We start from the raw sequence: 57,671 nt of genomic DNA on the forward strand, positions 1-57,671 counted from the left end.
AAGCGCTTTTCGGCAAAAGCTCTGCCCAGTATGAATCACTTTATGAAAAAGGATATATTGACGAAACGTTCAGCTTTGATTTTACTGCTGAATATGGGTTTGGTTTTGCGGCGATCGGCGGAGATACGCCTGAGCCTGATCAATTGGCTGAAGACATTTCAAGCATGCTTTTGCGCGCCGGTGAACTGATTACTGCTGAAAAGATTGAACTTGCCAGAAAGAAAAAGATCGGTACATTCTTAAAAGCGCTGAATTCCCCTGAATACATCGCCAATCAATTTACCCGTTATGCGTTCTTGGATATGAGCCTGTTTGACGTTGTAACGGTACTCGAGCAGATTACCCTCGAGGATGTCCAGAACGTAATACAAGAGGAAATTGCTGCAGACAGACTGACTGTCTGCAAGGTTGTTCCTAAATCATAAACAAAACATCCCTCCAGTGTGAGGGGTGTTTTTCTGCGGAAAGAAGGAAAGAGGATGAACAAAACAGCACTAATCACCGGAGCGAGCGGCGGCATTGGCAAAAGCATCAGCGAAACCCTTGCGGCTAAGGGATACAATCTGCTGCTGCATTACAATACAAATCAAAACGCGGCAGCGGAGCTTGCTGAAAAACTAAGTGAGATGTTTGGTGTAAATGCGGAGATATTACAAGCTGATTTGTCCGCGCAAGATGGAGCAGATAAGCTGACAAGTTCAATTGTTCAGCCTATTGATGCGATTGTTTTAAACAGCGGAAGAAGCCATTTTGGGCTGATTACGGATGTAGATAACGCAACGGTTCAGGAAATGGTTCAGCTTCATGTGGCGAGTCCGTATATGCTGACAAGAAACCTTCTGCCAGGCATGATTCGGAATAAATCGGGAGCGATTGTGGCTGTCAGCTCGATTTGGGGAGAGACTGGAGCATCCTGTGAAGTGCTGTACAGCATGGCAAAAGGAGCTCAGCATTCGTTTGTAAAAGGATTGGCTAAGGAGCTGGCGCCAAGCGGAATCAGAGTAAACGCCGTAGCGCCGGGCGCAGTTGATACAAATATGATGAATCAATTTACCCCGGCTGAAAAAGAAGAAATCGCTGATGAGATTCCGATCGGCCGGCTGGCCCGGCCGCAAGAAATTGCGGATGCAACAGCTTTTCTCCTGTCTGAAAAAGCGTCATATATTACCGGCCAAATTCTGTCGGTGAATGGCGGCTGGCACTGCTGATCCGAAAATATTCGGTGTATAGTTTCTTTTGCGAAGGATACAATAATCTTGTAACTTCACATGAAATGGAGGAAACAAGCATGTCAGTATTAGAAAACTGGGATAGCTGGAAAAACTTCCTTGGCGACCGTCTGAACTATGCGCAAGATAAAGGTATGAGCCAGGATACGATTACAGATCTTGCGACAGAAATCGGCAGCTACTTGGCTAATGAAGTGGAATCTAAGAACGAGCAGGAAAAAGTGCTGGCAGATCTTTGGAGTGTAGCATCAAAAGATGAACAGCACGCCATTGCCAATATGATGGTTAAGCTTGTTGAAAATAACAGCACTCACTAGGAAGAGAGGGGATTTTTCCTCTCTTTTTTATGTTTTCCTCATCACAGCAACATTCTTCTTTCTAATTAGAGAAAAATGCTTTATGATAAAGGAAGGTAAAATTTTGCCACAATGAAGGGGGTATATCATTTGGCAAAGCTCGAATGGTATTTTGAATATGAAATTCAAGTGAACCGCCCCGGACTGCTCGGGGATATTTCATCTCTTCTTGGGATGCTTTCTATCAACATCGTAACGATAAACGGCGTCGATCTTTCCAGAAGGGGAATGCTCCTCAGGTGCCGCCATATAGATCAAATTAAACGATTAGAATCAATCTTAAAAACGATGGAAACAATTAAAGTAACGAAGCTTAGAGAACCGAGGCTTCGCGACCGTCTTGCCGTACGCCACGGCCGTTATATTCAACGGGATGCCGATGACAAGAAAACGTTCCGCTTTGAACGGGACGAGCTTGGCTTATTAGTCGATTTTATGGCCGAATTGTTCAAAAAAGAAGGCCATAAATTAATCGGAATCAGAGGTATGCCGCGTGTCGGGAAAACGGAATCGATTGTAGCCTCTAGTGTGTGTGCAAGCAAAAGGTGGCTGTTTGTGTCATCAACCTTGCTGAAGCAGACGATAAGAAGCCAGCTGATTGCCGATGAATACAGCACTGAAAATGTTTTTATCGTTGACGGAATTGTGTCAACACGAAGAGGATCGGAACGCCATCTCCAGCTGGTCCGTGAAATCATGCGGCTTCCGGCAACAAAAGTGGTGGAGCATCCGGACATATTCGTTCAAAATACAGAGTATACACTAGATGACTTTGATTATATTATTGAACTGAGAAATGACCCTGATGAGGTTATTACATATGAACATGCCGAGGAACCCCAAATGTTTGATCAATCCGGGTTTTCAAGCTTTGATTTTTAAAATTGGAAGGTGTTTGTTGTGACTGAACTAGGAATCCGGCTCAAAGAAGCCAGAGAGGAAAAAGCAATGTCATTGGATGATCTCCAAGCGGCAACAAAGATTCAAAAAAGGTATTTAACCGCCTTGGAGGAAGGGAACTATGACATTATTCCGGGGAAGTTTTATGTTCGGGCATTCATCAAGCAATATGCAGAAGCCGTTGGGCTTGATGCGGATCAGCTGTTTGAGGAGCATAAAAAAGATATCCCTAATACGTATCATGACGATGTGTCTGAAAAGATCTCCGGCATGAATCTTCAAAAGGAAATGCCAAAGCCAGCATCTAAGGCGCTGGAGCTGCTGCCAACGATACTTGTTATTCTCGGCGTGATTGTCGTGATTGCCATTGTGTACGCGATCATTCAATTTGCCAATCACAAAAACAGTGATGATCATAATGCGGCATCAGAAAAAGCAATTACGCAAAGTGAGAGCAAGTACGAAATCCCTAAAGATTCAACGCTGAAAGAGAATCAAAATAACAGCTCTGAAAAAGAGACAGACACTAAAAAAGAAACGAAAGAAAACGAAGATAAGAAAAAAGAAAATGACAGTGAGAAGCTGGAGATTAAAGCTGCTGGCACTGAAGGATCGTTAACGACTTATGAAGTGTCCGGCGCTGATAAAATCGAGCTGGAACTGAAGGCATCAGACAGCTCCTGGATTCGAGTGCGTGATGAAAACAGCAGCTCTTTAAAAGAAGGAACGCTGAAAAAAGACGAAACCTATAAAAAAGACATAACTGATCAGAAACAAGTTGATATCCGCACCGGATATGCACCTAATCTGAAAATAAAAATCAACGGTAAGGTTCTTTCATATGAACTTGATCCGAAAAAAGTGATGGCACAAACCATAAAGATTGTAAATAAAAAGGAAGAAAAGTCATCTTAAATTATCAGATGACTTTTCTTCACGTCCGAGTATGAAATTGGAGGGGCTTTATGTTTAACTTACCAAATAAAATCACACTAGCTAGAATCGCATTAATCCCAATCTTCATGATTATCATGCTGGCGCCGTTTGACTGGGGCAGGCTCGAAGTTGGAGACGAATCAATCCCGGTCGCACATTTGGCGGGGGCTATTCTATTTATTATTGCATCTACAACAGACTGGGTGGACGGGTATTATGCCCGAAAACTGAATCTCGTAACAAACTTCGGGAAATTTCTTGATCCGCTTGCGGACAAACTGCTCGTATCCGCAGCGTTAATTATCCTTGTTCAATTTGATCTCGCTCCAGCTTGGATGGTCATTCTGATTATCAGCAGGGAGTTTGCCGTGACAGGTTTAAGGCTTGTCTTAGCCGGAACAGGAGAAGTCGTAGCTGCTAACATGCTTGGTAAAATCAAAACCTGGGCACAGATTATTGCGGTATCCGCATTGCTTCTTCATAATCTTCCATTTGAACTTGTGTCATTCCCGTTTGCTGACTTGGCGCTGTGGGTAGCCGTCTTCTTTACTGTCGTCTCAGGCTGGGAATACTTCTCTAAAAACTGGGAAGCGTTAAAAACATCTAACTAAGAAAGAAGGACTTCGTCATGGAATTTCCAAAAAAAGCAGAAATAATTGCAGTCGGTTCAGAGCTGCTGCTTGGCCAAATCGCCAATACAAATGCTCAATTTATCAGCAAACAGCTCGCTGAAATCGGGGTCAACGTATTTTATCATACAGCGGTCGGAGATAACCCGGAGCGGCTGAAGCAGGTCATCCGCATTGCTGAAGAACGCTCTGACTTCATTATTTTTTCAGGAGGTCTTGGACCCACAAAAGATGATCTGACGAAAGAAACGATTGCAAATACGCTGGGACGTCCGCTTGTGTTAAATGATGAGGCATTCCAATCCATTGAGGACTATTTCAAACGAACAAAACGCACGATGTCACCTAATAACCGAAAACAGGCGCTTGTGATCGAAGGCTCTGACGTGCTGGCGAATCACTTTGGAATGGCCCCGGGAATGCTCACAAAGCATGAATCGCGCTATTATATGCTTCTTCCTGGACCGCCGAGCGAATTGCGTCCAATGTTTGAAAACGAGGCAAAGCCTCTTCTGCTGAAAAAGATGGGTTCAAATGAAAAAATTGTGTCAACCGTTCTTCGCTTTTTCGGTATCGGTGAATCTCAGCTTGAAGCCGATTTGGAAGATATTATTGATGCGCAAACCAATCCGACAATTGCGCCTTTGGCGGCTGATGGAGAGGTGACGCTGCGTTTGACAGCCAAACACGCCGATGAAAAGGAAACAGAGCGTCTGTTAAAAGAAACAGAGGCCGTTATCTTAGAGCGTGTCGGTGAATTTTTCTATGGTTACGATGATACTTCTCTTGTAAAAGAGCTATCTATAGCGTGTAAGGAAAAAGGCATTACAATTTCTGCGGCAGAAAGCTTTACCGGAGGGCTGTTTTCTGAATGGCTGACGGATCATAGCGGTGCCTCAAAATTATTTGCCGGGGGCGTTGTTTGCTATACAAACGACGTGAAGCAGAATGTGCTTGGTGTCAAGAAGGAAACATTAGATCGTTTTGGGGCGGTCAGCAAGGAGTGCGCATCCGAACTGGCTAAGGGTGTTCAAAAACTCACTGGCAGCGATATCGGCATTAGCTTTACTGGTGTAGCAGGACCTGATGCTCAAGAAGGGCATGAGCCTGGGCATGTGTTTATCGGCATTTCCGCAAATGGTAAAGAAGAGGTTCACGAGTTTCACTTTGCGGGCTCCAGAACGGGGATCAGAAAACGCGGCGCTAAATACGGCTGCCATTTAATCTTAAAGCTTTTAGAGCAAAAATAATATTTTCAGCACATTATCCTCCTAAGAAAACATGATTTCTCTGATACATTATGATATTTTGATAGGAATCACGCCAAGAAAAAATCCGAATATGCGTTCGCTTTTTTCTTGGCAAATCCCTTCAAACAGGGTATAGTATATGTAGTGGTAACATAAAGGAGGAAAAAATAGAATGAGTGATCGTCAGGCAGCCTTAGATATGGCTCTTAAACAAATAGAAAAACAGTTCGGCAAAGGTTCCATTATGAAACTGGGAGAAAAGACAGATACAAGAATTTCTACTGTCCCAAGCGGCTCCCTCGCCCTTGATACAGCACTGGGAATTGGCGGATATCCTCGCGGACGGATTATTGAAGTATACGGTCCTGAAAGCTCAGGTAAAACAACTGTGGCGCTTCATGCGATTGCTGAAGTTCAGCAGCAGGGCGGACAAGCCGCGTTTATCGATGCGGAGCATGCGTTAGATCCGGTATACGCGCAAAAGCTCGGTGTTAACATCGAAGAGCTTTTACTGTCTCAGCCTGACACAGGCGAGCAGGCGCTTGAAATTGCGGAAGCATTGGTTCGAAGCGGGGCAGTTGACATTGTCGTTGTCGACTCTGTAGCCGCTCTCGTTCCGAAAGCGGAAATTGAAGGCGACATGGGAGATTCTCATGTCGGTTTACAAGCACGCTTAATGTCTCAAGCGCTTCGTAAGCTTTCAGGGGCCATTAACAAATCGAAGACAATCGCGATTTTCATTAACCAAATTCGTGAAAAAGTCGGTGTTATGTTCGGGAATCCGGAAACAACTCCTGGCGGCCGTGCGTTGAAATTCTACTCTTCCGTGCGTCTTGAAGTGCGCCGTGCTGAACAGCTGAAACAAGGCAACGACGTAATGGGGAACAAAACGAAAATCAAAGTCGTGAAAAACAAGGTGGCTCCGCCGTTCCGTACAGCCGAGGTTGACATTATGTACGGAGAAGGCATTTCAAAAGAAGGCGAAATCATTGACCTAGGAACTGAACTTGATATCGTGCAAAAAAGCGGTTCATGGTACTCTTATGAAGAAGAGCGCCTTGGCCAAGGCCGTGAAAATGCAAAACAATTCCTGAAAGAAAATAAAGATATCATGCTGATGATCCAGGAGCAAATTCGCGAACATTACGGCTTGGATAATAACGGAGTAGTGCAGCAGCAAGCTGAAGAGACACAAGAAGAACTCGAATTTGAAGAATAAAAATAAAATAAGTTTCAAATGATACAAAAGGCTGAGTGAAAAACTCAGCTTTTTTGTATATTGCAAAAAAATGATAAAAATATTGCTTTTTTTGACAACTTTTTTAGGGCTTTATTCGTCTAACAAAACGTGTGCAAAATGGAATTTATTTTGGGAGGAAAAAATGAATGACAAGCCCAACCCGCAGAAGAACTGCGAAACGCAGACGGAGAAAACTAAATAAAAGAGGAAAACTGTTGCTTGGTCTTTTAGCAGTGATGGTTTGCATTACGATTTGGAATGCTCTTCATCGAAATAGTGAAGAAAACGAGCCATCTCAAGAAACTGCAGCGGTTTCAAATACCGATCAGAAAAAAGAGGTCAAAAAGAAAACTGCCAAAAAATCAGAGGAACAAATCAAAACAGTGGATCGAAATCAAAAAATCAGCAATTATTTAGAAGAGATCGGTTTCAGCGGAACAGCCATGATTGTTAGAAATGGAGAAATCGTAACAAATAAAGGTTTTGGCTATGCTGACCGTAAACACTACATTCAAAATAATCCATTGACATCTTTTTATGTCGGTTCATCACAAAAAGCGCTGATTGCAACTGCTATTTTGCAGCTTGAGGAAAAGGGGAAACTTCAGACAAGTGATCCGGTAAGTACGTATTTACCTCATTTTCCCAACGGACAAACGATTACTTTGAAGAATCTGCTTACACATACATCGGGGATAAACGGACATATTGAAGGAAACGGCGCCATTACTCCGGACGATTTAATAAAAGACATAGAACTGCAGGGAATCAAACGTCAGCCGGGCGTATGGGACTACAAGGATTCCAACTATTCTGTTCTTGCTTATATTATTGCTGAAGTAAGCGGTGAGCCCTATGAACAGTACATAAAGAATCATATTTTTAAACCTGCGGGAATGACGCATGCAGGCTTTTACAAAACATATAAAAAAGAACCTTATCCTGCCGTCGGGTATAAGATGGAGGGCAGCAAAACAGTTACACCGTATATACCTGATCTATCCCAGCTGTATGGAGCGGGGGATATTTATATGAGCGCTATAGATATGTACAAATTTGACCAAGCGCTGATAGACGGAAAACTGTATTCGCAAAAAAGCTATGAAAAGATGTTTACGCCAGGGAGCAGCTCCACATACGGCATGGGATTTTATGTTGCTCCCGGCAGCTATTCAAACCATGGTGTTATGCCGGGCTTCAATATCTTGAACAGCTTTAGCAAATCTGGGCAAACCATTGTTATTTTGTTCTCAAACATTCAAAATAATGCTAAATTGGGCCAAGTGAACAATAAAATATACCAGCTTCTAAATCAAGAATGATTGGCGATCTTCTTTTGGATGAATTGCATTCGGCACGTGAAAAGAAGACTGGCCTGCAAACGTTAAGATGGCAAGCTTGACAAGTATTTCCGACACATTTACAATGAAGTTGTAACATTTGTTTTTTTAACATGATTGTTAAACCATTTAAACTTGACAAGGGCGATGAACACACTCATTCCCTGTGAAGGTTCTGTATGTTGAGAAAACTAGACAATGTACATGCCGACACTTTTTAAGCAACAACCAAGTTCATAGCAAGAGGAGGTGAAAGTATGACCCCAATTATGATGGTTCTCATCTCCATTTTGCTGATTCTACTCGGTTTAGTTGTTGGCTACTTTGTTCGTAAAACCATTGCCGAAGCGAAAATTGCGGGCGCACGCGGTGCAGCCGAGCAAATTCTTGAAGATGCGAAGCGTGATGCTGAAGCACTGAAAAAAGAAGCTCTGCTTGAAGCAAAGGATGAAATCCACAAACTTCGAATAGATGCTGAACAGGAAGTTCGTGAAAGACGAAATGAGCTTCAAAAACAAGAAAACCGTTTACTCCAAAAGGAGGAAAACCTTGATCGCAAACATGAGGGAATTGATAAACGGGAAGCGATGTTGGAGAAGAAAGATCATTCTCTGAATGAACGACAACAACATATTGAAGAGATGGAAAGCAAAGTGGATGAGATGATTCGTATGCAGCAGTCTGAGTTGGAACGAATTTCGAGTCTGACTCGTGATGAAGCGAAACAAATCATTCTTGAGCGGGTTGAAAACGAGCTTTCACATGACATCGCCATCATGACAAAAGAAACTGAAAACCGTGCGAAAGAAGAGGCGGATAAGAAAGCGAAAAACATTCTTTCACTCGCCTTACAGCGCTGCGCAGCGGACCACGTTGCCGAAACAACGGTATCAGTTGTCAATCTTCCAAATGATGAGATGAAAGGACGTATCATCGGACGGGAAGGGCGTAACATTCGTACGCTTGAAACGCTGACAGGAATTGACCTGATTATTGATGATACGCCTGAAGCTGTCATTCTTTCCGGATTTGATCCGATCAGACGTGAGACAGCCAGAATTGCTCTTGATAAACTCGTTCAGGATGGCCGTATTCATCCGGCACGGATTGAAGAAATGGTTGAAAAATCTCGCCGCGAGGTCGATGACTATATTCGTGAGATGGGTGAGCAAACGACATTTGAGGTTGGTGTTCACGGCCTCCACCCAGATCTCATCAAGATCCTCGGCCGCTTAAAGTTCCGTACAAGCTACGGTCAAAATGTGCTTAAGCATTCCATGGAAGTCGCATTCTTGGCCGGTCTAATGGCATCGGAGCTTGGTGAAGACGCAAAGCTTGCTAAACGTGCGGGTCTTCTTCACGACATCGGGAAAGCAATTGACCATGAAGTAGAAGGAAGCCACGTTGAAATCGGGGTAGAGCTTGCGACCAAATATAAAGAGCACCCAGTCGTGATTAACAGTATTGCATCACACCACGGGGATGAGGAGCCGACTTCCATTATCGCTGTGCTGGTAGCTGCAGCAGATGCGCTTTCCGCTGCAAGACCTGGCGCAAGAAGTGAGACGCTCGAGAATTATATTCGAAGACTTGAAAAACTCGAAGAAATTTCTGAGTCCTACGAAGGTGTTGAAAAATCATTTGCCATTCAGGCTGGACGCGAAGTGCGTATTATGGTGAAGCCGGATTCAATTAATGATCTTGAGGCTCATCGACTGGCGCGAGATATCCGCAAGCGAATTGAGGACGAGCTCGATTATCCAGGTCATATTAAGGTGACAGTAATCAGAGAAACTCGAGCCGTAGAGTATGCAAAATAAAGTGATGCGCTAAGCATCACTTTATTTTTTTGACGGCAAGGAATTTTCAAGAAGAAAGGATTTACAAAATGAGAATTTTATTTATCGGAGATGTTGTCGGTTCACCGGGCCGTGACATGGTCAAAGAATATGTACCAAAGCTAAAAACAAAATATAAGCCTCACTTTACCATTATTAATGGTGAAAACGCCGCACATGGAAAAGGCCTGACGGAAAAAATTTATCACAGCTTAATCCAGTCCGGCGCAGATGCAATCACAATGGGGAACCACACATGGGACAAAAAAGAAATATTTGATTTTATAGATGACGTTCCGAACTTGGTTCGCCCGGCAAACTTTCCTGAAGGAACACCGGGGAAAGGGATCACATATGTGAAAGCAAACGGCAAAGAACTAGCAGTCATTAATTTGCAGGGACGTACGTTTTTGCCGCCGCTTGATGACCCGTTTTTAAAAGCGGATGAATTGATCGCAGAGGCTGCGAAAAGAACACCGTACATTTTTATCGACTTTCATGCCGAAGCGACAAGTGAAAAGCTCGCACTTGGCTGGTACACGGATGGGAGGGCGTCGGCTGTAGTAGGAACTCATACACACGTGCAAACAGCGGATAACCGCATTTTGCCGAAGGGAACGGCATATATTACTGATGTGGGAATGACTGGCCCGTATGACGGTATACTGGGGATGGACAGAGAGACGATTATTAAGCGATTCAAAACGAACCTTCCAGTCCGGTTTACTGTCGCTGAAGGAAAAACAACGCTCAGCGGAGTTGTGATTGACATTGACGATCAAACGAAAAAAGCCGTGAAAATTGAGCGTATTTTAATCAACGATGATCACATGTTCTTTGAATAGTTGAACATATGGTTATTTTATAAAAATATTAAAAAGAAAAGCAGGAATATAGCAACTCCTTAGTGAATATAGTAAAAATGGAAGGTAGCCCGCTATTTTTGAAAAGCATTGTGGGGATGGCTTTTTGGATAGCAACATCTAATAATGATTGTTCTAATGAACACTCACTTATCCATTGTAAAACTAAGGGGGAGCAGAAATGGAAATCTTAAAAGTTTCAGCAAAATCGAGTCCAAATTCAGTGGCAGGTGCGCTTGCAGGCGTGTTGAGAGAGCGAGGAGCCGCCGAGATTCAAGCGATCGGAGCGGGTGCATTAAACCAGGCTGTAAAAGCTGTGGCGATTGCCAGGGGATTTGTGGCGCCAAGCGGCGTTGATTTGATTTGTATTCCGGCTTTTACAGATATTCAAATCGATGGGGAAGAAAGAACAGCGATTAAATTAATCGTGGAGCCTCGCTAAAAACAAATAAAGCATTCTCAACCTGTTTGCGTAATGCAAACAGGTTGTTTTTCATTTATTGTGATATTTTCTCCCGATAGTATTTTTAGCACATAAATGAGCGAATATACAAAATCAGAAATGAGATAAAACGTTTCAAAAAAAAATTCCGCCCTTTTTTCAAGACAGATACTTTTGTCCTTCTGGAAAAGACAGTACTGTTTACGCTTATTCTATATCATGGTACAATCCGAATATAACAAGAATTTTTCAAGGAGGATTGTACATGCAGAGTGGAAAGATGAAAGCTCTAATGAAAAAGGACGGGGCGTTCGGTGCTGTGCTGACTGAAGTTCCCATTCCTGAGATTGATAAACATGAAGTCCTCATAAAAGTGAAAGCCGCTTCCATATGCGGCACGGATGTCCACATTTATAATTGGGATCAATGGGCACGTCAGAGAATTAAAACACCCTATGTTTTCGGCCATGAGTTCAGCGGCATCGTAGAGGGTGTGGGAGAGAATGTCAGCAGTGTAAAAGTGGGAGAGTATGTGTCTGCGGAAACACACATTGTCTGTGGTGAATGTGTCCCTTGCGTAACAGGAAAATCTCATGTGTGTACCAATACTGCTATAATCGGAGTGGACACGGCAGGCTGTTTTGCGGAGTATGTAAAAGTTCCAGCTGATAACATTTGGAGAAATCCCGCTGATATGGACCCGTCGATTGCTTCCATTCAAGAGCCTTTAGGAAATGCAGTTCATACCGTACTCGAGAGCCAGCCTGCAGGAGGAACGACTGCAGTCATTGGATGCGGACCGATTGGTCTTATGGCTGTTGCGGTTGCAAAAGCAGCAGGAGCTTCTCAGGTGATAGCGATTGATAAGAATGAATACAGGCTGAGGCTTGCAAAACAAATGGGAGCGACTTGTACTGTTTCTATTGAAAAAGAAGACCCGCTCAAAATTGTAAGCGCTTTAACAGATGGGGAAGGAGCAGATCTTGTTTGTGAGATGTCGGGTCATCCCTCAGCGATTGCCCAAGGTCTTGCGATGGCTGCGAATGGCGGAAGATTTCATATTCTCAGCTTGCCGGAACATCCGGTGACAATTGATTTGACGAATAAAGTGGTATTTAAAGGGCTTACCATCCAAGGAATAACAGGAAGAAAAATGTTTTCAACATGGCGCCAGGTGTCTCAGTTGATCAGTTCAAACGTGATCGATCTTGCACCTGTTATTACCCATCAGTTTCCGTTAGAGGAGTTTGAAAAAGGTTTCGAACTGATGAGAAGCGGCCAGTGCGGAAAAGTAATTTTAATTCCATAAAGGGGGATAAACATGACGAAGGAATTTGAGTTTTTAAAAGCAGAGCTTGATAGAATGAAAGAAAACCATACTTGGCAAGACATAAAACAGCTTGAATCTATGCAGGGCCCATCTGTCACAGTGAATCACCAAAAAGTCATTCAGCTATCTTCTAATAATTACCTCGGTTTCACTTCACATCCTAGACTCATCAACGCCGCACAGGAGGCTGTTCAGCAGTATGGAGCCGGCACCGGATCAGTGAGAACGATTGCCGGTACATTTACAATACATCAAGAGCTTGAGAAAAAGCTGGCAGCCTTTAAAAAAACGGAGGCGGCACTTGTATTCCAATCAGGCTTCACAACAAACCAAGGCGTACTTTCAAGTATTCTATCAAAAGAGGATATTGTCATCTCCGATGAATTGAACCATGCCTCTATTATTGACGGAATTCGACTGACAAAGGCGGATAAAAAGGTGTATCAGCACGTCAATATGAGTGATTTAGAGCGGGTGCTGAGAAAGTCAATGAATTATCGAATGCGTCTGATTGTGACAGACGGCGTATTTTCCATGGATGGCAACATAGCCCCTCTGCCTGATATTGTAGAGCTCGCTGAGAAATATGACGCATTTGTGATGGTGGATGACGCCCATGCATCCGGAGTACTTGGCGAAAACGGCAGGGGAACGGTGAATCACTTCGGTCTTGACGGCAGAGTTCATATTCAGGTCGGGACATTAAGCAAGGCAATCGGAGTGCTCGGCGGCTACGCTGCAGGTTCAAAGGTGCTGATCGATTATTTGCGCCATAAAGGCCGTCCATTTTTATTCAGCACATCTCATCCGCCGGCTGTCACTGCAGCTTGTATGGAAGCGATTGATGTCTTGCTTGAAGAGCCGGAGCATATGGAGCGCTTGTGGGAGAATACTGCCTATTTTAAAGCAATGCTTATGAAAATGGGTTTGACTCTCACAGAGAGTCAAACGCCGATTCTTCCTATTTTAATAGGTGATGAAGGTGTGGCAAAGCAATTTTCAGATCAGCTCCTTTCTCACGGTGTTTTTGCCCAAAGTATCGTTTTCCCGACTGTAGCAAAGGGAAAAGCCAGAATTCGCACGATTATAACAGCAGAGCACACCAAAGATGAATTGGATCAGGCGCTTGATGTCATCGAAAAGACGGCAAAGGAGCTCCAGCTATTGTAACAAGAGGAAGAGTTTACTCTTCCTCTTTTGATTCCTTATTGATTATTATTCTCAATGAGTGTACAATGATAGGTTGCCGGTTGTGCAGAGCTTCAATAACCTTTATACTGAAGGGTGGAAGTTTGGTTTGAAAGGAGAAAATATGACATGAATGAAAAACAAAAATTAGAGAGCGGACAAGTTAATCCATCGGACAAAAAATCCGAGAAGGATTACAGCAAGTACTTTGAAGCTGTTTACATTCCGCCTTCTTTAAAAGACGCGAAAAAACGAGGCAAGGAAGCCGTTACTTATCATAATGACTTTAAAATTTCTGAACAATTTAAAGGATTGGGAGACGGAAGAAAGTTCTATATCCGTACGTACGGCTGCCAAATGAATGAACACGATACAGAGGTTATGGCAGGGATCTTTATGGCGCTCGGTTACGAAGCGACAAACTCTGTTGACGACGCCAATGTCATTTTGTTAAACACATGTGCAATCCGTGAAAATGCTGAAAACAAGGTGTTTGGTGAGCTCGGACACTTAAAAGCACTGAAAAAAAACAATCCCGATCTGATTTTAGGCGTGTGCGGCTGTATGTCCCAAGAGGAATCAGTCGTGAACCGTATTTTGAAAAAACATCCGTTTGTCGATATGATTTTCGGAACGCATAACATTCATCGCCTGCCGGAGCTTTTGTCAGAAGCATACCTTTCAAAAGAAATGGTTGTAGAAGTTTGGTCTAAGGAAGGGGACGTTATTGAAAACCTTCCGAAAGTCCGAAATGGAAAAATTAAGGGCTGGGTCAATATCATGTACGGCTGTGACAAATTCTGTACGTATTGCATTGTGCCTTACACACGCGGAAAAGAAAGAAGCCGCCGCCCTGAGGATATCATTCAGGAAGTGAGAAGGCTCGCAAGTGAAGGCTATAAGGAAATTACACTGTTAGGCCAAAACGTAAACGCGTATGGAAAAGACTTTGAAGATATGACGTACGGACTTGGTGATTTGATGGATGAACTGAGAAAAATCGATATCCCGAGAATCCGTTTTACAACGAGTCATCCGCGCGACTTTGACGACCGCCTCATTGAAGTGCTGGCAAAAGGCGGAAATCTGCTTGATCACATTCATCTTCCGGTTCAATCAGGAAGCTCAGAAGTTCTGAAGCTGATGGCCCGCAAATATGACAGAGAGCGTTACATGGAGCTGGTGCGAAAAATTAAGGCAGCGATGCCAAACGCTTCTTTGACAACGGACATTATCGTCGGATTTCCGAACGAAACGGACGAGCAGTTTGAAGAAACGCTTTCTCTATATCGTGAGGTGGAGTTTGACAGCGCCTATACGTTCATTTACTCTCCGCGTGAAGGCACTCCGGCAGCTAAGATGAAAGATAATGTACCGATGCGTGTGAAAAAAGAACGCCTGCAGCGTCTGAACGCACTGGTGAATGAAATTTCTGCTAAAAAAATGAAGGAATACGAAGGCAAGGTTGTCGAAGTATTAGTTGAGGGTGAAAGCAAAAATAACCCTGATATTCTTGCCGGCTATACTGAAAAAAGCAAGCTTGTCAATTTTAAAGGGCCGAAGGAAGCCATCGGCAAAATCGTCCGCGTGAAAATCCAGCAAGCGAAAACATGGTCGCTTGACGGAGAAATGGTAGGAGAAGCAATCGAGGTGAAATAAGATGACGCTCTACTCAAAAAAAGACATTGTGCAGCAGGCACGAAACCTTGCAAAAATGATTTCTGAAACAGAAGAGGTTGATTTTTTCAAACGGGCTGAAGCGCAAATCAATGAGAATGACAAAGTGTCCACAATCGTTAATCAGATTAAAGCCCTGCAAAAGCAGGCTGTCAATCTGAAGCATTATGAAAAGCATGAAGCGCTCAAACAAGTAGAAGCAAAAATTGACGCGCTGCAAGAAGAGCTTGAAGAGATTCCTGTTATCCAGGAATTCAGAGACTCGCAGATGGAAGTAAATGACCTACTGCAGCTCGTTGCACACACCATTTCCAACCAAGTCACAAATGAAATCATCACATCAACCGGAGGCGACCTGCTGAAAGGGGAAACCGGTTCAAAGGTGAAGCATTCAAATAACAGCTGTTCTCTCTAAACACGGTGCCTTTACAGGCCCGTGTTTTTTTATCATTTGTGCGGTTATAAATGAACTAAATAATCTGTGTACCAAATGTTCAATTGGTTTTTCTGTGCGCAGCCGCGTGTAAACTTTATCGCACTTATAAGTAAAGTTTCTAGGCACACCTGCATACAATGGAACAGAAACTTTGTATTTTTATATTTTATTTATAAAAATGCACACTAGACAAATGCCCAGCATAAGATAACACGAAGAAGAACAAGGAGGCATGCCGGAATGTCTGAATACAGGGAAATTATTACGAAGGCAGTAGTAGCGAAAGGCCGAAAATTCACCCAATGCACCAACACCATCTCGCCTGAGAAAAAACCGAGCAGCATTTTGGGTGGTTGGATTATTAACCACAAGTATGACGCTGAAAAAATTGGAAAAACGGTAGAAATTGAAGGGTATTATGATATAAACGTATGGTACTCTTACGCGGACAACACAAAGACAGAGGTTGTCACAGAACGGGTAAAATACGTAGATGTCATTAAACTCAGATACAGAGACAATAATTACTTAGATGATGAGCATGAAGTAATTGCCAAAGTGCTTCAGCAGCCAAACTGCCTTGAAGTGACCATTTCGCCGAATGGAAATAAAATCGTTGTGCAGGCAGAAAGAGAATTTTTGGCGGAAGTGGTAGGGGAAACAAAGGTAGTTGTTGAGGTCAATCCTGACTGGGAAGAGGACGACGAGGAAGATTGGGAAGATGAGCTTGATGAAGAGCTTGAAGACATCAACCCGGAGTTTTTAGTGGGAGATCCTGAAGAATAAAAAAGGGACTAGGGGAGACAGTACCCCCAAGTCTCTTTTTTATATTGATATATCATTCTTTTATCACTTTTTGTTTATGTTATAATGAAGGTTGGAAAATAGAAACGTTGATACATAGTGAGGGATTAAACAATGGCCGGTTATACGCCTATGATACAGCAATATTTAAAAATAAAGGCAGAGCACCAGGATGCCTTTTTATTTTTTCGCCTGGGTGATTTTTATGAAATGTTTTTTGAGGACGCCAAAAAAGCGTCACAAGAGCTGGAAATTACGTTAACGAGCAGAGATGGCGGTGCGGCTGAAAAAATACCGATGTGCGGTGTGCCATATCATTCTGCTTCCGCGTATATCGAACAGCTTATTAAAAAAGGGTACAAAGTGGCAATCTGTGAACAAACGGAAGATCCGAAAGCCGCAAAGGGCGTTGTGAAAAGAGAAGTGGTTCAGCTGATTACGCCTGGAACTGTTATGGACGGCAAAGGCATCCATGAATCGGAAAATAACTTTATCGCATCTGTTTCAGCTTGCTCGAACGGATACGGACTTGCGCTGTCTGATTTAACAACGGGAGAAAATTTGGCTGTTTTGATTGAACGGCTTGAAGACGTCATATCAGAAATTTATTCAGTCGGCGCACGGGAAATCGTGGTTTCAGGAAGCTTGGATGCCGATACAGTGGCACAGCTGAGAGAGCGGTGCGGTGCAACGATTTCAATTGAAGACGGAGAAACAGACGAACACGTAACGATCATTGAGCACTTAAATAATGAAGATATAACAAAAACATTTATGCGCTTATATACGTATTTGAAAAGAACCCAAAAGCGCAGCCTTGATCATCTTCAGCCCGTGCAGGTGTATGAGCTTGAGGAAGCGATGAAAATTGACTTATACTCAAAGCGTAATCTGGAGCTGACCGAAACGATCCGTTCAAAAAATAAAAAAGGCTCCCTTTTGTGGCTGCTGGATGAAACAAAAACGGCAATGGGAGGCCGGCTGCTTAAACAGTGGATTGACCGGCCGCTTATCAGAGTCAATCAAATCGAAGAGCGCCAAGAAATGGTGGAAACATTGATGTCCCATTTCTTTGAACGGGAAGATCTGCGTGAACGTTTAAAAGAAGTATATGACTTAGAACGCCTTGCCGGCCGCGTTGCATTCGGAAATGTCAATGCCCGGGATTTGATTCAGCTGAAGGAATCGTTAAAGCAAGTTCCTGGCATCAAACAGCTGGTTGCTTCACTGGCTCATGACAAGGCCAAAGAACGTGCAGAGCGCATTGACCCTTGCGGGGACGTACTTGAACTGCTGGAAGAAGCGCTGTACGAAAACCCTCCTTTATCGGTAAAAGAAGGGAACCTGATTAAAGATGGTTATAATCAAAAGCTTGATGAATATCGTGATGCAAGCAGAAACGGAAAAGACTGGATTGCCCGCCTGGAACAGCAGGAGCGGGAATACACAGGCATTCGTTCTTTAAAGGTCGGCTTTAATAAAGTTTTCGGTTATTACATTGAAGTGACAAAAGCAAATTTGCACTTGCTTGAGGAAGGGCGTTATGAGCGGAAGCAGACGTTAACCAATGCAGAGCGCTACATTACACCTGAATTAAAAGAAAAAGAAGCGCTCATTTTAGAGGCGGAAAATAACATCTGTGAGCTGGAGTACGAGCTGTTTACCGAGCTGCGCGAGAAAGTGAAGCAGTATATTCCGCGGCTTCAGCAGCTTGCAAAACAGATGAGCGAGCTGGACGCACTGCAATGCTTTGCGACAATCAGTGAAAATCGTCACTACACGAAACCGGAGTTCTCTAAAGATGAAGTCGAAGTGATTGAAGGCAGACACCCGGTTGTTGAAAAAGTCATGGACAGCCAGGAATATGTCCCGAACAACTGTATGATGGGCGATAACAGACAAATGCTTCTCATTACAGGTCCAAACATGTCAGGGAAAAGCACGTATATGAGACAAATCGCGCTCATTTCCATTATGGCGCAAATCGGCTGCTTTGTACCCGCGAAAAAAGCGGTGCTTCCGATTTTTGATCAAATTTTTACACGAATCGGTGCTGCAGATGATTTGATTTCCGGACAAAGTACATTTATGGTAGAAATGCTTGAAGCGAAAAATGCGATTGTCAACGCGACGAAAAACAGCCTCATTCTGTTTGATGAAATCGGGCGGGGAACGTCCACTTATGACGGCATGGCGCTGGCACAGGCGATTATTGAATATGTTCACGATCATATCGGCGCCAAGACGCTGTTCAGCACACACTATCACGAGCTGACCGTTCTTGAGGACAAGCTGCCCCAGCTGAAAAACGTTCATGTTCGCGCTGAAGAATATAACGGAACGGTTGTCTTTCTTCATCAAATTAAAGAAGGTGCCGCTGATAAAAGCTATGGTATCCATGTAGCTCAGCTTGCCGAACTGCCGGGAGATCTGATTGCACGCGCTCAAGATATTTTAAAAGAGCTTGAGCATTCAGGAAACAAACCGGAAGTGCCGATGCAGAAGCCTCAGGTGAAAGAAGAGCCGGCACAGCTGTCCTTTTTTGACGAAGCGGAAAAGCCGGCTGAAACACCAAAGCTTTCAAAAAAAGAAAAGCAAGTGATCGATGCTTTCAAATCACTTAATATACTGGATATGACACCGCTTGAAGCGATGAATGAAATGTACAAGCTGCAAAAGAAATTACATTAAAACGGGGTGATGAATGTGGCAAAAGTCATCCAGCTGTCAGATGAGCTTTCAAATAAAATAGCGGCGGGCGAGGTTGTGGAACGGCCCGCCTCAGTCGTCAAAGAATTGGTGGAAAATGCGATCGACGCTGACAGCACAGTCATTGAAATCGATATTGAGGAAGCAGGACTTGCATCCATTCGGGTTTTGGATAACGGCGAAGGAATGGAGAATGAAGATTGCAAGCGTGCTTTCCGCCGCCACGCAACGAGTAAAATAAAAGATGAAAATGATTTATTCAGGGTGAGAACGCTCGGTTTCAGGGGAGAAGCCCTGCCGAGTATCGCGTCAGTCTCTCATCTGGAGATTACAACAAGCACTGGTGAAGGAGCTGGGACGAAGCTCGTCCTCCAAGGAGGAAACATCATTTCCGAATCGCGTTCCTCAAGCAGGAAGGGAACTGAAATTGTCGTTTCCAACCTGTTTTTTAACACACCGGCCCGTTTGAAATATATGAAAACCGTTCATACAGAGCTTGGAAACATTACAGATGTGGTGAACCGTATTGCTCTGGCGCATCCAGAGGTATCGATCCGCCTGCGCCATCATGGGAAAAACCTGCTTCAAACGAACGGAAACGGAGATGTGCGCCATGTACTGGCAGCGATTTACGGCACGGCTGTCGCCAAAAAAATGCTCCCGCTGCATGTGAGCTCCTTGGATTTTGAAGTAAAGGGATATATCGCCCTCCCAGAGATTACACGGGCGTCGAGAAACTATATGTCGTCTGTGGTCAATGGCCGTTACATTAAAAATTTCCCGCTCGTCAAAGCGGTTCATGAAGGCTATCATACGCTTCTGCCGATCGGACGCCATCCGATTACTTTTATAGAAATTACGATGGACCCGATTTTAGTCGATGTCAACGTGCATCCATCGAAGCTTGAGGTCCGGCTCAGCAAGGAAACAGAGCTTCATGACTTAATACGTGACGGAATTAAAGATGTGTTTAAACAGCAGCAGCTGATTCCGAGTGCCCAGCTCCCGAAAAAATCGGCACCTGTAATCAAAAATGAGCAGCAGTTCATAACCTTTGATGAAAAGCCTGCGGAAAAAAAAAGTTCCGGAAAAATCGACTGCGTCATCTTATTCACCAATGAAGCTCAGTTCAGTCGTAAAAGAGCCGCTTGATGCGGAGGAAGAATTGCCTCCTCTCCAATTTGATGCTCCTCCTATCGTTGATCAGGAACAAACCCTTGAGGTGTCCGATGTTTCAGCAGAAGAGCCTGAAACATTTGAGCAGGAATGCCATGAGGAACAGCAGCAGCCAGCGTCTGAGCGGGTTCCGATTATGTACCCGATCGGCCAGATGCACGGGACTTATATATTGGCACAAAACGAAAACGGCCTGTATATTATCGACCAGCACGCCGCCCAAGAACGTATTAAATATGAGTACTTCCGTGAAAAGGTGGGGGAGGTTGAGCCTGAGGTGCAGGATATGATTGTACCGCTGACGTTCCACTACTCCACAAATGAGGCTTTGATTATTGAACAGCACAAACAAGAGCTCGAAAGCGTGGGTGTCTTTTTAGAGTCATTCGGCTCTAACAGTTACATCGTCCGCTGCCACCCGGCCTGGTTTCCAAAGGGAGAAGAAGCAGAGCTCATAGAAGAAATCATTCAGCAGGTGCTCGACTCCAAAAATATAGATATTAAAAAACTCCGCGAGGAAGCGGCGATTATGATGAGCTGCAAAGGCTCCATCAAAGCAAATCGCCACCTCAGAAACGACGAAATCAAAGCGCTTCTGGACGACCTCCGAAGCACATCAGACCCATTTACATGCCCGCACGGCCGCCCGATCATCATACACCATTCCACTTATGAGATGGAAAAGATGTTCAAACGCGTGATGTAGCGGGGGTGGTAAGCATTGATCCATTCTCTGAATGGATCAATGCTTTTTTTGTACTCCTTCGAGTGTCAGATTATAAGAAACGGTTGTAAACGTGTGAGCAGTGTTAACGCATTATACTTCATGGTTCCTCCGTATAACAAAATTTCCATTTACAGTCAATTGGGATTAATGTATATTTTGAGTGAGGAGGTGGAAACATATGGCATGTGGTCCGAAGATCATTATCTTTTTGGATGAACTTGATGATCCGAATGTAAGAATCATTTTAGAATGCAGAATTTAAATTACAACATTGTGTTTTGCTTCCTGTTCGTGTGAACAGGGAGTTTTTTTCGTTTATATAACTGGTGATGTCCAAATATAAGGTGTTATGAATTCTCCATATCTGCCATCGGCATTTTAAGCTGCTTCTCCATTAGGCTGGTCATCAAAAGCAAGTTCAGTGAAAGCCATCACTGCTGATATCACAACAAGCAAGATATCTGGAATATAAATAGACTGCATAAAGTAATCTGCAAAACAGATCGTTATAAGATTGCTGATAAAATACAGTATAAAAGCAAAAAGTGCAGTCTTTTTCAATGAAAGTGATTTTGCCAAAATGATAGAGATAATCTTTGTGAGTGGGTCTATAATTAAACCTGCAGCAAAGCAGGCTAAAATAAATAAAGCTAATGTTTGATTGGAAGCGTATGTGATGCCCAGTATAGAGAATAAGCCTTTCATTCCGAAGAAAAAGCCGCCGAAGATGACTGCAAGCGCAATGGCCGCGATAAAAGTGATAGATACAATTCCGATTAATTTTGATCTCAGGTTAAAATCTTTAGAGTGCTCGTTCTGTTCTTTTTGGTTCAAGTATGACACTCCCTTCACTGCTTACTCATACAAACAGTACCCTTGAATCAGCCCAAAATATCTATAAGTCTGTTTTCTAACGAAAATAGTATAGCATATTTTAACAAAACCAAAAAAGGTCCTTTCCACTGGGGAAGGGCCTTTTTCTTCATGTTAACTCCTGAGATTCGCCGAAGCTTTCTCTTTTTTTGGCCAAATAAAATAGCTGGCTGTAATGAGAAAGTCAATGCCTATAATGACAGTCCACAGTTTAAGAATGCCGCTCAATGCCTCGGTTCGGGCATAGTCATTGATAAAATAGATCATCCCTGCCAATAGTCCCGCACCAATTAAGTAGGCCAGCACATGTCTTAGCCAGCCTTTCGCACCGTGTTTGGCATGATCCATTCCAAAACGTTTCAGCGGTTTTGCGCCTTTTTTTGTCACATAATATTGAAATTTTTCATCTGCCCATTGAATCATTTGTTTCCCATAAGCGATCGATATACCGATGTAAACAGCTGCAATTCCATGGGCTGCGGTCGCTGAGGCTCCGCGGTAAAGGTCCACACCAGTTGCCGCTAACAAGATCAAATCAATAACTGGAGTTAAGGCAAGGAATAGCAGTCCTAATGTATGTCGTTTGAATACGTAGCGTACAGCAAGCCCCAAAACAATGACAACCCAAAACGCAATTTCACAGAAAACAATCATCCATGCGATACCGTTCAATCCATTCCCCTCTTTTCAATACAGTTGTATTATTTAAATAATATGTTACCATCTTTGTTTTTGTAACACAACTGTATTATAAAAATTGCTCTCTCATTTTTTTCTTGTTACAATAAAGCTATGCCAAAACAAATTGACCATGAGAAAAGAAGAAAACAAATTGCAGAAGCAACGTGGCGCGTCATTTTAGAACGAGGAATGGAGGGAGCATCAGCCAGAAACATTGCAAAGGAAGCAGGATTGTCATTAGGTGCGCTGCGCCATTATTTCTCTACACAGGATGAATTGCTTGCTTTTGCAATGAAACTTGTCCAAGAAAAGGTGACGGACCGAATTAAGGACATTGCAGTGAGGGATTTGCTCCCTAAGGAAAAAGTGTTGCAAATTTTGCTTGAAATGGTCCCAACGAATGAAGAAACGATTAGAGAGATGGAGGTTTGGTTTGCTTTTACTGCTTACGCCAGACATAAAAAGGATATGTTTGATGCGAATCATGACGGGATTTTCAGCGGCATGCGGAATCTGATTGCCTATTTAGATGAATCCGATTTACTGAAGCAGAATGCTGATAAAGATATTGAAGCTGAGAGACTTTACGCGCTTGTTGACGGCTTGGCTTTACATGCCATGCTTGACCCTGTGCGAGTGAATGAAGACCGAATTAAGCGGGTCATTATGCAGCATGTAGAGTCAATTTGCGTGGAAGATACACGTGAGACATAAAAACGACATCCTTAAGGCACTAGTGCGAAAAGCGATTCTTGTTGGGCATGCGTCCAAAAGAGTCGCTTTTTTATATTCAAAGAACAAGGATCTCTGAAAAAAATGGAAAACAATCATGCTGTTTGGTAAAGTGGAATGAAAGACGGACTGAGGGATGAACACTGGTCCATCGTTTAAGAACTTTACATGATAGGGATGGTATAAATGAATCTTACTTACAAGGTGCATCCAATTAAAACAAGGTATCAGGGCTGGACGAATTATTGCTATATCATTGAAGATATTGTAAGCAGATCTGCAATTGTTGTTGATCCCTCATGGGAATTGAGTAAGATAACCACTACACTTTCTGAACTCGAAGCGGAATTAAAGGCAGTCGCATTGACACACTCTCATTATGATCATGTAAATCTGGTAGACCCGCTGACGAAGATGTTTAACGCTCAAGTTTATATGTCAAAAAAAGAAATTGATTATTATCAATTCCGATGCAGAAATTTAATTAGCCTAGATGATCATCAGACGATCAGCATAGGAAACACAAGAGCACAATGCCTTCTCACACCGGGGCATACAGCCGGCGGAATGTGTTATTTATTTTCTGAGAGTATTTTTACCGGAGATACGGTGTTTACAGAAGGGTGCGGCATATGTGAGGATGATGGCAGCTCTGCGGAAGAGATGTTTGATAGTATTCAAAGAATAAAGTCGGAGGTTTCACCCCATGTACGGGTGTATCCTGGTCACTCATTTGGCAAATCGCCCGGCCATTCGATAAAGGATCTTTATCAGCATAATATTTACTTTCAAATTGATAAGAAAGAATATTTTGTGAGATTTCGCACTCGTAAAAACCAAAAAGGTATTTTTGATTTTAAATAATCCTTCTGAATCTATTATCCTATTTTTCTTCGAATATCTAAATGATTTTTATTTTCGAAAATGATTACATAGAAGGTGTTATTTATTTTGAAAACTCATTTGAAAGAAAATGAAGCGCATTATCATGATATGGCGCCCTATACGTAATCCGGGTCTTTTTTCTTATGTTCTGTTATATCTCCTGATCCTTTATTCCTCAATGGAAAAAAGCAGAAAAACAATCGAGCAAACTGTAGGAAAAATTAACTTGACGGATAATATTTACAGAGGTTACCATCAACATGAACATGCTACTATTTATCCGGTCATCACTATTATTAAATCATACAGAAGTGAAACACATCTACTAATCGGAAGGGTGGCTTTGAGAGAATGATCACATATGTTTTTCCAGGTCAGGGTTCACAAAAACAGGGAATGGGCAGCGGCCTATTCGATGAATTTAAAGAACTGACGGATCAGGCAGATGAGATCTTAGGATATTCAATCAAACGTCTTTGCCTGGAAAATCCTTATTCCAATTTAAACAAAACGCAATTTACTCAGCCGGCGTTATACGTGGTAAACGCACTAAGCTATCTGAAAAAAATCAAGGATGAAGGAGTTAAACCTGACTTTGTCGCCGGGCACAGCTTGGGTGAATACAATGCATTATTTGCAGCTGAAGCCTTTGATTTTGAGACAGGTTTACAGCTTGTCAGAAAAAGAGGCGAACTGATGAGTCTGATAAGCAACGGCGGTATGGCAGCTGTTATGGGACTAAATGAAGAGCAGGTTGCAAAGGCTCTGAAAGAATATCATTTACATGATGTTGATATCGCTAATGTGAATGCCCCATATCAAATTGTAATTTCAGGAAAAAAAGATGAGATTGAAAAAGCCGCATCTCTTTTTGAAGCGATGACTGAAGTTACAATGGTACTCCCCTTAAACGTAAGCGGCGCGTTTCATTCCAGATACATGAATAAGGCAAAAGAAGAATTTGAGGAGTTCCTTCATGCCTTTTATTTTTCGCCTCCGTCTATCCCGGTTATTTCTAATGTGTATGCCAAACCGTATACATACGAATTCATGAAACAGACGCTGGCTGATCAAATTAATCATTCAGTGAAATGGACTGACAGCATAAGATACTTAATGAAAAAAGGCCATATGGAGTTTGAGGAGGTAGGGCCTGGAAATGTTTTAACTGGGTTAATTCATCGCATAAAGAAAGATGCGGAAGCAATGCCACGCTAAAGCATTTGCTCCTATGGCCATGTATCTCATCAATCAGGTCTAAACATAGATTTCCTTTCATTTAAGGTATAAAGTTTTAAAGATTCAATCGTTCGATTGACACTGTTTCTAATTGAATAACTTTATATACTGTTACATAAAGAGGCTGATAAATTAAGTTAGACATTTGAACTATGTCAGCCGGTCTGTCAAACCATCGCTCCCACATCTAGATGGTCCATTTTTTAACCGCACCCACCAATCATAGAGTCGATGTTCTTTGCTGATCCTGTTATCATGTTACATCAATTTTGAGATATCAACATACATCTACGATCACGTCATAAATGAACCACATCCAGAGCACCAATAGCAATCCTTCCAAGTTGAATCTCCTTTACTTTTTCACATATGTCTTTTCCATTTATTAATTTCATTTCAATCGCTGCTATGTGCTTTTACAACATACATGAAAATAAGAAATCCAATAGCCGTCAAAAATATAAAAAAAGAAGGTTATACACATGAATGAACCGCTTGTTTTTATGTTTTCCGGGCAAGGTTCCCAATACTATCACATGGGGAAAGAACTATTTAAGGAAAATACCGTGTTTCGCCAATCAATGCTTGAAATGGATGCCATTGCAGCACGGCGAATCGGCACATCCATTGTTGAAGAAATCTACCATCAAGATAAACGTGTGTCAGATCCGTTTGACAGTATTCTTTTTTCCCACCCCGCCATTTTTATGATTGAGTATTCCTTATATAAGGTTTTGGAAGACAGGGGAATTTATCCTGATTACGTATTGGGATCAAGTCTGGGAGAATTCGCAGCAGCGGCAGTTTCTGGTGTGTCAGACGCAGAGGATATACTGGATTGCATACTAGAACAGGCTATTATCATCCAAAATTCCTGTGATAAAGGAAAAATGGTGGCCATTCTGGACAAACCGCAATTGCTGAATGATTATCCGCAACTGTTTGGAAATAGTGAACTCATTTCTATCAATTATGATTCGCACTTCGTCATTTCTGGTGAAGAAGATCATATAAGGAAGATTATGGAGGATTTAAAAGAGAAGCAGATTCTTTGCCAGCTGCTTCCTGTGTCCTATGCCTTTCATTCTTCGCTTATTGATCCGGCAGAGAGTGCCTATGCAGAATTTTTAAGATCAAAATCTTTTAAAAAACCGTCAATACCGATTGTATCGAGCTTAACGGGAAGCTGCCTTCACGTAATGGACGAGAATTTCTTTTGGAATGCGGTCAGAAAGCCAATGTTGTTTCGTGAAGCGATTCGATATTTGGAAAGCCAGCATACATGCAAGTTTATCGATTTAGGGCCATCCGGCACCTTAGCTGCTTTTGTGAAACAGCTGATTCCGAGTGATTCAGCTGACCGTTGCTGCTCAATCATAACACCATTTCATCAGGAGCTGAAAAATCTGAATACGGTTGAGTATTTCCGTACACCAGAAAGGAAGTTTACAAGATGATTACATATGTCTTTCCGGGGCAAGGCTCCCAGCAAAAGGGGATGGGACAAGGGCTATTTGAACAATATCAGCATTTGACTGATCAAGCAGATCAAATATTGGGCTATTCAATAGAGAAGCTATGTACCGAAAAATCATATCTGGATGTAAATCATACTGAATACACGCAGCCGGCTTTGTACGTTGTTAATGCACTCAGTTACTTGAAGAAAGTGGAGGAGACCGGCAGAAAACCTGATTTTGCGGCAGGACATAGCTTAGGAGAATACAATGCGCTGATGGCAGCCGGTGCATTTGATTTTGAAACCGGATTAAGGCTCGTCAAAAAAAGAGGAGAATTGATGGGACGAATTACAGGGGGCGGAATGGCTGCTGTGATCGGCCTGAGTAAGGAACAAGTTACAGCCGTTTTAGAAGAGCACTGTCTTCATGACATTGATGTGGCAAATGAAAATACGCCCCGGCAAATTGTGATTTCTGGCCCGAAAAAAGAGATTGAAAAAGCTCGGGCTATTTTTGAAAACACCAAGGATGTAAAGCTGTTTCATCCATTAAATGTGAGCGGAGCTTTTCATTCCAGATATATGAATGAAGCCAAACAGGTATTTAAGCAATATATTGACTCATTCCAGTTTGCACCTTTGGCGATCCCGGTTATCTCCAATGTCTACGCAGAGCCATACCATCAAGACAGATTAAAAGATACATTATCTGAACAAATGGACAACACAGTGAAATGGACGGACAGCATTCGTTTCCTGATGGGAAGAGGAGAAATGGAGTTTGCAGAGATTGGGCCTGGAACTGTTTTAACCGGTCTCATTCATCGGATTAAAAATGAAGCTGAACCATTGACATATATACCGAAAAAGAACCCCGCGATCAGTGCGCATCTAAAGGAGCAACGCAATGTTCAAGCTGGGATTACGGCAGAATCTTTAGGAAGTGCTGAATTTAAACAAGATTATCATCTTACATATGCTTATCTTGCAGGCGGAATGTACCGCGGCATTGCTTCGAAAGAAATGGTAGTAAAGCTGTCAAGAGCGGGAATGATGGGGTTCTTTGGCACAGGAGGTCTGAGCCTGAAAGAGGTTGAAGATGCGATCCATGCTATACAAGGTGAATTAGGGAAAGGACAAGCCTACGGCATCAATCTGGTCCACAATATGAAACATACTGAATCAGAAGAAAAAACGATCGATCTTTTATTGAGGAATCAAGTGAGCATTGTGGAAGCTTCAGCATTTTTAAGTGTCACTCCCGCATTAGTAAGGTACCGCGCAAAAGGAGTGAAACGAAATCAAAATGGTGACGTTATATGCTCAAATCGTCTCATAGCAAAAATATCACGGCCGGAAGTTGCAGAATCATTTCTGAGTCCTGCGCCTGAGAATATGCTGCAAAAGCTTTTAGGAGAAAATAAAATCACTATGAACGAAGCTGAGTTGTTGCGGTGTATTCCGATGGCTGACGATATTTGTGTAGAAGCTGATTCAGGTGGTCATACAGATGGCGGTGTAGCATACAGCCTGATGCCGGCGATGACATCTTTAAGAGATGAAATGATGAAAAAATATCAATACCGGAAAAAAATAAGAGTTGGTGCAGCTGGAGGAATTGGAACACCTGAGGCAGCGATGGCGGCTTTTATGCTAGGAGCTGATTTTATTCTAACAGGCTCAATCAATCAATGTACGGTTGAGGCGGCAACAAGTGATAAAGTAAAGGATTTGCTTCAGCAGATGAATGTACAAGATACAGCCTATGCGCCTGCAGGTGATATGTTTGAATCGGGCAGTAAAGTGCAGGTGCTAAAGAAAGGCGTGTTCTTTCCCGCACGGGCAAACAAGTTATATGAACTGTACCAGCGGTATGGGTCTATACGTGAGCTGGATGCAAAGATGCTGGCCCAGCTTGAGGAGAAATACTTTAAACGCAGTATAGAAGACATATATAAAGATATTGCATTGCATTATCCCGCTGCAGACATTGAGAAGGCTGAACAAAATCCGAAGCATAAAATGGCTTTGATTTTTCGATGGTATTTCAGATACAGCTCAAAATTGGCAATCAGCGGAAGCGAACATTCGAAGGTCGATTATCAAATTCACTGCGGTCCTGCGCTGGGAGCCTTTAATCAATGGGTCAAAGGATCGCAATTAGAAAATTGGCGAAACCGCCATGTGGATGAAATCGGGAAAAAATTAATGACAGAAACGGCAGTATTGCTTCATGAACGGATGCAATCGATGTATCAGCCGTCGCATGAAACAGACAACATAAAAATAAAAGTTTGAATATTATGAAAATATACCTATAAAAATCATTAAATAATCCCTTGAAGGAGAGAGCGCATTATGGATAAACAGAGAATCTTTGAAGTATTAATCACCAATATTTGCGAGGTGCTTCCTGAATTAGACGGACACAGATTTGAGCCTGAAGATCAGTTAGTTGAGCTAGGAGCTGACTCTGTAGACAGAGCTGAAATTATCACGATGGTGCTAGAGGATTTATCGCTAAAAATCCCTCGCATTGAGCTATCCGGGGTGAAAAACATCGGTGAATTAGCTGAGGTGCTTTATGACAAAGTGCAATCTGCCTGAGGTGGTGGTGACCGGTGTAGGCGTCACGGCCTCCATAGGTCAAGGAAAAGAGGACTTTGCTTCCTCGCTCTTGTCCGGCAGACATGCCTTTGATGTCATGAAGCGTTCAGGCAGACAAAAAGACAGCCGGTTTATCGGAGCCGAAATTGCGTCATTGTCTTATCCTGACCGACTCTCTAAAAAAATGTTGCGAAAAGCATCATTTTCCAGCCGCGCTGCATTGGTAACTCTCACAGAGGCTTGGGAGGAGGCTAAATTGGACGATTCAGATTCCTCACGTATCGGACTGGTTGTTGGCGGATCAAATTTTCAACAGAGAGAAAACTTTGAAGTTTATGAAAGGTATCAAGACCGCTCCGGTTTTATTTCTCCGGCGTATGGTCTGTCTTTCATGGACAGCGATCTTTGCGGGATATGTACAGATCAGTTTGGCATCACGGGATTAGCATATACGGTGGGAGGAGCTTCGGCCAGCGGCCAGTTAGCAGTCATTCATGCGATTCAGCAAGTCCTGTCAGGCGAAGTTGATACTTGCATAGCACTTGGTGCTTTAATGGATCTTTCTTATATGGAATGCGAGGCGCTAAGGGCTTTAGGCGCTATGGGGACGGACAAATATGCTGATGAACCTGAAAATGCGTGCCGTCCCTTCGATCAAAACAGAGACGGGTTTATCTATGGAGAATCGTGCGGTGCATTGGTAATAGAACGAAAGGAGACGGCTTTACGAAGAGGTCTAATACCTTATGCAGCATTATCTGGCTGGTCAATCAAACTGGACGGAAACCGGAATCCTGATCCTTCATTAGAAGGAGAGATTCATGTCATCCAGAAGGCACTGGAGCGTGCCAGGCTTTTACCAGAAGATATTGATTATATTAATCCTCATGGAACAGGCTCTTTTATTGGAGATGAAATAGAATTAAAGGCGCTCCGTGCATGCCGGCTTTCCCATGCTTATATCAATGCAACAAAATCGATAACCGGACACGGGCTTAGTGCGGCGGGCATCGTAGAGATTATTTCTGTTTTGCTGCAAATGAAAAAATCTGCCCTGCATCCGAGCAGGAATTTGGATCATCCAATCGATGATTCCTTTCATTGGGTAAATGAGAAATCGATTTCATACCGCATCAAAAATGCGCTGAGCTTAAGCATGGGGTTTGGCGGAATGAACACCGCGGTTTGTATACAAAACATTGAGAAATGTGGAGGCGAATCATAAATGGTTTCAGCCGGAATAGAAGCGATGAATGTCTTTGGCGGAACGGCATACCTTGATGTCATGGAGCTGGCCAAATACAGACACTTAGATACTGCGAGATTTGAAAACTTATTAATGAAAGAAAAAGCGGTAGCACTGCCTTATGAAGATCCCGTGACCTTCGGAGTCAATGCAGCTAAGCCGATTATTGATGCTTTATCTGAAGCAGAGAAGGACCGGATTGAATTGCTGATCACTTGCTCTGAATCCGGGATCGACTTTGGGAAATCGTTAAGTACATATATCCATGAATATTTAGGTCTCAACCGCAACTGCCGTTTGTTTGAGGTTAAACAGGCGTGTTATTCAGGGACAGCGGGATTTCAGATGGCGGTGAATTTTATATTATCCCAGACTTCTCCGGGTGCCAAAGCACTGGTTATCGCCAGTGATATTTCACGTTTTTTAATCGCTGAGGGCGGAGACGCTTTAAGCGAAGATTGGTCTTATGCGGAACCGAGCGCCGGAGCGGGAGCGGTGGCCGTTTTAGTTGGCGAAAATCCCGAGGTGTTTCAGATAGATCCCGGAGCAAATGGTTATTACGGCTATGAAGTGATGGACACGTGCCGCCCCATTCCCGACAGTGAAGCGGGAGATTCTGATCTGTCTTTAATGTCATATTTGGATTGCTGCGAACAGACTTTTCTGGAATATCAAAAGCGTGTACCGGGTGCCAATTATCAGGACACGTTTCAATATCTTGCTTACCATACGCCCTTTGGCGGGATGGTGAAAGGTGCGCACCGGACAATGATGCGTAAGGTGGCGAAGGTGAAAACATCTGGGATTGAGCCGGATTTTTTAACTCGTGTAAAACCAGGTTTAAACTACTGTCAACGGGTTGGAAATATTATGGGGGCAGCCTTGTTTCTGGCATTGGCCAGCACGATAGACCAAGGGAGATTTGATACGCCTAAACGAATTGGCTGTTTTTCCTACGGATCCGGCTGCTGTTCTGAATTTTACAGCGGAATTACAACTCCGCAAGGCCAGGAGCGTCAGCGAACATTTGGTATTGAGAAGCATTTGGACCGCCGCTATCAGCTCTCCATGGAAGAGTATGAGCTGCTGTTTAAGGGGAGCGGGATGGTGCGGTTTGGGACGCGCAATGTAAAGCTGGACTTTGAGATGATACCGGGCATCATGCAGTCCACTCAAGAGAAGCCGCGCTTGTTTTTAGAAGAAATTTCTGAGTTTCATCGGAAGTACAGGTGGATCTCGTGACCTATCAAACGATAAAGGTCCGCTTTCAAGCGTCGGTTTGCTATATTACCTTTCACCGTCCTGAAGCGAATAATACGATTAATGACACGCTGATAGAAGAATGCTTGCAAGTGTTAAACCAATGTGAAACATCAACGGTGACGGTTGTCGTTTTAGAGGGGCTTCCCGAGGTGTTTTGTTTCGGAGCTGATTTTCAAGAAATCTATCAGGAAATGAAAAGGGGCAGAAAACAGGCAAGCTCCCAAGAGCCTCTCTATGATTTGTGGCTGAAATTGCAGACCGGTCCTTACGTCACGATATCTCATGTCAGGGGAAAAGTGAATGCAGGCGGTCTTGGATTCGTATCTGCCACAGATATTGCCATTGCTGATCAGACGGCGTCATTCAGTCTCTCTGAGCTGCTATTCGGCCTGTACCCTGCTTGTGTTTTACCGTTTCTGATCCGCCGTATCGGCTGGCAGAAAGCGCATTATATGACGCTTATGACAAAGCCGATTTCCGTTCAGGAAGCCAGTGAATGGGGGTTAATAGATGCTTTTGATGCTGAAAGTGACGTGCTGCTGAGAAAGCATTTATTGCGTTTGCGGAGGCTGAATAAAAAAGGAATCGCACATTATAAACAGTTTATGAGCTCACTTGATCATCAAGTCAGTCGTGCGAAAGCCACCGCTTTAACTGCAAATCAAAACATGTTTTCTGATCCTCAAAACCAAATGGGAATCATCAGGTATGTTGAAACAGGACAATTCCCATGGGAGGATCAGTAACCGTTTAAAAATGACAATCAGAACCGTTAGGAGGACATCATGACGCATTCTGTTGTAGAGCTTATCGAAATTGAATCCGCCATTATTCAGGTAAAGATGCAAGATCGCACTCATAAAAACGCGTTTTCACAAGAACTTACAGACGGTTTAATTCAAGCGTTTGAATTCATACGGCAGAACCCCAAATACAAAGCGGTTATTTTGACAGGATATGATAATTATTTTGCTTCAGGAGGAACGCAAGAAGGACTGCTTCGAATTCAGCAGGGATTGACCAAGTTCACTGATGACAATCTTTATTCTCTGGCGCTGGATTGTGAGATTCCAGTTATTGCGGCAATGCAGGGCCATGGAATTGGAGGCGGCTTTGTCATGGGGCTCTTTGCTGACATAGTCATTCTGAGCAGAGAAAGCGTGTATACGGCTAATTTTATGAAATACGGATTTACGCCTGGAATGGGCGCTACCTTTATCGTTCCTAAAAAACTGGGTTTCAGCCTGTCCCAGGAAATATTATTGAATGCGGGCAGCTACCGCGGAGCTGATCTTGAAAAAAGAGGGGTTCCTTTTAAGGTGCTGCCCCGTGCAGAAGTGTTAGATTATGCAGTGGAGCTGGCGCAAGAACTGGCGGAAAAGCCGAGAAACTCACTGGTTACACTGAAAGATCATTTGGTTGCCCCGCTTCGCGATCAGCTGCCGCGCGTCATTGAACAGGAATTGATGATGCATGAGAAAACATTTCATCATGAAGAAGTCAAAAGTAGAATCAAAGGTTTATATGGTAATTAACTGAAAATATATATAAATTTTGCAGGTGAAATGGAGGCAGCGTGATGAGAAATAATGATAATATCCGCATATTAGCTAATCCTTCTGTCAGTCATGGGGAGCCTTTACATATATCTGAAAAGCAGCCGGCAACAATACCTGAAGTTTTATACAGAACGGCGGCGGAGCTTGGGGATACAAAGGGAATCATTTATTTGCAGCCGGATGGGACTGAAGTTTACCAATCATACAGACGATTATGGGATGATGGACTGCGCATTGCGAAGGGGCTTCGCCAATCAGGCCTGAAAGCAAAACAAAACGTGATTTTGCAGCTTGGTGACAATTCACAGCTTCTCCCTGCGTTCTGGGGGTGTGTGTTAACAGGGGTTGTTCCGGCTCCATTAGCCGTTCCGCCAACGTATGCTGAATCGAGCAGCGGCACCCAAAAGCTGAAAGACGCATGGACGCTTCTTGACAAGCCAGCGGTGATTACGGACCGGGGGATGCACCAGGAAATGCTCGATTGGGCAAAAGAACAAGGGCTTGAAGGGTTCAGGGCAATTGCTGTAGAGGATCTGCTCAGCGCTGAAGCGGACACAGATTGGCATCAATCCAGTCCCGAAGACTTAGCGCTTTTATTGCTGACTTCAGGCAGTACGGGAACGCCCAAAGCAGTTATGCTTAATCATCGTAACATTATGAGCATGGTGAAAGGGATTATTCAAATGCAAGGCTTCACCAGAGAGGATATTACGTTTAACTGGATGCCGTTTGACCATGTCGGAGGGATCGGAATGCTGCATTTGCGGGATGTTTATCTTGGCTGTCAGGAAATTAACGTCTCAAGCGAAACAATCTTAATGGAGCCGTTGAAATGGCTGGATTGGATTGATCATTACCGAGCTTCTGTTACGTGGGCGCCGAATTTTGCGTTTGGTCTGGTCACTGATTTTGCAGAAGAAATAAAAGATAGGAAATGGGATCTGTCTTCAATGCGATACATGCTCAATGGCGGTGAAGCAATGGTAGCCAAGGTAGGGCGCAGAATACTTGAGCTTTTAGAACCACATGGACTGCCTGCTGACGCCATCCGACCTGCATGGGGAATGTCCGAAACTTCATCGGGCGTTATTTTTTCTCATGAATTTACCCGGGCTGGAACAAGTGATGATGATCATTTTGTTGAAATAGGCTCTCCAATCCCCGGCTTCTCTATGAGAATTGTGAATGACCATAATGAATTGGTTGAAGAGGGCGAGATCGGCCGTTTTCAAGTCTCGGGTCTTTCTGTTACTAGCGGTTATTACCAGCGGCCTGATTTGAATGAGAGTGTGTTTACAGAAGACGGCTGGTTTGAAACCGGAGATCTTGGCTTTTTGCGAAACGGGCGCTTAACCATAACAGGCCGTACGAAAGATGCAATTATCATTAACGGCATTAATTATTACAGTCATGCAATTGAGTCTGCAGTTGAAGAATTATCTGAAATTGAAACTTCTTATACTGCTGCTTGCGCTGTCCGTCTGGGCCAGAATTCAACAGATCAGCTGGCTATCTTCTTTGTTACTTCTGCAAAATTAAATGATGAGCAGATGTCTCAGCTTCTTAGAAACATACAATCCCATGTCTCACAGGTGATCGGAGTCACCCCGGAATATTTGCTGCCTGTACAAAAAGAAGAGATTCCAAAAACGGCTATCGGAAAGATCCAGCGCACCCAGCTAAAAACTTCATTTGAAAATGGAGAGTTCGACCACTTGCTACATAAACCCAATCGGATGAACGATGCGGTCCAGGATGAGGACATACAGCAAGCAGACCAGGTGAAAAGAGTAAGGGAAGAAATACAGAAGCATCTGCTCACCTGTTTGACTGAGGAGCTGCACGTTTCCCGCGATTGGGTGGAGCCAAATGCAAATATCCAAAGTCTTGGTGTGAATTCTATCAAGATGATGAAGCTCATTCGATCGATCGAGAAAAACTACCATATCAAACTAACAGCCAGAGAGATACAGCAATATCCTACAATTGAACGCTTAGCCAGCTATCTATCAGAACATGAAGACCTCAGCAGCTCGTCTGCTGACAAAAAGGGCACGGACACATATAAAACCGGACCGGAAAGGAGTCAGGCAACTTTTCAGCCTCTTTCTGAGGTTCAAAAAGGATTATGGACATTGCAAAAAATGTCACCTGAAAAAAGTGCATATCACGTACCTCTCTGTTTTAAATTTTCTTCAGGGCTCCACCTTGAAACATTACAGCAGGCTTTCGGCCTTGTATTGAATCAGCACCCAATCTTAAAGCACGTCATCCAAGAGAAAGACGGAGTGCCATTTCTTAAAAATGAGTCAGCGCTTTCAATTGAAATCAAGACAGAAAACATCTCAAGTATGAAAGAGTCTGATATTCCTGCTTTTCTTAGAAAGAAAGTAAAGGAACCGTATGTAAAGGAAAACAGCCCGTTAGTGCGTGTCATGAGCTTTTCCAGATCTGAACAAGAGCATTTTTTATTAGTTGTCATTCACCATTTGATTTTTGACGGAGTTTCGTCAGTCACATTTATACGCAGTCTGTTTGATACCTATCAGCTTCTTTTAAAAGGACAGCAGCCGGAAATAGCTGTTTCTCCTGCCATTTATCATGATTTTGCGGGATGGGAGAAAAACATGCTTGCGGGTAAAGATGGCATGAAGCATCGCACATATTGGCAGAAACAGCTATCGGGAACTTTGCCGAATCTTCAGCTGCCTAAGGTCAGCGCAAGTTCAGTCGATTCTGAGTTTAGAGAGGATACATACACCAGGCGGCTGTCCAGCGGCTTCATGAATCAGGTCAGAACGTTTGCGAAAGAGCATTCTGTAAATGTCACGACGGTATTCTTAAGCTGCTATATGATGCTGCTTGGCCGTTACACCGGCCAAAAGGAACAGATCGTCGGCATGCCGGCCATGGTGAGGCCGGAAGAAAGATTTGATGATGCCATTGGACATTTTCTCAATATGCTCCCGATTCGGAGTGAGCTGAACCCGGCAGACACTTTTTCTAGCTTTATTTCAAAATTGCAATTAACGATATTGGATGGGCTTGATCATGCATCATATCCTTTTCCAAAAATGGTGAGGGATCTGAATATTCCTCGCAGTCAAGCAGGTTCACCGGTATTTCAAACCGCTTTTTTCTATCAGAATTTTCTTCAATCCGGAAGCTATCAAAGCTTGCTGAACCGCTATGCTGACTTCTTTTCTGTCGATTTCGTTGAGTGTATTCACCAAGAGGGCGAATACGAATTAGTATTTGAACTGTGGGAAACAGAAGAAAAAATGGAGCTGAACATCAAGTACAATACTGGGCTGTTTGATGCGGCTTCTATATCCGCCATGTTCGACCATTTTGTTTATGTAACAGAGCAGGCGATGTTGAATCCTTCTCAGCCTTTAAAAGAGTATTCTTTATTACCTGAGGCAGAGAAGCAGATGATTCTCAAAACATGGAACGCCACAGGAAAAACGTATCCATATATAACTTTTCATGAGTTGTTTGAGCAGCAGGCGAAAAAGACGCCTGATAGAGCGGCTGTCAGCTATGAAGGTCAAACATTGACGTATCGGGAGCTGGATGAAAAAAGCACACAACTGGCCATTTATTTGCAGGCGCATGGAGTGGGTCCTGACCGTCTGGCGGGGATCTATGTGGATCGATCGCTGGACATGCTAGTGGGTTTATTAGCGATCCTCAAGGCTGGGGGAGCGTATGTGCCGCTAGACCCGTCCTATCCGGCTGAACGATTGGAATACATGCTTGAGGACAGTGAAGTTTTCATTACACTGACGACATCGGAATTAGTAAATACGTTGAGTTGGAACGGTGTCACAACAGCTCTTTTAGATCAAGATTGGGATGATATTGCTCAAACAGCCTCTGATCGAAAAGTGCTTACACGCACTGTCACGCCGGAAAACTTGGCGTATGTCATTTATACATCCGGCAGCACAGGAAAGCCAAAAGGTGTCATGATACCGCATAAAGCTTTGACAAACTTTCTCGTTTCGATGGGGGAAACACCAGGTCTTACGGCAGAGGATAAAATGCTTGCTGTCACAACCTACTGTTTTGATATCGCAGCTCTGGAATTATTTTTGCCTTTAATAAAGGGCGCACACTGCTATATTTGTCAAACGGAGCATACAAAAGACGTTGAAAAACTGAAACGGGACATCCGCACGATCAAACCGACAGTGATGCAGGCAACCCCTGCTACGTGGAAGATGCTCTTTTATTCAGGCTGGGAAAATGAAGAGAGCGTGAAAATTTTATGCGGAGGCGAAGCATTGCCTGAGACATTAAAACAATATTTTCTGCATACGGGCAGCGAAGCCTGGAATATGTTCGGGCCAACCGAAACAACTATCTGGTCAGCGGTTCAGCGCATTAACGATGAATGCTCTCATGCCACGATAGGAAGGCCAATCGCCAATACACAAATCTTTATTACGGATTCTCAGCTCGCGCCAGTGCCGGCAGGAGTCCCGGGTGAGCTGTGCATTGCAGGAGACGGTGTGGCGAAGGGCTACTACAAAAAGGAAGAATTAACGGATTCGAGATTCATTGACAACCCTTTTGAGCCTGGGTCTAAGCTTTATAGAACGGGAGACATGGCCCGCTGGCTTCCGGGAGGGCGAATTGAATATATAGGCCGCATCGATAATCAAGTAAAAATCCGCGGATTCCGTATTGAACTTGGTGATATTGAAAGCAGGCTTAGTGAGCATCCCGGCATTCTGGAATGCGTTGTGGTCGCAGATATGGATAACCTAGCTGCCTATTATACAGCTAAACATGCAAATGCTTCTCTCACAGCGAGAGAGCTGCGTCATTTTGTGAAAAACGCTTTGCCTGCCTATATGGTGCCTTCTTATTTTATTCAGCTTGATCATATGCCGTTAACTCCGAACGGAAAGATAGATAGAAACAGCCTTAAGAATATCGATTTATCAGGGGAGCAGCTAAAGCAAAGGCAGACCTCTCCTAAGAACATTCAGGATACTGTTTTTACCATTTGGCAGGAAGTGCTGAAAACGAGTGACATTGAATGGGATGACGGATTTTTCGATGTGGGCGGGGATTCGCTTCTCGCGGTCACTGTGGCTGATCGCATCAAACATGAACTATCCTGTGAGTTTTCTGTCACAGACCTGTTTGAGTATTCAACGATTAAAAATATCAGCCAGTACATCACTGAACAGCGAATGGGCGATGCAAGTGACCATGTGCCGATAGAACCGCCAGCTCATATAGAAGATCAGTCTACCGAGATGAGTGATCTCCCGGACTATTATGATGATAGTGTGGCGATTATTGGCATATCGTGTGAATTTCCAGGGGCAAAAAATCATGATGAATTTTGGGAGAACCTCAGAGACGGCAAGGAAAGCATTGCGTTTTTCAATAAAGAAGAGCTTCAGCGCTTTGGCATTTCAAAGGAGATAGCGGAGAATGCCGATTATGTCCCGGCTAAAGCTTCAATTGAGGGGAAAGACAGATTTGATCCAAGCTTCTTTCAAATCTCTCCTAAAGATGCTGAATTTATGGACCCTCAGCTTCGGATGCTGCTGACTCATTCATGGAAAGCAATAGAAGATGCCGGTTATGCTGCGAGACAGATTCCGAAAACCAGTGTTTTTATGTCGGCAAGCAATAATTCTTATCGCGCGCTGCTGCCGTCAGATACAACAGAGAGCCTGGAGACGCCGGACGGTTATGTTTCGTGGGTGCTTGCACAGAGCGGGACGATTCCGACAATGATTTCTCATAAGCTCGGGCTGAGAGGACCAAGCTATTTCGTCCATGCCAACTGCTCATCATCTCTGATTGGATTGCATTCTGCCTATAAAAGCCTCCTGTCGGGTGAATCTGATTATGCTTTAGTTGGCGGTGCAACGCTGCATACCGAGTCAAATATCGGATATGTGCATCAGCCGGGGCTGAACTTTTCGAGTGATGGACATATTAAAGCTTTTGACGCTTCAGCTGACGGAATGATAGGCGGTGAGGGCGTTGCTGTTGTATTGCTGAAAAAAGCAGCTGATGCAGTAAAGGACGGGGATCATATCTATGCCTTGCTGAGAGGCATTGGTGTAAATAACGACGGCGCTGACAAAGTCGGCTTTTATGCTCCAAGCGTTAAAGGCCAGGCTGACGTGGTCCAACAGGTCATGAATCAAACGAAGATACAGCCTGAATCCATCTGCTATGTAGAAGCACACGGAACCGGAACGAAGCTGGGGGACCCGATCGAGCTGGCGGCTTTAACAAACGTTTACAGGCAATATACAAATAAAACGCAATTTTGCGGCATTGGGTCGGTGAAAACCAATATCGGACATTTAGATACAGCCGCCGGTCTTGCGGGCTGCATTAAGGTCGTGATGAGTCTTTATCATCAAGAGCTTGCACCGAGTATCAATTATAAGGAGCCGAATCCAAATACAGACTTAGCCAGCTCTCCTTTTTACGTCGTCGATCAAAAGAAAACGTTAAGCCGTGAGATCAAAACGCACAGGGCTGCACTTAGCTCGTTCGGGCTTGGCGGGACAAATACCCATGCCATTTTTGAACAATTCAAAAGGGATTCAGATAAGGGAAAGATAGACGGAACCTGCATCGTCCCGATCTCGGCGAAAAATAAAGAGAGGCTGCAAGAGTATGCAGAAGACATTCTGGCCTATTTGGAAAGAAGAGGGCTTGAGAACAGCCAGCTGCCTGATTTTGCGTATACCCTTCAGGTGGGGCGCGAAGCGATGGAGCATCGCGTTGTCTTTATTGCCGATCATGTAAATGAGTTAAAACAGAGGCTCACAGATTTTATCAATGGAAATACAGCGATTGAAGGCTGTTTTCAAGGAAGTAAGCACAATGCCAGAGAGGTTTCATGGCTGACGGAGGATGAGGACAGCGCTGAACTCATACGTAAGTGGATGGCCAAAGGAAAAGTAAACAAGCTTGCAGAAATGTGGAGCAAGGGAGCGCATATAGATTGGATGCAGCTTTACAAGGGTGAGCGCCCAAACAGAATGAGTCTGCCGACTTATCCATTTGCAAAGGAACGATACTGGCCGTCGCAGGATGACCGCAAACCGGTGGCGCAGATATCCGGAAATCAGACAGGGATCGGCTCTATTCATCCATTGCTTCATCAGAATACATCTGATTTTTCTGAACAGAAATTCAGTTCGGTTTTCACTGGTGACGAATTTTTCCTGAGAGACCATGTGGTAAGAGGAAAGCCTGTGCTTCCTGGTGTTGCGTACCTTGAAATGGCGTACGCGGCTATAAACCAGGCGGCAGGAAGTGAAATTGGCCAAGATGTCAGAATCAGATTGAATCATACAGTCTGGGTTCAGCCTGTTGTGGTTGACAGACATTCAGCTCAAGTGGATATCAGTCTCTTTCCTGAAGAAGATGGAAAAATCACCTTTGACATTTACAGTACACAGGAAGACGGGGACGACCCTGTTATTCATAGTCAAGGCAGTGCGGAGCTGGCATCTGCCGCCGAAACGTCAATCGCAGATCTCACTGAAATGTCACGCCGCTGCGGCAAAGGAAAGATGTCGCCTGATCAATTTTACGAAGAAGGCAGAAGCAGAGGAATGTTCCATGGTCCGGCCTTTCAAGGAATTAAGAATGTGAATATAGGAAACAGAGAGGTTTTGGCGCAGCTGCAGCTTCCAGAAATCGTTTCTGGAACGAATGAACAGTTTGTGCTGCACCCAAGTATCATGGACTCCGCCTTGCAGACAGCAACAATATGCATCATGCAGGAATTGACGGATCAAAAGCTGATTTTGCCATTTGCGCTTGAGGAGCTTGAAGTGATCAAAGGGTGTTCTTCTTCTATGTGGGCTTATGCTCGCTTAAGTGACAGCGATCACTCCGGAGGGGTTGTTCAGAAAGCGGATATTGATGTCATTGACGAGAGTGGAAGCGTATGTGTCAGGATCAAAGGATTCTCAACGAGAGTATTAGAAGGGGAGGTTCATACTTCAAAGCCTTCATCACGGCACGAACGCTTAATGCTTGAACCGGTGTGGGAAAAACAGAATGAAGAACGAGAGGACGAAGATTCTTCGTACACGGAGCATATCATTGTTCTCTTCGAAACTGAACGAAGTGTTACAGACAGCATTGCCTCCCACATGAAAGATGCCCGTGTGATTACTCTGAACGAAGCTGTAGGACATATTGCTGAACGTTATCAATGTTACACGCAGAACATTTTTGAACTCCTGCAAAGCAAGGTCCGTGAGCTTTCTGCAGGCCGTATCATCATTCAAGCGATTGTTCCGCTGGAAAAAGAGAAGCAATTGTTTGCCGGCGTTTCCGGTCTGCTTAAAACAGCAGAAATAGAGTTCAGCAAACTGACTGCTCAGGTCATCGAAATTGAGAAACCTGAAAAGATGATAGACCTTCACCTCAAGCTGAAAGACGACAGCCGGAGACCATTTGACAAACAGATTCGATATGAGGCTGGACACCGTTTTGTGAAAGGCTGGAGGGAAATGGTGCTTCCTTCAGCTGATACGCTTCACATGCCGTGGAGAGACGAGGGTGTTTATCTAATCACAGGCGGAGCAGGAAGCTTAGGCCTTCTGTTTGCAAAGGAAATTGCCAATCGAACTGGCCGGTCTACTATTGTGCTGACGGGACGATCTGTTTTAAGTGAGGATAAGGAAAACGAGCTGGAGGCTCTTCGAAGCATCGGAGCGGAGGTTGTCTATCGAGAGGCTGATGTAAGTGATCAGCATGCGGTTCGTCATCTTTTTGAGGAAATCAAAGAAAGATATGGCACTCTCAATGGAATTATTCACGGTGCAGGCAGCATTAAAGATCACTTCATCATTCATAAAACGAATGAAGAGTTTCAAGAAGTGTTGCAGCCAAAAGTGAGCGGGTTGTTACATGTAGACGAATGCAGCAAGGATTTCCCATTGGACTTTTTCATTTTCTTCTCATCTGTTTCGGGATGTTTAGGAAACGCTGGACAAGCCGATTATGCGGCAGCCAATTCGTTTATGGATGCATTTGCTGAATACCGCCGTTCTCTTGCGGCATCAAAAAAGAGATTCGGCTCCACCATTTCCTTCAATTGGCCGTTATGGGAAGAAGGCGGTATGCAAGTCGGCGCTGAAGATGAAAAGAGAATGCTGAAAACGACGGGAATGGTCCCGATGCCGACAGATAGTGGCTTGAAAGCATTTTATCAAGGGATAGCATCTGATAAGCCGCAAGTTTTTGTGATGGAAGGACAGCTTCAGAAAATGAAACAAAAACTGCTTTCCGCAGGATCGAAAGCCAAGCGGAACGATCAGAGAAAGGCGGATCAGGATCAAGGACAAACTAGAAAATTGGAAGCAGCCTTAATCCAAATGGTTGGCGCAATTTTGAAAGTAAACACTGACGATATCGATGTCAACACAGAGCTGAGTGAGTACGGATTCGACTCAGTTACATTCACTGTCTTTACAAACAAGATCAACGAAGAATTTCAGTTGGAGCTAACGCCGACCATTTTCTTTGAATATGGCAGCGTCCAAAGCCTAGCTGAATATGTAGTTGCTGCGTATCAGGGCGAATGGAATCAAGATGCTACTGCTAAAGGCATAGATGAAAGAACAAACTTAGTGCACAGTTTAAGCAGCCTGGAGGCATCATTAAGCAACATGGTCAGTGCAATTTTAAAAGTAAATAGTGAAGATATTGATGTCAATACAGAGCTGAGTGAATACGGATTTGATTCCGTTACATTTACGGTCTTTACAAACAAGATCAACGAAGAATTTCAGTTGGAGCTAACGCCGACCATTTTCTTTGAATATGGAAGCATCCAAAGCCTGGCTGAATATTTGACCGCTGAACATGAGGACACCCTGGTTCAGGAGCGTGAAAAACCAGAGCGGCAGGAAGAGTTACAGACAATATCCCATGAAGCGCCGAAAATCACATCACGTAGAAAGCGCCGCTTTACACAGCCTGTTATTGCAAAAGCAGAAAGAAACAAAAAGCAGGCTGCCGATTTTGAGCCGGTTGCAATTGTCGGCATCAGCGGCCGATTCCCTGGCGCTATGGATATAGATGAATTTTGGAAAAACTTAGAAGGAGGAAAAGACAGCATCACAGAAGTTCCAAAAGATCGATGGGATTGGCGGGAGCATTATGGAAACCCAGACACTGACGTCAATAAAACCGACATCAAATGGGGCGGGTTTATTGATGGTGTCGCAGAGTTTGATCCGTTGTTTTTTGGTATTTCGCCGCGAGAAGCTGATTATGTAGACCCTCAGCAGCGCTTGTTAATGACATACGTGTGGAAGGCACTGGAAGATGCGGGTTGCTCGCCGCAACGCCTTTCGGGTACAGGGACCGGTATCTTTATCGGTACGGGAAACACCGGTTATAAAGATCTATTCCATAGAGCGAATCTTCCAATTGAAGGCCATGCTGCTACAGGTCATATGATTCCTTCGGTAGGCCCGAATAGAATGAGTTATTTTTTAAATATTCATGGTCCGAGCGAACCAGTAGAGACGGCTTGTTCCAGTTCTCTTGTAGCCATTCACCGTGCTGTGACTGCGATGCAAAACGGTGATTGTGAGATGGCGATCGCTGGAGGCGTGAATACGATCTTAACCGAGGAGGCGCATATTAGCTACAGCAAGGCTGGTATGCTCAGCAAAGACGGCAGATGTAAAACCTTCTCCGCCGATGCGAATGGCTATGTCAGAGGCGAAGGGGTCGGAATGGTTATGTTGAAAAAGCTGGAAGATGCCGAGCGCGACGGAAATCATATTTACGGCGTTATTCGGGGGACAGCGGAAAATCACGGCGGAAGAGCCAATACCCTGACATCGCCTAATCCGAAAGCACAAGCTGATTTGTTGGTGCGTGCATATCGCCAAGCAGGCATAGATCCAAGCACTGTCACATATATCGAAGCACATGGAACAGGGACGGAATTGGGCGATCCGATTGAAATAAATGGGCTGAAAGCCGCGTTTAAGGAACTGTCCAATATGAGAGGCGAGAGCCAGCCGGATGTTCCGGATCACCGTTGCGGCATCGGCTCAGTTAAAAGCAATATCGGTCATTTAGAGCTAGCAGCAGGTATTTCCGGTTTGATCAAAGTGCTTTTGCAAATGAAGCATAAAACATTAGTGAAAAGCCTGCATTGCGAGACGCTTAATCCTTATCTTCAGCTGACTGACAGTCCGTTTTACATCGTTCAGGAAAAACAGGAATGGAAGTCTGTCACAGATCGTGACGGAAACGAGCTTCCGCGCCGTGCCGGAATCAGTTCGTTTGGGATTGGCGGAGTAAACGCGCATATTGTGGTTGAAGAATATATGCCAAAAGCCAATTCAGAACACACGGCTACAGAACAGCCAAACGTGATTGTGCTGTCGGCTAAAAATAAAAGCAGGCTGATAGATCGTGCTTCGCAATTGCTTGAGGCGATTCGCAATAAAAAATATACAGATCAGGAGTTGCACCGCATCGCTTACACCCTGCAGGTCGGGCGCGAAGAAATGGATGAGCGTCTGGCGTGTGTTGCGGGGACGATGCAGGAACTTGAAGAGAAACTGCAGGCGTTTGTTGACGGTAAGGAAGAAACAGACGAATTTTTCCGGGGACAGTCTCATCGAAATAAAGAGACCCAGACTATTTTTACAGCAGATGAAGATATGGCGTTGGCACTTGATGCTTGGATCAGAAAAAGAAAATACGCCAAACTTGCTGATTTATGGGTCAAAGGGGTCTCAATCCAGTGGAACACATTATACGGAGAGACCAAACCGCGCCTGATCAGCCTCCCTTCATATCCGTTTGCGAAGGATCACTATTGGGTGCCGGCAAAGGAACATTCAGAAAGAGACAAAAAAGAACTGGTTAATGCGATTGAAGATCGCGCCGCATGCTTTTTGACGAAACAATGGAGTTTGAGTCCAATTGGCTCAGCAGTGCCGGGGACAAGAACTGTTGCCATCCTGAGCAATCAAGAGACAGCAGATTTAGCAGCAGAAGTGTCTTCGTATTTTCCGAATCATCTCTTATTAGATGTGAGCCGGATAGAAAATGATCAGTCAGACATTGATTGGAAAGAGTTTGACGGCCTAGTGGATGTCATCGGATGCGGTAAGGATGATGAGGGCCGGCTGGATTGGATTGAATGGGTGCAAAGACTGGTTGAATTCGGGCATAAAGAGGGGCTAAGGCTGCTTTGTGTGACGAAGGGGCTCGAATCGTTTCAAAACACATCTGTCCGGATGGTTGGCGCCTCACGGGCTGGGTTGTATCGAATGCTCCAATGCGAGTACAGCCATCTTATATCAAGGCATATAGATGCTGAGGAGGTTACTGATCATCGCCGTCTCGCGAAGTTGATCGCTGATGAGTTTTATTCCGAATCTTATGATGCGGAGGTTTGCTACAGAGATGGTTTACGGTATCAAGCTTTTCTAAAAGCTCATCCGGAAACAGGTAAGGCCACGGAACAGAGCGCGGTCTTCCCGAAAGATCATGTGCTTCTCATTACAGGCGGCACACGCGGCATCGGACTATTATGCGCCCGTCATTTTGCAGATTGCTATGGAGTGAAAAAACTGGTGCTGACCGGACGAGAACAGCTTCCTCCGCGAGAGGAGTGGGCTCGTTTTGACACCTCGAACACATCAGTTGCCCAGAAAATCCAGGCAGTGCGGGAGCTGGAAGCGAAGGGTGTACAGGTGGAGATGCTGTCGCTGACGTTATCTGATGATGCTCAGGTTGAGCAAACGCTGCAACATATCAAGCGAACATTAGGACCGATTGGCGGTGTCATTCATTGTGCAGGTCTGACGGATATGGATACGCTGGCATTTATCCGAAAAACTTCAGATGATATTCAGCGGGTGCTGGAACCTAAGGTGTCAGGTCTTACAACGTTATATCGCCATGTGTGTAACGAGCCTTTACAGTTTTTTGTCTTATTTTCTTCTGTTTCAGCCATTATTCCGGAGCTTTCGGCGGGACAAGCTGACTATGCGATGGCCAATAGCTATATGGATTATTTTGCAGAAGCACATCAGAAACATGCGCCGATCATCAGTGTTCAGTGGCCGAACTGGAAAGAAACCGGTATGGGTGAAGTGACAAATCAAGCGTATCGGGAAAGCGGCTTGTTGAGCATTACGAATTCAGAAGGCTTACGTTTTCTAGATCAAATTGTATCGGAAATGTTCGGACCGGTTGTTCTCCCTGCAATGGCGAATCAAACAAACTGGGAGCCGGAACTGCTGATGAAGAGGAGGAAACCGCATGAGGGCGGTTTGCAGGAAGCTGCTTTACAGAGCCCGCCAGCCAGAGACATTGAAGAGGACGATGAAGTTTCCAAATGTGATGGATTATTATCTGAAACACAGTCCTGGCTTGTTGATCTCTTTACCGAAGAGCTGAGAATAGATCGTGAAGACTTCGAGATTGACGGGTTGTTTCAGGATTATGGCGTGGATTCGATCATTCTGGCACAGGTGCTCCAGCGTATAAACCGCAAATTAGAGGCAGCGCTCGATCCATCGATTCTATATGAATACCCGACAATTCAAAGGTTCGCAGGTTGGCTGATCGGTTCTTATTCCGAAAGGCTGTCCGCTTTATTCGGAGGCAGGATATCGGATGCATCAGCACCTTTGGAGAACAAAATAGAGGCGGAGGCATCTGTTCCTGCGAAGGATCGAGCTCTTACACCTCAGATTCAGGCGCCAGCGATTTTGTCACCGGACTCTCATGCAGAAGGTATTGCCGTTGTCGGACTCTCTTGCCGATTCCCTGGGGCAGAGACATTGGAGTCATATTGGTCGTTACTATCCGAGGGGCGTTCGTCAATCGGCCCGATTCCGGCAGAGCGTTGGGGCTGTAAGACGCCATATTATGCCGGCGTGATTGATGGCGTCAGCTATTTTGATCCTGATTTCTTTTTGCTTCACGAAGAAGACGTTAGGGCGATGGATCCGCAAGCACTGCTCGTATTGGAAGAGTGTCTGAAACTCTTGTATCACGCCGGTTATACGCCTGAGGAAATAAAGGGCAAGCCTGTCGGTGTTTATATTGGAGGCAGAAGCCAGCACAAACCTGATGAAGAGAGCCTTGATCATGCCAAGAATCCGATCGTGACAGTCGGCCAAAATTATTTAGCGGCTAATCTTTCACAATTTTTTGATGTCCGCGGCCCGAGTGTTGTAGTTGACACTGCATGCTCGTCAGCTTTGGTCGGCATGAATATGGCCATTCAGGCGCTGCGTGGCGGAGATATTCAATCCGCCATAGTCGGCGGTGTCAGCTTGCTGAGCTCAGATGCCTCTCACAGGCTGTTTGACCGGCGCGGCATTTTAAGCAAGCATTCATCCTTCCATGTGTTTGATGAGCGTGCTGATGGAGTTGTGTTAGGTGAAGGCGTCGGAATGGTCATGCTAAAAACCGTAAAACAGGCGCTGGAAGACGGAGATACCATATATGCTGTCGTGAAAGCGGCCTCGGTCAATAACGACGGAAGAACGGCGGGGCCTGCAACACCTAATCTTGAGGCGCAAAAGGAAGTCATGAAAGATGCGCTTTTCAAAAGCGGAAAAAAACCAGAGGACATCAGCTACCTTGAGGCAAACGGGTCAGGTTCAATCGTAACCGATCTCCTTGAGCTAAAAGCGATCCAATCAGTGTACCGTTCTGGGCACTCATCGCCTCTTTCTCTTGGCTCAATCAAGCCGAACATCGGGCATCCGCTATGTGCTGAAGGGATCGCCAGCTTCATTAAGGTTGTGCTGATGCTGAAAGAGCGCCGCTTTGTCCCATTTTTATCAGGTGAAAAAGAGATGGCGCATTTCGATCAACAGAAAGCGAACATCACGTTCAGCCGAGCCCTGGAAAAATGGACAGATTCGCAGCCTACTGCGGCTATTAACTGCTTTGCCGATGGGGGGACGAATGCCCATGTCATCGTAGAGGCGTGGGAAAAAGATGAAAAACACGCCATCAAGCGCAGTCCAATATCGCCTCCTCAATTAAAGAAACGAATGCTTTCGCCAAGCGAGCCTAAGCTGGAAGCGGAGACTTCGAAAATGACTGCGGCAAACATATGGGATACTTATGAGGTGGAGGTCTAACGTGAAAAAGATAACGAAACAACTCACATTATCGTTAAAAAATCCGTTTATTTATCACCATGTGGTTTACGGACAAAATGTCCTGCCGGGATTGGCTTATATCGATATAATCTACCAGATATTCAGAGAACACGGCTTCTCCTGCTCAGAGCTTCAGCTGCGGAATTTATCCATCTATCAGCCATTGACGGCGGAACAGGATGCAGTAATTGTTCTGAATATCCAATGTGCGGAGAAAAAAGAAGGACAGTGGCAAATCACAGCCAAGGGAATTGAAAAACGTGATGAGAAAGAAGCTTCAGAAGAAAAGCTCTATATGAAGGCTGATATGTACGCAGACTCCCCAGCCATATTTGAAGAAACACTGGATCTCAGTCAAATCAAAGCATCTGCACAGAACGTTGTTCAGCTTGATGATGTATATGAACAATGCAGACGTCAGGAATTGGTGCACAGCGAATATATGAAAGCAAAAGGCTGCATCTATGAAGAGGAAGACGGCGTCCTTCTTGAGCTTTCTCTCGGTTCGGAAGCCATGCTTCACGCAGAAGGCTTTATGTTTCACCCGACTCTCATAGACGGGAGCGGGGTGGGTGCCAATCATTTGCTCACATCTTTGCTTAAAGGAGAACAGAGGCTGTATTTGCCTCTGTTCTATGAATCCTTTTCCGCTTCTGCACTTTTGCAGTCGGATTGCATGACGAGAATTAAGCGCTCCTCCGTCCGGCGGGAAAAAGAGCTGATTTATGTAACACTTGAATTTTTTAATGCGTTGGGAGAAAAAGTGGCTGAGTTGAAAAACTTTACAAGCAAATTGGTGCGAGAAGCGGAGCTGATTAGCGGAAAACATCAAGGTGCACAGGAGACACAGATGACAAGAGCGGACACTGCTGAGCGTGAGAAACCTGCTGACATGGTATCTTCTCCCGTTAATTCCTACAGCGGGGCTGAACAGTTCGTAAGCCAATTAATCGCAGAGAAAATCAATAAGCCGGTAGAACAAGTTGAAAAACAGGTCGGTTATTACCAAATGGGACTGAATTCATCGGGCTTGCTTGAGGTGGTAGAAACGATCAGTGATAAGATCGGTGAGAGCCTTTCGCCGACTCTTCTGTTTGAGCATACCACCATAGCGGAGCTGTCAGCGTTTCTTGCCGAGGAATATGCTGAGCATTTTAGTGCCGCTGGTTCCCTTGGCCTTGGCCAGAATGAAAGAGAACGCGTTTCCGACACAATAAACGATCGTAAGACTGTTGAAGCTTCTCGTCCTGCACCTATTGAGGCAGCAGGCGATATTGCGATTATCGGCTTGGCGGGCAGGTATCCGAAGGCAGCCAATATTCATGAATTTTGGAACAATCTGAAAGAGGGGAGGGACTGCGTTAGCGAGATTCCTGAGTCGCGCTGGGATTGGCAGCGACTTGAAGGAATCACATCTCCTTCGGGTAAGGACATTTCCAAATGGGGAGGATTTATTGATGATCCCGACTGCTTCGATCCCCAATTTTTCAGAATCACGCCAAGAGAAGCGGAGACAATGGACCCTCAAGAGCGGCTGTTTTTAGAAACATGCTGGGAAACGATTGAGGATGCGGGCTATACGCCAAAGACGTTGGCCAAGCCTAAAGGACGAAATAAAAGGCAGCATGTAGGAGTTTTTGCCGGCGTCATGCACAAGGATTATACATTAGTCGGAGCTGAAGAAGCATCAGCAGAAAATGTGTTTCCTCTCTCGCTCAACTATGCGCAAATCGCCAACCGTGTTTCTTACTTTTGTAATTTCCACGGTCCGAGTATGGCTGTCGATACGGTATGTTCATCCTCTTTGACTGCAGTGCACTTGGCGTTGGAAAGCATACGTCACGGTGAGTGCGATGTTGCGTTAGCAGGCGGCGTGAACCTGTCTTTGCACCCGAATAAATATATGACATACGGGGTCTGGGATATGTTTTCCACTGACGGACACTGCCGTACGTTTGGAAAGGATGGAGACGGTTATGTGCCTGCCGAGGGTATAGGCGCGGTTTTATTAAAGCCTTTGCGCCAGGCGGAGGAAGACGGAGATCGCATTTATGCAGTTATTAAAGGAAGTGCTGTGAATCATGTGGGCACTGTAAGCGGCATTTCAGTGCCGAGCCCTGTTTCTCAAGCTGATCTGATTGAGACATGCTTGGAGAAAACGGGAATCGACCCGCGAACGATCAGTTATGTGGAAGCCCATGGTACCGGCACGTCCTTAGGAGATCCGATCGAAATACAGGGATTAGTGAAAGCGTTCCGCCAATATACGCAGGATCGGCAGTTCTGTTCAATCGGTTCTGTAAAGTCGAACATTGGGCACGCCGAATCCGCCGCGGGGATCAGCGGTTTAAGCAAGGTTGCCCTTCAGCTTCACCATCAAAAACTTGTGCCTTCTTTGCATTCGGAAGAACTGAATCCGTACGTTGATTTTGAAAAGTCTCCATTTTATGTACAGCATGAAACAGAAACGTGGAAGCAGCCTGTTATCAAGGAGAATGGGGAAGAGGTCCCTTATCCGCGGCGGGCGGGTATCAGTTCCTTCGGAGCAACTGGTTCAAACGCACATATTATCCTTGAGGAATATATTCCTCAAGCAGCGGAGCAGGACGTTTCTTTGTCCTCAGATTCTGACATATCCGCAGTTATTCCGCTTTCTGCCCGTAATCAAGAACGTCTCCGTGTATATGCAAAACGTCTCTTGGATTTTCTTCATAATGGGATTCAGATTAGAGATTTGGCGTATACATTGCAGGTAGGCCGTGAACCGATGGAAGAACGGGTTTCTTTCTTAGCATCCGGAATTCAAGAATTGAGTGACCAATTGAAGGCTTTTATAGAAGGACGAAAAGCCATTCAGCATTGCTGGAAGGGCCGCGTGTCAAGAGGAAGCGAACCATCGCGTCCCGCCGAATCGGTACATAAATTGCTGGAGCAAAGAAAACTCGATCAAATTGCGGAGCAGTGGGCGAACGGATCTGGTGTTGACTGGAAGCTGCTTTACGAGGGAAACAAACCAAAGCGGATCAGCCTGCCGACTTACCCATTTGAGAGGGTGCGTTATTGGGTGCCGAAAGCGGAGAAAAAGACTGATCGTTTAAAACAGGAGCGGCACATCCTGCATCCTCTTCTGCATCAAAATGTGTCCGACATATCAGGTGTCCGCTTCCGTTCAGTGTTTACAGGACGTGAATTTTTCTTGAAGGATCATGTCATAAAGGGCGAACACGTTTTACCTGGCGCAGCTTTATTGGAGATGGTTCGGGCAGCTGTGGAAAGGGCAGCTGCGGATCAGTTCCCGACAGGATTCCGACTCCGGAATATCGTCTGGGTCCGGCCGTTCGCCGTCACGGAACAGCAGAAAGATATAGATGTACGTCTATATCCTGAGGAGAATGGTGAGATTACATTTGAAATCTGCCGGGACCCTGAAAGCGCAGAGGAGTCGCCGATTATATATGGGCAAGGGAGTGCAGTGCTTTGTGAGGCTGGTGAAAATCCGGTTATCAACATTGAAGAACTGAAGGCAAGCTATAATGGTCGGACGCTGTCACCTTTTGATTGCTACGAGGCTTATACAGAAATGGGTATTCATTATGGTGACAGCCACAGAGCGATCGACAGCCTATATGCCGGCGAAAACGGAGTTCTAGTGAAATTGACGATGCCTCCTGTAATCTCTGATACAGAAGACCATTATATTCTGCATCCGAGCATGATAGATTCGGCATTTCAGGCATCTATCGGTTTGAGGCTGGGAGGAGCTACGAGTTTAGAAGACAGAAAGGCAATGCTGCCTTTTGCCATACAGGATGTCCAAATCTTCAAAGGCTGCGAGGCATCTATGTGGGCGCGGATCACATATAGCGAGGGCAGTACAGCTGGGGATCGTATGCAGAAGCTTGATATCGATTTATGCAATGAAGAGGGGCAGGTTTGCGTGCGATTGACGGGCTATTCTGCAAGAGTGTTAGAAACAGATCAAGAAGGTCCTTCTGAAGCGACTGACACGCTATTGTTCGAACATATTTGGGAAGAACGTGCTGCAGAGAGGCAAGAGCTCATAGAGTACGACACGCATAAAGTCGTTGTCTGTGATGTTGGAGAACAAATGGAAAGCCTCCAAAATCATCTTGACTGTACAGTTCTGCAGCATGATACAGAGACAATTGATGAACGGTTTGAAGGTTATGCCATACAGTTATTTGAAGAAATCAAACAGCTAATGCACTCAAAAACAGGGGGACATACATTCATTCAAGTGGCGGTGCCTGCGTTGGACGAGCCTCAGCTATTAAGCGGCTTAACTGGATTGCTCAAAACGGCTGAACTGGAAAATCCAAAACTGACAGGACAGTTGATCGAAATAGAAACCGGGATGTCAGCTGGTGACCAATTTGAAATATTGGAGGAAAACAGACGCTATCCGCGTGACACGCATATCCGCCACTGGCAAGGGAAGCGATTTGTAAGCAAGTGGAAAGAAGTGTCTGGTGAGCACCTAAGTGCTGACATGCCATGGAAGGATAAAGGCGTGTATCTGATCACAGGCGGTGCAGGCGGTCTTGGATTCATCTTTGCAACTGAAATTGCAAACCAAACGAATGACGCGGTTGTGATTCTGACAGGACGCTCTCCGCTTGATGAAAGGAAGAAGAAGAAGCTTCAAGCCTTACAGAAACTTGGCATCCAAGCGATTTACAGACAAGCTGATTTGGCTGACAAACAAGCGGTTGATGCCTTATTAAAAGAAACCCAAAACGTTTACGGAGACTTAGATGGCATCATTCACAGCGCCGGTTTAATAAAAGATAATTTCATTATGAAGAAAAAGAAAGAAGAGGTTCAAACCGTTCTTGCTCCAAAGGTAGCAGGACTGATTCACCTTGACGAAGCAACGAAAGATATTCCGCTCGATTTCTTTATCCTTTTTTCCTCAGGTGCCGGAGCAGTAGGAAGCGCGGGACAGGCTGATTACGCAATGGCCAATGCATTTATGAATGCATTCAGCGAATATCGAAATGGCCAAGCAGAGCTGCACAAGCGTTACGGAAAAACTCTTTCAGTGTGCTGGCCGCTGTGGAAAGAGGGGGGCATGCAAATTGATGCGGAAACTGCAAGGATGCTGAAAAGAGAAACAGGCATGGTGGCCATGGAAACAGATCGTGGGATTCAGGCGCTATATCATGGCTGGACGTCAGGAAAGCCGCAAGTGTTAGTTGCTTCCGGTGTTACTGATCGGATTCGTGCATTTTTACATGAAACGGGACATGGCAAAGGCCCATCTCACAATATCAAAAATAGCTGTCTCAATCAGGACGCAGAAAAAGCAGACATGATTGGGGAAATTGATGAAGAGATACTAAGAGAAAAAGCGGAGAACTATTTTAAACAGGTGCTTTCTTCGGTGATTAAGCTGCCAGCCGGCCAGATTGATGCTGAAGCTCCTCTCGAGGATTACGGGATCGATTCTATCATGATCATGCATGTAACGGGTCAATTAGAAAAAGTATTCGGTTCTTTGTCCAAGACGTTGTTCTTTGAATATCAGGATATTCGCTCATTAACACGGTATTTTATTGATTCCCGCAGAGAAAAACTGCTGGACATCTTGGGAATTGAAACAGGAAAACCTTCTGTTGAAAGAAAATCAGAGCCTGAAAAACAAGAAATCCCAGTTACCCCAAGAAAGTCTGGATTTCTTCCTTTGCAAGATAAAGAGCAGAAGCAGTTAAGAGAGAAGGAAACGGAAGAAATCGCGATCATCGGTATCTCAGGTCGCTATCCGCAGGCAGACAACATTGATGAATTGTGGGAAAACCTGAGAGACGGTCGAGACTGTATTACTGAAATTCCTGCAGATCGCTGGGATCACAGTCTTTATTATGACGAAGATAAAGACAAGCCTGGAAAAACCTACAGCAAGTGGGGAGGCTTCTTGAAGGATGTAGACAAGTTTGATCCGCAGTTTTTCCATATATCGCCGCGCGAGGCAAAATTAATGGACCCGCAAGAGCGTTTATTTTTGCAGTGCGTGTATGAAACGATGGAAGACGCAGGCTATACAAGAGAGCACCTCGGCCGTAAGCGTGATGCTGAGCTTGGCGGAAGCGTCGGTGTTTACGTCGGTGTCATGTACGAAGAATATCAGCTGTACGGGGCACAAGAGCAGGTGCGGGGAAGGTCTCTGGCTTTAACGGGAAATCCATCATCCATCGCGAACCGGGTATCTTATTATTTTGATTTTCACGGACCGAGTATTGCATTAGACACCATGTGTTCTTCTTCTTTAACGGCTATCCACTTGGCCTGCCAAAGCCTGCAGCGCGGAGAGTGTGAGGCGGCATTCGCGGGCGGCGTGAATGTGTCAATCCATCCAAATAAATATTTGATGCTCGGGCAGAACAAATTTATGTCCAGCAAAGGCCGGTGTGAAAGCTTCGGACAGGGCGGAGACGGCTATGTGCCGGGGGAAGGCGTTGGAGCAGTGCTTCTGAAGCCATTGTCTAAAGCAGTTGAAGATGGTGATCACATTTATGGAATCATTAAAGGGACAGCCATCAACCACGGGGGAAAAACAAACGGGTACTCAGTTCCCAATCCGAATGCCCAAGCAGATGTCATCAAAAAGGCGTTTGTGGAAGCGAAGGTTGATCCGCGGACAGTCAGTTACATCGAAGCCCACGGCACGGGAACCTCTCTCGGTGATCCTATTGAAATCACAGGGCTGTCCAAAGTGTTTACGCAAGAAGCCGATGACAAACAATTTTGTGCAATAGGGTCAGCCAAATCAAATATCGGGCACTGTGAGAGTGCGGCAGGTATCGCAGGAGTAACGAAGGTATTGCTCCAAATGAAATACAGGCAGCTTGCGCCTTCCTTGCATTCAAACGTGCTGAACCCGAATATTGATTTCCTTAACTCGCCGTTTAAAGTACAGCAAGAGCTAGAAGAGTGGAAGAGGCCGATCATCAGTGTCAATGGCAAAGACGTCGAATTACCGAGAATCGCAGGAGTCTCTTCATTTGGTGCCGGGGGTGTGAACGCCCATATTTTAATAGAAGAGTACGCTCCAGAACCTGTGGAGGAACGTTTACCAGCGAGGAAACAGCCGGCTGTCATTGTGCTCTCAGCAAAAAATGAGGAAAGACTTCAGAAACGCGCGGAGCGATTGCTGCATGCCATTCGTGAACAAACATATGTTGAAGCAGATTTACACCGAATTGCCTATACGCTTCAAGTCGGACGGGAAGCGATGAACGAACGGCTGGCGTTCGTTGCGGAATCGATGCGGGAGCTTGAAGAAAAGCTCAATGAATGTATCTCTGGAACAGAAAATCGTGAATATGTCTATCGCGGACAAGTAAAGCGCAACAAGGAAGCCATTGCTGCTTTTGCTGCTGATGAGGATATGTCAAAAACAATTGAGGCATGGCTGCAAAAAGGAAAATATGCGAAGGTTTTAGACCTGTGGGTAAGAGGTTTGCGAATCGACTGGAGCACGCTATATCAGGATCAAAAACCGCGGCGCATCAGTTTACCTGCCTATCCTTTCGCAAGAGATCGCTATTGGATAGACGTACATGCAAAGGCTGAGGAAAAAAGAACGGAGGAGCCATTCGCTCCAGTACAGCCCGTCATTCCAAAGCCGTCTGTAGCCAGAGAAGCCAGCGGCAAGCCTGCCAATATTACGTTACAGCCTTTAATGACCAATCAGGATCGTTTGGAGCGGACAGCACCTCTGGTTCCATCAGATACAGAAACAGAGACGATCACGGCGGAAGCCTTGTGCGATGAACTGACAGCGGGCTTAGCGGAAGTGCTGTACATGGACCAAAACGAGATTGATCCAGACGAAGCATTCATAGATATCGGTATGGACTCGATTACCGGGCTCGAATGGATAAAAGCAATAAATAAACAGTATGGCACATCACTAAATGTCACAAAGGTATATGATTATCCGACAACACGTGATTTCGCTGTTTACTTAGCACACGAGTTAAGCACACAAGCTGGGGAGAAAAAACAAACGGAGACGTACACGCCGATAAGACAAAGAACAGCGGTACCTGCCGCTAAACCGGCTAATATATCTCTGCAGCCGTTAGAACATCATCAGCCAGTGCAAGAGGAAGCTGAAGAAACGATTCAATATGCAGCGGCAGAAATATCTGCATCAAGACAATATACTGTAGCAATTGAAACGCTGCATGAAAAATTGAGGGAAAGCATAGCAGACGTGTTATACATGGAGCCATACGAGGTGGATATTGACGAAGCGTTCATAGATATCGGAATGGACTCGATTACCGGACTCGAATGGATAAAAGCGGTGAACAAGCAATACGGAACGTCTTTTACGGTAACCAGAGTATATGATTATCCAACGATACGTGATTTTGCCGAAATGCTAAAGTCCGAGCTTGGAACTCATCATGATAGAAAGATAGAGCATACTGACTCTTTCGAAGCAGCCCAGCAAAAGCCAGCAGCACCATCTAATCCAAAGCCGGCAGAGCGACCGCTACAGTCTGTTCAACATCCTATAAAGAAAGAACATGAGAAGAAAACGGTTCCTGTTCATCAAGACCGCCCGGAGGATGCGATAGCGATTGTCGGGATGTCGGGAAGATACCCGGGCGCTCGTAATGTAAGAGAGTACTGGGATAACCTGGTTCATGGGAGAAATGCCATTCGGGACATTCCAACATCACGGTGGGATGTAGACAAATACTATGATCCTGTCCTCAACAAAAAAGGGAAAGTCTACTGCAAATCAATGGGGATGCTTGATGATATTGAACATTTTGATCCGTTGTTTTTTAATATTCCGCCGTCAGAAGCTGAACTGATGGACCCGCAGCATCGAATCTTTTTGCAGGAA

At 44.6% G+C, this 57,671-nt stretch carries 33 protein-coding genes and 1 pseudogene (2 of these 34 only partly in view); 32 read left to right on the plus strand and 2 right to left on the minus strand.

Going from position 1 to position 57,671, the window contains the following annotated elements; genetic code table 11:
* The 19 genes and pseudogenes from yfmH to mutL all read left to right on the plus strand — a co-directional run.
* Positions 1 to 425: the 3' end of an EF-P 5-aminopentanol modification-associated protein YfmH gene (yfmH, locus tag AC0OMU_RS05645; RefSeq protein WP_015383690.1), read on the plus strand. It extends 862 nt beyond the left edge of the window; 425 of the gene's 1,287 nt are visible here — the last part of the coding sequence; its start codon lies off the left edge, out of view; it ends in the stop codon at positions 423 to 425.
* 54 nt (positions 426 to 479) lie between these two features.
* Positions 480 to 1,208: an elongation factor P 5-aminopentanone reductase gene (ymfI, locus tag AC0OMU_RS05650; protein ID WP_087961832.1), complete on the plus strand. Its 729-nt coding sequence runs from the start codon at positions 480 to 482 to the stop codon at positions 1,206 to 1,208.
* An 80-nt stretch (positions 1,209 to 1,288) separates the two neighbouring features.
* Positions 1,289 to 1,546, plus strand: a complete 258-nt coding sequence (locus AC0OMU_RS05655) for a DUF3243 domain-containing protein (protein ID WP_003245199.1) — start codon at positions 1,289 to 1,291, stop codon at positions 1,544 to 1,546.
* A 129-nt stretch (positions 1,547 to 1,675) separates the two neighbouring features.
* Entirely contained in the window at positions 1,676 to 2,467 is a 792-nt protein-coding gene (locus AC0OMU_RS05660; RefSeq protein ID WP_003220998.1) for a DUF3388 domain-containing protein, read from the plus strand.
* 18 nt (positions 2,468 to 2,485) lie between these two features.
* Entirely contained in the window at positions 2,486 to 3,400 is a 915-nt protein-coding gene (gene rodZ / locus AC0OMU_RS05665) for a cell shape determination protein RodZ (protein ID WP_003244699.1), read from the plus strand.
* Between the two features lie 50 nt (positions 3,401 to 3,450).
* Positions 3,451 to 4,032, plus strand: coding sequence for a CDP-diacylglycerol--glycerol-3-phosphate 3-phosphatidyltransferase (pgsA, locus tag AC0OMU_RS05670; RefSeq protein ID WP_047182624.1), 582 nt, complete (start codon positions 3,451 to 3,453; stop codon positions 4,030 to 4,032).
* A 17-nt stretch (positions 4,033 to 4,049) separates the two neighbouring features.
* A complete protein-coding gene (locus tag AC0OMU_RS05675; protein WP_474240952.1) occupies positions 4,050 to 5,300 on the plus strand; it encodes a competence/damage-inducible protein A in 1,251 nt (416 codons plus the stop codon).
* 172 nt (positions 5,301 to 5,472) lie between these two features.
* Positions 5,473 to 6,519, plus strand: coding sequence for a recombinase RecA (recA, locus tag AC0OMU_RS05680; RefSeq protein WP_003245789.1), 1,047 nt, complete (start codon positions 5,473 to 5,475; stop codon positions 6,517 to 6,519).
* A 167-nt stretch (positions 6,520 to 6,686) separates the two neighbouring features.
* A complete protein-coding gene (locus AC0OMU_RS05685; RefSeq protein ID WP_327830112.1) occupies positions 6,687 to 7,862 on the plus strand; it encodes a serine hydrolase domain-containing protein in 1,176 nt (391 codons plus the stop codon).
* Positions 7,863 to 8,137: 275 nt separating this feature from the next.
* Positions 8,138 to 9,700 (plus strand): ribonuclease Y, encoded by a 1,563-nt coding sequence (gene rny, locus AC0OMU_RS05690; RefSeq protein ID WP_003221010.1) that lies wholly within the window; start codon positions 8,138 to 8,140, stop codon positions 9,698 to 9,700.
* A gap of 68 nt (positions 9,701 to 9,768) precedes the next feature.
* Positions 9,769 to 10,563 carry a 2',3'-cyclic-nucleotide 2'-phosphodiesterase gene (ymdB, locus tag AC0OMU_RS05695; RefSeq protein WP_003245138.1) on the plus strand — a complete coding sequence of 265 codons (795 nt, stop codon included), beginning with the start codon at positions 9,769 to 9,771 and terminating at the stop codon, positions 10,561 to 10,563.
* 199 nt (positions 10,564 to 10,762) lie between these two features.
* Positions 10,763 to 11,023 (plus strand): stage V sporulation protein SpoVS, encoded by a 261-nt coding sequence (gene spoVS / locus AC0OMU_RS05700; RefSeq protein WP_003154135.1) that lies wholly within the window; start codon positions 10,763 to 10,765, stop codon positions 11,021 to 11,023.
* 265 nt (positions 11,024 to 11,288) lie between these two features.
* A complete protein-coding gene (gene tdh, locus AC0OMU_RS05705) occupies positions 11,289 to 12,332 on the plus strand; it encodes an L-threonine 3-dehydrogenase (protein WP_474240953.1) in 1,044 nt (347 codons plus the stop codon).
* A 12-nt stretch (positions 12,333 to 12,344) separates the two neighbouring features.
* Complete coding sequence (locus AC0OMU_RS05710) at positions 12,345 to 13,523, plus strand: glycine C-acetyltransferase (RefSeq protein WP_015383694.1); 1,179 nt, start codon at positions 12,345 to 12,347, stop codon at positions 13,521 to 13,523.
* A gap of 147 nt (positions 13,524 to 13,670) precedes the next feature.
* Positions 13,671 to 15,200 (plus strand): tRNA (N6-isopentenyl adenosine(37)-C2)-methylthiotransferase MiaB, encoded by a 1,530-nt coding sequence (miaB, locus tag AC0OMU_RS05715; RefSeq protein WP_015483238.1) that lies wholly within the window; start codon positions 13,671 to 13,673, stop codon positions 15,198 to 15,200.
* A gap of 1 nt (position 15,201) precedes the next feature.
* The gene (gene ricA / locus AC0OMU_RS05720) at positions 15,202 to 15,633 is read left to right on the plus strand and encodes a regulatory iron-sulfur-containing complex subunit RicA (RefSeq protein ID WP_003231834.1); all 432 of its coding nucleotides are present in this window, start codon (positions 15,202 to 15,204) and stop codon (positions 15,631 to 15,633) included.
* Between the two features lie 261 nt (positions 15,634 to 15,894).
* Positions 15,895 to 16,440: an outer spore coat protein CotE gene (cotE, locus tag AC0OMU_RS05725; RefSeq protein ID WP_003231833.1), complete on the plus strand. Its 546-nt coding sequence runs from the start codon at positions 15,895 to 15,897 to the stop codon at positions 16,438 to 16,440.
* 132 nt (positions 16,441 to 16,572) lie between these two features.
* Entirely contained in the window at positions 16,573 to 19,149 is a 2,577-nt protein-coding gene (gene mutS / locus AC0OMU_RS05730; RefSeq protein WP_015483239.1) for a DNA mismatch repair protein MutS, read from the plus strand.
* 15 nt (positions 19,150 to 19,164) lie between these two features.
* Positions 19,165 to 21,049, plus strand: a pseudogene (gene mutL, locus AC0OMU_RS05735) (DNA mismatch repair endonuclease MutL).
* Between the two features lie 399 nt (positions 21,050 to 21,448).
* Here mutL and AC0OMU_RS05740 read toward each other — a convergent pair.
* Both AC0OMU_RS05740 and AC0OMU_RS05745 read right to left on the minus strand, forming a co-directional pair.
* Positions 21,449 to 21,904: a regulatory YrvL family protein gene (locus tag AC0OMU_RS05740; RefSeq protein ID WP_015483241.1), complete on the minus strand. Its 456-nt coding sequence runs from the start codon at positions 21,902 to 21,904 to the stop codon at positions 21,449 to 21,451.
* A 153-nt stretch (positions 21,905 to 22,057) separates the two neighbouring features.
* Positions 22,058 to 22,615: a hypothetical protein gene (locus AC0OMU_RS05745; protein WP_014476847.1), complete on the minus strand. Its 558-nt coding sequence runs from the start codon at positions 22,613 to 22,615 to the stop codon at positions 22,058 to 22,060.
* A 120-nt stretch (positions 22,616 to 22,735) separates the two neighbouring features.
* Between AC0OMU_RS05745 and AC0OMU_RS05750 the strand changes: the two genes are divergently transcribed.
* From AC0OMU_RS05750 to pksL, 13 genes are all read left to right on the plus strand, one after another.
* The gene (locus AC0OMU_RS05750; protein ID WP_181219178.1) at positions 22,736 to 23,338 is read left to right on the plus strand and encodes a TetR/AcrR family transcriptional regulator; all 603 of its coding nucleotides are present in this window, start codon (positions 22,736 to 22,738) and stop codon (positions 23,336 to 23,338) included.
* Between the two features lie 204 nt (positions 23,339 to 23,542).
* The gene (locus AC0OMU_RS05755) at positions 23,543 to 24,220 is read left to right on the plus strand and encodes an MBL fold metallo-hydrolase (protein ID WP_474240954.1); all 678 of its coding nucleotides are present in this window, start codon (positions 23,543 to 23,545) and stop codon (positions 24,218 to 24,220) included.
* Between the two features lie 109 nt (positions 24,221 to 24,329).
* Positions 24,330 to 24,596: a hypothetical protein gene (locus AC0OMU_RS05760; protein WP_120363368.1), complete on the plus strand. Its 267-nt coding sequence runs from the start codon at positions 24,330 to 24,332 to the stop codon at positions 24,594 to 24,596.
* A complete protein-coding gene (gene fabD / locus AC0OMU_RS05765) occupies positions 24,593 to 25,459 on the plus strand; it encodes an ACP S-malonyltransferase (RefSeq protein WP_047182629.1) in 867 nt (288 codons plus the stop codon). Before AC0OMU_RS05760 ends, fabD (AC0OMU_RS05765) begins: the two co-directional genes overlap by 4 nt.
* Before the next feature lie 503 nt (positions 25,460 to 25,962).
* A complete protein-coding gene (locus tag AC0OMU_RS05770; protein WP_474222057.1) occupies positions 25,963 to 26,937 on the plus strand; it encodes an acyltransferase domain-containing protein in 975 nt (324 codons plus the stop codon).
* On the plus strand, positions 26,934 to 29,237 hold the full coding sequence (fabD, locus tag AC0OMU_RS05775; RefSeq protein ID WP_474240955.1) for an ACP S-malonyltransferase: 2,304 nt from the start codon (positions 26,934 to 26,936) through the stop codon (positions 29,235 to 29,237). The genes AC0OMU_RS05770 and fabD (AC0OMU_RS05775) overlap by 4 nt, the downstream gene beginning before the upstream one ends.
* Positions 29,238 to 29,297: 60 nt before the next feature.
* The gene (locus tag AC0OMU_RS05780) at positions 29,298 to 29,546 is read left to right on the plus strand and encodes an acyl carrier protein (RefSeq protein ID WP_003231809.1); all 249 of its coding nucleotides are present in this window, start codon (positions 29,298 to 29,300) and stop codon (positions 29,544 to 29,546) included.
* Complete coding sequence (pksF, locus tag AC0OMU_RS05785; RefSeq protein WP_474240956.1) at positions 29,524 to 30,771, plus strand: polyketide biosynthesis malonyl-ACP decarboxylase PksF; 1,248 nt, start codon at positions 29,524 to 29,526, stop codon at positions 30,769 to 30,771. The genes AC0OMU_RS05780 and pksF overlap by 23 nt, the downstream gene beginning before the upstream one ends.
* Complete coding sequence (pksG, locus tag AC0OMU_RS05790) at positions 30,772 to 32,034, plus strand: polyketide biosynthesis 3-hydroxy-3-methylglutaryl-ACP synthase PksG (RefSeq protein ID WP_015383707.1); 1,263 nt, start codon at positions 30,772 to 30,774, stop codon at positions 32,032 to 32,034.
* A complete protein-coding gene (locus AC0OMU_RS05795) occupies positions 32,022 to 32,801 on the plus strand; it encodes an enoyl-CoA hydratase/isomerase (protein ID WP_474240957.1) in 780 nt (259 codons plus the stop codon). The genes pksG and AC0OMU_RS05795 overlap by 13 nt, the downstream gene beginning before the upstream one ends.
* Before the next feature lie 39 nt (positions 32,802 to 32,840).
* Positions 32,841 to 33,590 carry a polyketide synthase gene (locus tag AC0OMU_RS05800; RefSeq protein WP_474240958.1) on the plus strand — a complete coding sequence of 250 codons (750 nt, stop codon included), beginning with the start codon at positions 32,841 to 32,843 and terminating at the stop codon, positions 33,588 to 33,590.
* A gap of 44 nt (positions 33,591 to 33,634) precedes the next feature.
* Positions 33,635 to 48,766 (plus strand): polyketide synthase PksJ, encoded by a 15,132-nt coding sequence (gene pksJ, locus AC0OMU_RS05805; RefSeq protein ID WP_474240959.1) that lies wholly within the window; start codon positions 33,635 to 33,637, stop codon positions 48,764 to 48,766.
* Positions 48,750 to 57,671: the 5' portion of a polyketide synthase PksL gene (gene pksL, locus AC0OMU_RS05810; protein ID WP_474240960.1), read on the plus strand. 4,713 nt of this gene lie beyond the right edge of the window; 8,922 of the gene's 13,635 nt are visible here — the first part of the coding sequence; its start codon is at positions 48,750 to 48,752; its stop codon lies beyond the right edge, outside the window. Before pksJ ends, pksL begins: the two co-directional genes overlap by 17 nt.

Source organism: Bacillus sp. FAU18 (genome assembly GCF_056033885.1).

Bases quoted from the DNA above. Each gene is read 5' to 3' on its own strand.
- AC0OMU_RS05675 (WP_474240952.1), top strand. From the start codon at position 4,050: ATGGAATTTCCAAAAAAAGCAGAAATAATTGCAGTCGGTTCAGAGCTG.
- AC0OMU_RS05750 (WP_181219178.1), top strand. From the start codon at position 22,736: ATGCCAAAACAAATTGACCATGAGAAAAGAAGAAAACAAATTGCAGAA.
- mutS (WP_015483239.1), top strand. From the start codon at position 16,573: ATGGCCGGTTATACGCCTATGATACAGCAATATTTAAAAATAAAGGCA.
- tdh (WP_474240953.1), top strand. From the start codon at position 11,289: ATGCAGAGTGGAAAGATGAAAGCTCTAATGAAAAAGGACGGGGCGTTC.
- AC0OMU_RS05655 (WP_003245199.1), top strand. From the start codon at position 1,289: ATGTCAGTATTAGAAAACTGGGATAGCTGGAAAAACTTCCTTGGCGAC.
- ymdB (WP_003245138.1), top strand. From the start codon at position 9,769: ATGAGAATTTTATTTATCGGAGATGTTGTCGGTTCACCGGGCCGTGAC.
- pksF (WP_474240956.1), top strand. From the start codon at position 29,524: ATGACAAAGTGCAATCTGCCTGAGGTGGTGGTGACCGGTGTAGGCGTC.
- fabD (WP_474240955.1), top strand. From the start codon at position 26,934: ATGATTACATATGTCTTTCCGGGGCAAGGCTCCCAGCAAAAGGGGATG.
- pgsA (WP_047182624.1), top strand. From the start codon at position 3,451: ATGTTTAACTTACCAAATAAAATCACACTAGCTAGAATCGCATTAATC.
- pksG (WP_015383707.1), top strand. From the start codon at position 30,772: ATGGTTTCAGCCGGAATAGAAGCGATGAATGTCTTTGGCGGAACGGCA.
- rny (WP_003221010.1), top strand. From the start codon at position 8,138: ATGACCCCAATTATGATGGTTCTCATCTCCATTTTGCTGATTCTACTC.
- AC0OMU_RS05770 (WP_474222057.1), top strand. From the start codon at position 25,963: ATGAATGAACCGCTTGTTTTTATGTTTTCCGGGCAAGGTTCCCAATAC.
- fabD (WP_047182629.1), top strand. From the start codon at position 24,593: ATGATCACATATGTTTTTCCAGGTCAGGGTTCACAAAAACAGGGAATG.
- miaB (WP_015483238.1), top strand. From the start codon at position 13,671: ATGAATGAAAAACAAAAATTAGAGAGCGGACAAGTTAATCCATCGGAC.
- AC0OMU_RS05760 (WP_120363368.1), top strand. From the start codon at position 24,330: ATGAAGCGCATTATCATGATATGGCGCCCTATACGTAATCCGGGTCTT.
- AC0OMU_RS05800 (WP_474240958.1), top strand. From the start codon at position 32,841: ATGACGCATTCTGTTGTAGAGCTTATCGAAATTGAATCCGCCATTATT.
- AC0OMU_RS05685 (WP_327830112.1), top strand. From the start codon at position 6,687: ATGACAAGCCCAACCCGCAGAAGAACTGCGAAACGCAGACGGAGAAAA.
- cotE (WP_003231833.1), top strand. From the start codon at position 15,895: ATGTCTGAATACAGGGAAATTATTACGAAGGCAGTAGTAGCGAAAGGC.
- ymfI (WP_087961832.1), top strand. From the start codon at position 480: ATGAACAAAACAGCACTAATCACCGGAGCGAGCGGCGGCATTGGCAAA.
- ricA (WP_003231834.1), top strand. From the start codon at position 15,202: ATGACGCTCTACTCAAAAAAAGACATTGTGCAGCAGGCACGAAACCTT.
- pksJ (WP_474240959.1), top strand. From the start codon at position 33,635: ATGAGAAATAATGATAATATCCGCATATTAGCTAATCCTTCTGTCAGT.
- spoVS (WP_003154135.1), top strand. From the start codon at position 10,763: ATGGAAATCTTAAAAGTTTCAGCAAAATCGAGTCCAAATTCAGTGGCA.
- AC0OMU_RS05710 (WP_015383694.1), top strand. From the start codon at position 12,345: ATGACGAAGGAATTTGAGTTTTTAAAAGCAGAGCTTGATAGAATGAAA.
- AC0OMU_RS05755 (WP_474240954.1), top strand. From the start codon at position 23,543: ATGAATCTTACTTACAAGGTGCATCCAATTAAAACAAGGTATCAGGGC.
- AC0OMU_RS05780 (WP_003231809.1), top strand. From the start codon at position 29,298: ATGGATAAACAGAGAATCTTTGAAGTATTAATCACCAATATTTGCGAG.
- recA (WP_003245789.1), top strand. From the start codon at position 5,473: ATGAGTGATCGTCAGGCAGCCTTAGATATGGCTCTTAAACAAATAGAA.